This is a genomic window from Janthinobacterium sp. MP5059B, assembly GCF_001758645.1.
Taxonomy (GTDB): Bacteria; Pseudomonadota; Gammaproteobacteria; order Burkholderiales; family Burkholderiaceae_D; genus Janthinobacterium; species Janthinobacterium lividum.
Window position 1 is genome coordinate 1 of the sequence record NZ_LRHX01000012.1, and the last position, 57,671, is coordinate 57,671.

At 64.8% G+C, this 57,671-nt stretch carries 50 protein-coding genes (1 of these 50 running past the window's edge); 6 read left to right on the forward strand and 44 right to left on the reverse strand.

From position 1 onward, the window contains the following. The coding region (locus JAB1_RS15060; protein ID WP_070280497.1) for a response regulator at positions 1-1,231 on the forward strand (1,231 nt) is incomplete at its 5' end. Here the strand turns inward: JAB1_RS15060 and JAB1_RS15065 are convergent. Both JAB1_RS15065 and JAB1_RS15070 read right to left on the reverse strand, forming a co-directional pair. After that, on the reverse strand, positions 1,216-1,590 hold the full coding sequence (locus JAB1_RS15065) for an immunity 22 family protein (RefSeq protein WP_139144570.1): 375 nt from the start codon (positions 1,588-1,590) through the stop codon (positions 1,216-1,218). The two genes, JAB1_RS15060 and JAB1_RS15065, sit on opposite strands and share 16 nt — an antisense overlap. Before the next feature lie 2 nt (positions 1,591-1,592). Then, positions 1,593-4,286 carry a polysaccharide deacetylase family protein gene (locus tag JAB1_RS15070; protein ID WP_070280502.1) on the reverse strand — a complete coding sequence of 898 codons (2,694 nt, stop codon included), beginning with the start codon at positions 4,284-4,286 and terminating at the stop codon, positions 1,593-1,595. Positions 4,287-4,447: 161 nt separating this feature from the next. Here JAB1_RS15070 and JAB1_RS30555 point away from each other — a divergent pair, with 161 nt between their 5' ends. After that, the gene (locus JAB1_RS30555) at positions 4,448-4,573 is read left to right on the forward strand and encodes a hypothetical protein (protein WP_256608825.1); all 126 of its coding nucleotides are present in this window, start codon (positions 4,448-4,450) and stop codon (positions 4,571-4,573) included. 19 nt (positions 4,574-4,592) lie between these two features. On the opposite strand, the gene JAB1_RS15075 is transcribed toward JAB1_RS30555, so the two are convergent. The 8 genes from JAB1_RS15075 to JAB1_RS15110 are packed head-to-tail and all read right to left on the reverse strand — an operon-like array spanning position 4,593 to position 12,379. Continuing rightward, entirely contained in the window at positions 4,593-5,645 is a 1,053-nt protein-coding gene (locus JAB1_RS15075) for an ABC transporter substrate-binding protein (RefSeq protein WP_071653363.1), read from the reverse strand. A 48-nt stretch (positions 5,646-5,693) separates the two neighbouring features. Then, complete coding sequence (locus tag JAB1_RS15080) at positions 5,694-6,752, reverse strand: ABC transporter substrate-binding protein (protein ID WP_070280506.1); 1,059 nt, start codon at positions 6,750-6,752, stop codon at positions 5,694-5,696. Positions 6,753-6,791: 39 nt separating this feature from the next. Beyond that, a complete protein-coding gene (locus JAB1_RS15085; RefSeq protein ID WP_070280511.1) occupies positions 6,792-7,673 on the reverse strand; it encodes an ABC transporter ATP-binding protein in 882 nt (293 codons plus the stop codon). Beyond that, positions 7,670-8,935, reverse strand: coding sequence for an MFS transporter (locus JAB1_RS15090; RefSeq protein WP_099393809.1), 1,266 nt, complete (start codon positions 8,933-8,935; stop codon positions 7,670-7,672). Before JAB1_RS15090 ends, JAB1_RS15085 begins: the two co-directional genes overlap by 4 nt. Further along, positions 8,928-9,692: an ABC transporter permease subunit gene (locus JAB1_RS15095; protein WP_070280515.1), complete on the reverse strand. Its 765-nt coding sequence runs from the start codon at positions 9,690-9,692 to the stop codon at positions 8,928-8,930. Before JAB1_RS15095 ends, JAB1_RS15090 begins: the two co-directional genes overlap by 8 nt. Continuing rightward, complete coding sequence (locus JAB1_RS15100) at positions 9,689-10,537, reverse strand: ABC transporter permease (RefSeq protein ID WP_083299761.1); 849 nt, start codon at positions 10,535-10,537, stop codon at positions 9,689-9,691. Before JAB1_RS15100 ends, JAB1_RS15095 begins: the two co-directional genes overlap by 4 nt. Then, positions 10,534-11,607: a PhnD/SsuA/transferrin family substrate-binding protein gene (locus JAB1_RS15105; protein WP_070280517.1), complete on the reverse strand. Its 1,074-nt coding sequence runs from the start codon at positions 11,605-11,607 to the stop codon at positions 10,534-10,536. The genes JAB1_RS15100 and JAB1_RS15105 overlap by 4 nt, the downstream gene beginning before the upstream one ends. 22 nt (positions 11,608-11,629) lie before the next feature. Then, positions 11,630-12,379: a class II aldolase/adducin family protein gene (locus JAB1_RS15110; RefSeq protein ID WP_070280518.1), complete on the reverse strand. Its 750-nt coding sequence runs from the start codon at positions 12,377-12,379 to the stop codon at positions 11,630-11,632. Positions 12,380-12,604: 225 nt separating this feature from the next. Between JAB1_RS15110 and JAB1_RS15115 the strand changes: the two genes are divergently transcribed. Continuing rightward, complete coding sequence (locus JAB1_RS15115; RefSeq protein ID WP_070280520.1) at positions 12,605-13,657, forward strand: ABC transporter substrate-binding protein; 1,053 nt, start codon at positions 12,605-12,607, stop codon at positions 13,655-13,657. 50 nt (positions 13,658-13,707) lie between these two features. Here the strand turns inward: JAB1_RS15115 and JAB1_RS15120 are convergent, their stop codons facing one another. From JAB1_RS15120 to JAB1_RS15135, 4 genes are all read right to left on the reverse strand, one after another. Further along, a complete protein-coding gene (locus JAB1_RS15120; RefSeq protein WP_070280522.1) occupies positions 13,708-16,080 on the reverse strand; it encodes a TonB-dependent receptor in 2,373 nt (790 codons plus the stop codon). A gap of 222 nt (positions 16,081-16,302) precedes the next feature. After that, a complete protein-coding gene (locus JAB1_RS15125) occupies positions 16,303-17,457 on the reverse strand; it encodes an LLM class flavin-dependent oxidoreductase (protein ID WP_070280525.1) in 1,155 nt (384 codons plus the stop codon). Between the two features lie 34 nt (positions 17,458-17,491). Next, positions 17,492-18,571: an LLM class flavin-dependent oxidoreductase gene (locus JAB1_RS15130; RefSeq protein ID WP_070280527.1), complete on the reverse strand. Its 1,080-nt coding sequence runs from the start codon at positions 18,569-18,571 to the stop codon at positions 17,492-17,494. A 243-nt stretch (positions 18,572-18,814) separates the two neighbouring features. After that, positions 18,815-19,891: a sigma 54-interacting transcriptional regulator gene (locus JAB1_RS15135; protein WP_070280781.1), complete on the reverse strand. Its 1,077-nt coding sequence runs from the start codon at positions 19,889-19,891 to the stop codon at positions 18,815-18,817. Positions 19,892-20,166: 275 nt separating this feature from the next. Here JAB1_RS15135 and JAB1_RS15140 point away from each other — a divergent pair, with 275 nt between their 5' ends. Next, on the forward strand, positions 20,167-21,504 hold the full coding sequence (locus JAB1_RS15140; protein WP_070280529.1) for an LLM class flavin-dependent oxidoreductase: 1,338 nt from the start codon (positions 20,167-20,169) through the stop codon (positions 21,502-21,504). An 11-nt stretch (positions 21,505-21,515) separates the two neighbouring features. Here the strand turns inward: JAB1_RS15140 and hmgA are convergent, their stop codons facing one another. From hmgA to JAB1_RS15205, 13 genes are all read right to left on the reverse strand, one after another. Then, complete coding sequence (gene hmgA, locus JAB1_RS15145; RefSeq protein WP_070280533.1) at positions 21,516-22,820, reverse strand: homogentisate 1,2-dioxygenase; 1,305 nt, start codon at positions 22,818-22,820, stop codon at positions 21,516-21,518. Continuing rightward, the gene (locus JAB1_RS15150; protein WP_070280535.1) at positions 22,817-23,002 is read right to left on the reverse strand and encodes a DUF2783 domain-containing protein; all 186 of its coding nucleotides are present in this window, start codon (positions 23,000-23,002) and stop codon (positions 22,817-22,819) included. The genes hmgA and JAB1_RS15150 overlap by 4 nt, the downstream gene beginning before the upstream one ends. A 12-nt stretch (positions 23,003-23,014) precedes the next feature. After that, positions 23,015-24,694: an FAD-dependent oxidoreductase gene (locus JAB1_RS15155; protein ID WP_070280537.1), complete on the reverse strand. Its 1,680-nt coding sequence runs from the start codon at positions 24,692-24,694 to the stop codon at positions 23,015-23,017. A 16-nt stretch (positions 24,695-24,710) separates the two neighbouring features. After that, entirely contained in the window at positions 24,711-26,054 is a 1,344-nt protein-coding gene (locus tag JAB1_RS15160) for an MFS transporter (protein ID WP_244517357.1), read from the reverse strand. 140 nt (positions 26,055-26,194) lie between these two features. Then, on the reverse strand, positions 26,195-26,593 hold the full coding sequence (locus JAB1_RS15165) for a DUF1842 domain-containing protein (RefSeq protein WP_034785805.1): 399 nt from the start codon (positions 26,591-26,593) through the stop codon (positions 26,195-26,197). A gap of 224 nt (positions 26,594-26,817) precedes the next feature. Beyond that, positions 26,818-27,627 (reverse strand): helix-turn-helix transcriptional regulator, encoded by an 810-nt coding sequence (locus JAB1_RS15170; RefSeq protein ID WP_070280542.1) that lies wholly within the window; start codon positions 27,625-27,627, stop codon positions 26,818-26,820. A 24-nt stretch (positions 27,628-27,651) separates the two neighbouring features. Then, the gene (msrA, locus tag JAB1_RS15175; RefSeq protein WP_070280544.1) at positions 27,652-28,161 is read right to left on the reverse strand and encodes a peptide-methionine (S)-S-oxide reductase MsrA; all 510 of its coding nucleotides are present in this window, start codon (positions 28,159-28,161) and stop codon (positions 27,652-27,654) included. Positions 28,162-28,217: 56 nt separating this feature from the next. Further along, entirely contained in the window at positions 28,218-29,561 is a 1,344-nt protein-coding gene (locus JAB1_RS15180; RefSeq protein ID WP_070280546.1) for an MBL fold metallo-hydrolase, read from the reverse strand. A gap of 66 nt (positions 29,562-29,627) precedes the next feature. After that, entirely contained in the window at positions 29,628-30,602 is a 975-nt protein-coding gene (gene hemB / locus JAB1_RS15185) for a porphobilinogen synthase (protein WP_034785799.1), read from the reverse strand. A gap of 112 nt (positions 30,603-30,714) precedes the next feature. Continuing rightward, a complete protein-coding gene (locus tag JAB1_RS15190) occupies positions 30,715-31,617 on the reverse strand; it encodes a DUF535 family protein (RefSeq protein WP_070280548.1) in 903 nt (300 codons plus the stop codon). A gap of 178 nt (positions 31,618-31,795) precedes the next feature. Further along, positions 31,796-32,881 carry an acyltransferase gene (locus JAB1_RS15195; protein ID WP_175445071.1) on the reverse strand — a complete coding sequence of 362 codons (1,086 nt, stop codon included), beginning with the start codon at positions 32,879-32,881 and terminating at the stop codon, positions 31,796-31,798. 220 nt (positions 32,882-33,101) lie between these two features. Next, positions 33,102-34,466 (reverse strand): ATP-binding protein, encoded by a 1,365-nt coding sequence (locus tag JAB1_RS15200; RefSeq protein WP_034785796.1) that lies wholly within the window; start codon positions 34,464-34,466, stop codon positions 33,102-33,104. Then, the gene (locus JAB1_RS15205) at positions 34,459-35,145 is read right to left on the reverse strand and encodes a winged helix-turn-helix domain-containing protein (RefSeq protein ID WP_034785794.1); all 687 of its coding nucleotides are present in this window, start codon (positions 35,143-35,145) and stop codon (positions 34,459-34,461) included. The genes JAB1_RS15200 and JAB1_RS15205 overlap by 8 nt, the downstream gene beginning before the upstream one ends. Positions 35,146-35,400: 255 nt before the next feature. On the opposite strand from JAB1_RS15205, the gene JAB1_RS15210 reads away from it, so the two are divergent. Together JAB1_RS15210 and JAB1_RS15215 are read left to right on the forward strand one after the other, a co-directional pair. Next, the gene (locus JAB1_RS15210; protein WP_034785793.1) at positions 35,401-36,177 is read left to right on the forward strand and encodes a DUF481 domain-containing protein; all 777 of its coding nucleotides are present in this window, start codon (positions 35,401-35,403) and stop codon (positions 36,175-36,177) included. A 13-nt stretch (positions 36,178-36,190) separates the two neighbouring features. Next, positions 36,191-38,065 carry an alpha/beta fold hydrolase gene (locus JAB1_RS15215; RefSeq protein WP_083299764.1) on the forward strand — a complete coding sequence of 625 codons (1,875 nt, stop codon included), beginning with the start codon at positions 36,191-36,193 and terminating at the stop codon, positions 38,063-38,065. An 8-nt stretch (positions 38,066-38,073) separates the two neighbouring features. Here the strand turns inward: JAB1_RS15215 and JAB1_RS15220 are convergent, their stop codons facing one another. From JAB1_RS15220 to JAB1_RS30315, 17 genes are all read right to left on the reverse strand, one after another. Next, complete coding sequence (locus tag JAB1_RS15220) at positions 38,074-38,889, reverse strand: aminoglycoside phosphotransferase family protein (protein WP_070280552.1); 816 nt, start codon at positions 38,887-38,889, stop codon at positions 38,074-38,076. A gap of 61 nt (positions 38,890-38,950) precedes the next feature. Further along, complete coding sequence (locus JAB1_RS15225) at positions 38,951-39,946, reverse strand: HD domain-containing phosphohydrolase (protein ID WP_070280554.1); 996 nt, start codon at positions 39,944-39,946, stop codon at positions 38,951-38,953. Between the two features lie 13 nt (positions 39,947-39,959). After that, a complete protein-coding gene (locus tag JAB1_RS15230; RefSeq protein WP_254672112.1) occupies positions 39,960-43,631 on the reverse strand; it encodes a PAS domain S-box protein in 3,672 nt (1,223 codons plus the stop codon). Between the two features lie 398 nt (positions 43,632-44,029). After that, positions 44,030-44,716: a hypothetical protein gene (locus tag JAB1_RS15235; RefSeq protein WP_217494301.1), complete on the reverse strand. Its 687-nt coding sequence runs from the start codon at positions 44,714-44,716 to the stop codon at positions 44,030-44,032. After that, the gene (locus JAB1_RS15240; RefSeq protein ID WP_070280560.1) at positions 44,683-45,051 is read right to left on the reverse strand and encodes a hypothetical protein; all 369 of its coding nucleotides are present in this window, start codon (positions 45,049-45,051) and stop codon (positions 44,683-44,685) included. Before JAB1_RS15240 ends, JAB1_RS15235 begins: the two co-directional genes overlap by 34 nt. 75 nt (positions 45,052-45,126) lie before the next feature. Then, the gene (locus JAB1_RS15245; protein ID WP_070280562.1) at positions 45,127-47,133 is read right to left on the reverse strand and encodes a TonB-dependent siderophore receptor; all 2,007 of its coding nucleotides are present in this window, start codon (positions 47,131-47,133) and stop codon (positions 45,127-45,129) included. After that, the gene (locus tag JAB1_RS30310; RefSeq protein ID WP_070280564.1) at positions 47,112-47,585 is read right to left on the reverse strand and encodes an STN domain-containing protein; all 474 of its coding nucleotides are present in this window, start codon (positions 47,583-47,585) and stop codon (positions 47,112-47,114) included. Before JAB1_RS30310 ends, JAB1_RS15245 begins: the two co-directional genes overlap by 22 nt. Before the next feature lie 197 nt (positions 47,586-47,782). Next, positions 47,783-48,760, reverse strand: a complete 978-nt coding sequence (locus JAB1_RS15255) for a FecR domain-containing protein (RefSeq protein ID WP_070280566.1) — start codon at positions 48,758-48,760, stop codon at positions 47,783-47,785. Next, positions 48,757-49,263, reverse strand: coding sequence for a sigma-70 family RNA polymerase sigma factor (locus JAB1_RS15260; RefSeq protein WP_070280568.1), 507 nt, complete (start codon positions 49,261-49,263; stop codon positions 48,757-48,759). The genes JAB1_RS15255 and JAB1_RS15260 overlap by 4 nt, the downstream gene beginning before the upstream one ends. A gap of 135 nt (positions 49,264-49,398) precedes the next feature. Further along, positions 49,399-49,881, reverse strand: coding sequence for a DUF3617 family protein (locus tag JAB1_RS15265; protein WP_070280570.1), 483 nt, complete (start codon positions 49,879-49,881; stop codon positions 49,399-49,401). Positions 49,882-49,970: 89 nt separating this feature from the next. Further along, positions 49,971-50,228, reverse strand: a complete 258-nt coding sequence (locus JAB1_RS15270; RefSeq protein ID WP_139144571.1) for a hypothetical protein — start codon at positions 50,226-50,228, stop codon at positions 49,971-49,973. A gap of 68 nt (positions 50,229-50,296) precedes the next feature. Then, positions 50,297-51,205, reverse strand: a complete 909-nt coding sequence (locus JAB1_RS15275) for a heparin lyase I family protein (RefSeq protein ID WP_175445072.1) — start codon at positions 51,203-51,205, stop codon at positions 50,297-50,299. Between the two features lie 25 nt (positions 51,206-51,230). Continuing rightward, positions 51,231-52,028: a heparin lyase I family protein gene (locus JAB1_RS15280; RefSeq protein WP_083299767.1), complete on the reverse strand. Its 798-nt coding sequence runs from the start codon at positions 52,026-52,028 to the stop codon at positions 51,231-51,233. A gap of 165 nt (positions 52,029-52,193) precedes the next feature. Beyond that, a complete protein-coding gene (gene pyk / locus JAB1_RS15285) occupies positions 52,194-53,654 on the reverse strand; it encodes a pyruvate kinase (protein WP_080698726.1) in 1,461 nt (486 codons plus the stop codon). A 91-nt stretch (positions 53,655-53,745) separates the two neighbouring features. Then, positions 53,746-54,756, reverse strand: a complete 1,011-nt coding sequence (gene gap / locus JAB1_RS15290) for a type I glyceraldehyde-3-phosphate dehydrogenase (protein ID WP_070280579.1) — start codon at positions 54,754-54,756, stop codon at positions 53,746-53,748. A gap of 165 nt (positions 54,757-54,921) precedes the next feature. After that, on the reverse strand, positions 54,922-56,745 hold the full coding sequence (gene ppc, locus JAB1_RS15295; protein WP_343215994.1) for a phosphoenolpyruvate carboxylase: 1,824 nt from the start codon (positions 56,743-56,745) through the stop codon (positions 54,922-54,924). Positions 56,746-56,846: 101 nt separating this feature from the next. Continuing rightward, a protein-coding gene (locus tag JAB1_RS30315; protein WP_254672114.1) for a phosphoenolpyruvate carboxylase crosses the window boundary here: on the reverse strand, positions 56,847-57,671 show its 3' portion. The gene runs 18 nt beyond the window's last position; the window shows 825 of its 843 coding nt (coding positions 19-843); its start codon lies off the right edge, out of view; its stop codon occupies positions 56,847-56,849.

Below are 57,671 nucleotides of genomic sequence, written 5' to 3' on the forward strand. Positions count from 1 at the left end.
GGGGGGGGCCGTGGGCAAATCGGATACCAGCAGCGCCGGCGCCAGTACGCCGGCAGCGGTGCGCAAGAAAGATGCGCTGCCATTCATCCTGCTATACATCCTGCTGGCGGGCTTGCTGGCCGTGATAGGAGGGGCGGTACTGGCACCCCACTACCATGCCGTGCCGGCGCTGCTGTGGAGCCTGGGCTTTTGCGTCAGCGGCATGCTGCTGGGATTCCTGTTCGGCATACCGCGCAGCCTGCCATCGGGCACCGTCAACGCGGCGGCGCCCGACGAGCGGGCCAATGGAAAGGGCCGCCCCACGGACGAACCGCCCGCCGCCGGAGCCGATGCGGCGACGGCCAACGCCGGCAACACCCTGTTCCTGGGCACGCCCACGCCCATGGAAGTCAATTCGAACCTGGTGGAAGTGTCGGACTGGCTGACGAAAATCATCGTCGGCGTGGGCTTGATCGAGCTCAAAAGCCTGCCCGGCAGCGCGCGCAGCATGGCCGCCTTCATCGCGCCCAGCCTGGCCACCGACACGCCGACCGCCATGGCCGTGGTGGGCGGCATCATGCTGTTCTTTTCCGTGCATGGTTTTTTGATCGGCTACCTGCTCACGCGCATTTACCTGTCCATCATGATCAAGCGGGCCGACAGCATGGTCAAGAACGAATCCGTGCGCCTGGAGAGCGGCAAGGAAATCGAAGTGACGGAACTGAGCCGCTTGCAGCAAAAATCGCTCGAAGACATGCAGGAAGCCGTGACGCAGCTGCTGCTGGCCCATCCGCCGGACGGGGGCGCGGCCGTCACGGCCCTGGCCGGCATGCCGGCGGAGAAAAAGCAGGCAGGCCTGGTGCTGTGGCTGGACGACCATCCGCGCAACAATACCTTGCTGGTGGAGCAGCTGGAACGGGAAAACATCAAGGTAGACCAGGCGGTCTCGACGCGGCAGGCGCTGGCCATGCTGCAACAGAAGCACTATGCGCTGCTCATCACGGACATGGCACGGGTGGAGAACCGCCAGCGCATCAAGGATGCGGGCGTGCACACGGTGCGCGAAGTGCGGCAGGCCCAGCCCGCGTTGCCCATCATCGTGTATTGCAGCAAGGATACGGTCGCCAGCTACGGCACGGAAGCGGAAGCGGCCGGCGCCCGTTTCATCACCACGTCGGGCACCAGCCTGCTGGCGGCCGTCAACAAGCTATTGCATGACGAACGCCAGGACGGCGATCAATCCACCCTGTAACGGTAGCTGCCCACGTAATGGAGCGAACTGCGCTGCGGGTGCGCCATCTGATTCGGCGCAAACACGCACACGCTCGTGTCGGCCAGCACGCCCTGCGCGTCCGCGCACGCCTGCGCCAGCCAGCTGTCGCCATACGACACGCCATCGAGCAACTGCGCCAGCGGCCCTGGCGCCGCCAGCATCGCGCTTTCAACACAGGCCGGCTCATAGCCCGTGAGTCCCGTTTCCAGGAAGAACGGCGACGGCAATACATCGCCGTCTTCCGTGTATGTGGGCGCCAGGTAGGCCTGCAGCGCTTCCCAGCCGGGAAAGCGCCCGTTGCAGGCAAACACGTGGACGGTCGGCATGGTGGAAGACAAGCTTACAGCTTCTCCATCTTTTGCCGCACGCCCGGTGCCGTCGCAGCCGTCGGCGCCAGTTCCAGATAGGTTTTATAGGCCGCTTTCGCCTTGACGCCATCGCCGGCCTTGGCATACGCGTCGCCCAGGTTCAGATAGGCGATGGCGCGCGACGGATCCATCTTGACCGTGTTTTCAAACCAGCGGGCCGCTTCGCGGTATTTTTCCTGCTTGTAAAAAACAAAGCCCAGGTTATTTGCCGCCAGTGCGAAATCGGGCCGCAGTTTCAGCGCTTCCGTAAATTGCGCTTCCGCCGCCGCATATTGTTTCTCCTTGTACAGCTGCAAGCCACGGTCGTTGGCCCGCTGCGCCAGCTGGCGCGCCGACGTCGGCACAGCGCCCGGCGTGACGATCTTCTGTTCGCCGCCCTGCAAATCCTTCACCGTCACGCTGGCAGCCGCCGGTTTGGCGTCGAGCTTGCTGTTCAGGGCAATGGCTTCCGTCGACAGCTGCGTCGTGTTCGGGCTGAGGAACTCCGTCTCGCCCGGCAATTCAAACACGAAATCGCCCCCTTCCGAGCCCGGCAAGCTGCCGAAGGCGGGCGTCTGGTTCGATACGCTGGACACTGCCGGCGCCACGTAGGCCGCCAGTTCCGTGGCCGTAATGAGACCGTCGCCGTTCAGGTCGCCCTTGCCCGCCAAGCCTTGCAGCAAGGTCCACGTGAACACGGAGTGGCCATTCGGTCCGCCGTCGGCCACCAGCTGGTCGCCGCCGCCCGCCGTCAGCATTTGCCTGCCGATGCGCTTGGCGTTGTCGCGCAGGAAGGAACTGGAACCGGCACCGCGCGTCAGGCCCAGGCCGCTGTAGCAGGCATCCATGACAAAGAACGCGTGCTTGGCCGTCAGGCTTTCCGCGATATTCTGGATTTCCGTCATCGGGATCGCATCCGTGGCGAACTGCGCCGGATCGGAATCGACGGGCACGATGTAGCCGAGGTCGCGCCCGGAACTGAGCTTGCGCGTGGCGCCGTGGCCGGCGAAGAAGACGAAGATGCGGTCATTCTTTTGCACGCCGCCATGCGCCAGCTTGTCGTGGAAGGCGGCCAGGATATTGTTGCGCGTCGCTTCGCCATTTTTCAGGGTGACGACGCGCTCGGGCGCGAACGCAAACTTTTCAATCAGCGTTTCGCGGATGCCTTGCGCATCGCGCACCGCATATTGCAGTTTCGGCCACTTGGCGTAATCGTCGATGCCGATCACCACGGCCCAGGAATTGGCATAACCGGTGGTCACGGGCACTTTTTCCGGCGCAGGCGCCGAGCTTTTCGCCACCTGGAAGCTTGTGCCATCCCAGCCCGCGAATTGATAGCCTTCCGCGATCAGCTTGTCGAGCACGGCCGGCAAGGCTTTCACCGTGCGTTCGTGGATGTCGTGGAACAGAATGATGCCGCGCCCCGCCTTGTCGACGGAGGCCAGCACGCGGTTCGTGATCGAGCTGGGCACGGGGTCGGCCCAGTCCAGCGAATCGATATTCCACATCACGGACTTCAAATGCGCATCGGCCAGCGCGGCCATGCCTTCGCTGTTGCGCGCGCCATATGGAAAGCGGAACAGCGCGGCCCGCTCGGGACTGATCGCCTTCAACAGGGTGTCGGTGCCGAGGATTTCGCCCTTCAGCTTGTCGCCCGTCTGTTTCGACAACTGTGCGTGGCTAAAACTGTGGTTGCCCACGGCATAGCCTTCCTTCATCAGCTTGCGGCTCACTTCCGCGCCCGCGTTCAGCTTGGCGTGACCTTCCGCATCCAGGCTGCCCAGGTTGCGGCCCACGTTGAAGAACACGGCCGGCACGCCATACTGTTTCAGGATGGCGCTGATTTCTTCCGTGTAGCGGCGGTGCGGGCCGTCGTCAAAGGTCAGCACGATGGTTTTCTTCGGCAAGCCCAGGCCAAAGATTTCCGCCTCATCTTTTTTTGGCACCGGCTTGGCTTCGGGCACGGAACCAGCCGGCGGTACTGCATATGGCACGACGATGCCGTTTTCCTTGAGGATCTGTTCGCGGCTGTAGAGCTTTTTCAGCTGCGCCACGTAATCGTCCCACCGTTCGCGCTTGAGTTCGATCGCGCGCTGGCCCAGGTTGCCGAAGATTTGCCGGATTTCCTTCTCGTAATTGCGCTCGATCTCGCCCAGCGCATCGAGGTCTTCGGAAATGCGCTTGTGCAGCTTGATCGCCGGCAAGGACGAATCCTTGGCCACGTCGGCCAGCATGCTTTGCAGCAGTTCGCGGAAAGCCAGGCGGTCGGCGTCATACAGGCCGGGATCGGATTCGATATACGTCAATAAGCTGTCGAGCGCCTCGAAGCGGCCCGGATTGGTGGGCGCAGTCAATTGATCCAGCACAAGATCGAGCTTGGCGATGCGCTCCTGGTTTTCATGGAACAGCGCCTGCCCCACCTTGCGGGCTTCGTCGCGCGCGCCTTCCGGCAGGCTTTGCTCGTCGGCCAGCAGCACGATGATCTTGCGAAAATTGCCCAGCAAGTCGTGGAATTGGGCGGCCACGGCGGCCGTATCGACGGTCGACTGGGTGGCGGCGACCGGGCTGCCCGAGGCGGGTGCACCCGGCGTGGCGGTGGCGGCGGGACGGGTGTAGCTATAAATGCCGGCCCCAGCGGCGAGTGCCACGACGACGGTGGCGGCGATCTTGATCGGCTTGGAAGTCACAGGCTTGTCATTCCCTTCACATACTATGCATAGAATTCAGATGGCGCGGATGCGCCCGATGCATAATTGTAAAGCACGCTAGGCACAAGCTCAGCCCGCACGCTGAATTTGGGCAATAATATCGCTGAACACCTTCATAGATAGTGAAAACGGAAAAGACGATGCACAAGAAACTCTGCGCAGCCGCGCTGATGCTGGGCGTGGCCCTGATGCTGCTGCAACTGCGCGCGCATGCGGGCGATGGCACGGACAACGTCGTGGCCGGGCGCGTGTGCCTGCCGCACTGAGCCACGCCTCGCGCTGACGCTATACCTTGGCCGGCTCCCAGTAACTGGCCAGGCCCAGCTTTTTCAAGCCTGCCGCCACGAAGCGCGGTTCCAGCAATTCTTCCGCCGTCAACGGCAGGCGGATCAATTTTTGTTCCTGCGCAAACGCCAGCACCCGGCGGTAATGGCGGTACACGGCGTCGTCGTACAGGGGCGACCAGCGCTCCTTCCACTGCAAGCCTGGATCGTCATAGCTGCGCCGCACCACGCTGTCGGGCGTGCCGTTGCGCGTGCCATCCTTGATGATCGCTTCGCGGTTGCCGTCGAGCGCCGCCCAGTGCTGGGCCCGCAGCCAGGCCGTGGCCACCAGCTCGGCGATATCGGGATGGGCTTGCGTAAAATCGCGCCGCGCCCACAGTTCCGCGCGCATCTTGCGTTCCGGCAGTCCTTTGCTGGACCAGATGATGCGGCCGATGCCCTTGTCCTCCAGCGGATAGCCATTGATCATGAACAAGGCGTCGACGGCGCCCGTGGCCAGCGCGGCCGTGCCCGGCTTGAGGTCCATATTAATCAGGCGGAAATCCGTGGGCGACATGCGCTGGTCGGCGATCAGCTGGCGCAAGCCCAGTTCCCACGGCCGGCCCCGGTGCACGCTGATGCGCTTGCCTTTCAGCTCGGCCAATGACGTGGCGCGCGAACTGGTGGGCACCAGCAGGAACTGGTCCGTACCCCGCCCCGCCGGCACGATCACCTGCGTGCGCACGCCGCCCGCGTTCAGGATAACGGACGGCAAGTCGCCATACGCGGCCATGTCGATGCGCCCGCTGGCGAACGCTTCATTCATGGTGGCGCCCGTGTCGCCCGTGACGGGCAGCCATTCCAGCCGTACGCCCCGCTGCTTGAGTTCGCGCGCCAGCCAGCCTTCCTGCTGCACCCGGTAAGCGATGCCGCCCAGTTCCGCCTTGCCGTTTTCCGCAAAACCCGTCGAGGCGATGCGCAAGGCCGCCGGCGGCGCCCCCGCCTTCGCCGCAGATACCGCCTGTCCCGCCAGGGGCAGCAAGGCAAGCCCGCCCATCACCGTGCGTCGCCGCATCGCATTCTCCTCATCATCAAGCATGGCCACTGTCGACGTGCTTCCCGCTCAAGCCGCCCGGCGCGTCTGCGCCAGCGCTGCTTCGAAGGGACGGGGATCGATCCACGCGCGCACGTCGACCTTGCTGGGCAGGAAGTTCCAGCGGAACAGGAAGTCGCTGAAATCCTGCAAGCCCGCGACCGACGTTTCCGCCAGGTCCGTGTCCAGGCGCAGATGCGCATCCTTGCCGTAGGCTACCTGCACCCAGTGCTCGCTGGCATTCGATTCACGCGCGAGGAACCGCCGCGTCTCGTCCGCATGGCCGCGCGCCCACGCTTCTGCCCGCAGCACCTGCTCGACCAGGGTCACCGCGGAAGCAAAATGGTTGTCCAGCAGGTGCGCATCGACGCTCAGGGTGCGTGGCGTGCCGTTGTTGGCGCGGATCAAGGGTTCCGGATGGACGCCCGTGTCGATCACCGTGTGCAAGCCGAACTGCTGCGCCAGCTGGGCCGCCGAGGCGCCTTTCAGGAAGATGGCGTCCACTTCGCCCCGCAGCAGCCCCAGCAGTTCCGGGCTTTGGCCGCCGCGCCGCGCGCCGCTGAACAGATTCGTTGCCGCGCCCGTTTCCGGCGGCGTTTCGCTCTGGCCCGTGCTGACTACATAATCGACCAGTTCCACGTCCGCCACGGCCAGCCCTTCCAGGCTCAGCGCGTTTTCCAGCCCGCGCAAGGCTTGCGCGCGCGCAAAGTCGATCTGCGCCTTGCTCCATAATGGCAAGCCGAAACGCCGGCCCTTCAAGTCGCGTACCGTCTGGATGCCGCTACCGGGCAAGGTCAGTATCAGCTGCGTCTCGTCCGACCATGACAGGCCGATCACGCGCGTCTCGCGTCCCGCCGCGCGCGCCCACAGGGCCGGGATATTGCCGCCGTGACGCACGGAGTTCTGCAGGGTGTGGTCGAAATGCGATTCGCGCACGGCTTCCTGGTCCGACTCTCGCAAGGAGCGCAAGCTGGTGCCGTCGGCGCGCAAGGCCTCTTCCAGCCAGCCCTGCTGCAGAGAAATTCCCAGGCCCGTCGGGACGGGGCAGCGCGTGTACCACAGGGTGTCGAGTGCGTTGTTATTGCTCATCTTGTATCTCCAGAGTGGGTGGACCGGTCAAAAAGGAAACTACAGCGCCATCCTGCGCGCCCATTCATTGCCATCCCATGAGCTGCTGGGATCTACATCCTGCGCCACGGGCGCATGCGTGTCGTCCAGGTCGCTGAAATCCGCATGCAAGCCATCGCGGATGGCGACAAAGCCCGGAGATCCCCGCTGGCGCGGGTGGGCCAGCGGCACGTCCTGCACGCGGCGCACCTTGCCCGGACGCGCATCGAGCACGACGATGCGGTCGGCCAGGTACACGGCTTCATCGATGTCATGCGTGACCATCACCATAGTGATGCCCTCGTCCTGCCACAGCCGGCGCAGTTCCTGCTGCAAGCGCAAACGGGTCAGCGCGTCAAGCGCGCCAAGCGGCTCGTCCAGCAGCAGCACGTCGGGCCGCCCCACGAGGGCGCGGGCAATCGCGGCCCGCTGCGACATGCCGCCCGACAATTGATGCGGATACGCATCCGCATAGCCGTCGAGGCCCACGCGCGCAATTTCCGCCGCCACGCGCGATGCGCGCTCAGCCAATGGCACACGGGTATTGCTGAACGCCACGGCCACATTCTGCTGCACCGTCAGCCAGGGAAACAGGCGGTGATCCTGGAACACGAGGCCCCGGTGCAAGTCCGTGCCGCGGATGGGCACGCCATCGTGCAGCAGCAAGCCCATGTAGTCCGTGTCCAGGCCAGCCAGCAGGCGCAGCAAGGTGGACTTGCCGCAGCCGGACGCACCGACGATGGCAACGAATTCGCCCGGGGCAATCGTCAGCGAAATATCGTCGAGCACCAGCAGCGGCGCACCTTTCAGCGAAAACGACTTGCTCACGTGCTGCACTTGCAAGCCGCCGCTCAGGTGCCGCTGTTGCGGCGACAAGGCCGAAGGGGAAACGAAATCATTCATGGCGCACTCTCTGCAGTGGGGGCGAGGGAAGGAATGGCGGCGGGCGGCGCCCGGCGCAGCCAGCGGCTGCCGTGGAAAACCAGCCAGGCGGCCAGCCACGGCGCCAGCCAGATCAGGAATACATTGCGCAAGCCCGTCAGGTCGGCCAGGCGGCCCGCCGCCAGCGCCCCGGCCGTGCCGCCCACCATGCCGAACAGGGTCAAATGGGCGGAAACGCGGGCCTTGTCGACGGGGGCGCGGGCTATATTGTCTGTGTTGACTAGGTTATTCACGCCCAGGCCCAGTCCCAGCAGCACGGAGGCGGCCAGGTAGGCGATGCTGCTGGGCCACAAGCCGAGGATCAGCAAGGCGGCCATGATGGCCAGGTGGGCGCCGCCATACAATTGCTCGCGGTAGCGGCTGGCCAGCACGAAGCGCCCCAAGAACAGCAGCACCAGCACGCAGCTGAGTCCCTGCACGGCCATCAGCCAGACGGAATGATGCGCGGGCCAGTGCAGCACGCGGATGGCCAGCAGGATGGAAAACACGCCCACGCTGGACGCCGTGAAGCTGGCGAGGATCTCGAACAGGTAAGTCACGCGCACGATGGGCAGGCGCAGCAGTTCGCGCAAGCTGGCCGCGCCGGGCAGCAAGGCTTGGCCTTCCAGCTTGCGCGGCGCAGTATTACTCGGTAACACTTGCCAGCCCAGCACGGCCAGGATGGCGAACATCAGGGCGGAAATCAAGAAACCCGCCTTCAGCCCCAGCTGCGCGATCAGGTAATTGCCGCACAGGGGGCCGAGGAACTGCATGCCAAGAATTAATGTTCCCTTGTACCAGCCCGCCTTGCCCTGCCCCAGTTCCGGCAGGCGCACCAGAAACACAGTACTCATGGCCACGATGCGCAGCGAGATGCACAGGCCGACGAGAAACATCAGCAAGGCCACCCATTGCCAGCCGGGCAGCCACGGCAGCACGCAGAACGCCAGCGCCAGGCTCAGGCTGACGCCCGCATACAGATGCTTCGGGTTGCCGCGTGAAAGAATGTAGCCGGCCGGTATGGTACCCAGCGCCATGGCCAGGGTTTCCGCGCTGCTGATCGCGGCCAGCTGGAAATTGCTCACGTGCAAATGTAACCCCAGCAAGGTGGCCAGCACCTTGTTCATGCCGATGGTCACGCCCGACAGCAGGGTCAGGCCGATAAAACGCAGCAAGAAGGCGCGCAGCTCGCCTTCGCGCGCGCTGACAGCCGCGTCTGGCTGGAATGGCAACGATTCACTCACTGCTGCGCCCCTTCACCAGCAGGCGCGCGAGACGCGCGAACGCCACGTTCATCGCCTGCGCCAGCAAGGCGATCACGAGCACGGCCAGCAGGACGACGTCCATGCGGCCCGACACTTCGCCATTGAGCAGCAATGAACCCATGCCGGGACCGGCTGAAAACAGCAGCTCGCCGCCCAGGCAAGCGAGCCAGGCAAACGCCAGCGCATGCGTGACACCGGTGACAATGGCCGGCATGGCGCCCGGCAGCAAGATCTGGCGCAGGGTCTGCCAGCGCGTCAGGGTCAGCACCTGCCCCACTTCGCGCAAGCGTCCTTCCACCTGGCGCATGCCCGCATACGTGTTGAGCACGGTCGGGTAAAAGGCAGCGATGGCGATCACCAGCAGCTTGGCGCCGTCGCCATTGCCCACCCACAGGCCCAGCAAGGGTATCAGGCCCAGCAGCGGCACTTGGCGGATGCTGTGAAACAGCGGGCCGATCAGCCGGTCCGCCAGCGGCGACTGTGCCATCAGCGCGCCCGTGACGATGCCGGTGCTACCGCCCAGCAACAAGCCGGCCAGGGTGCGGCCCAGGCTAGCCTGCAAATGCACCCACAGCTCGCCCGTGATCACCAGGTCGCGCAAGCTGTGCGCCAGGTCGTCCAGGGACACAAAGATGTAGGCGGCGGCCGCGCCCTGGCCGGAAGCCCATTGCCAGGCGCCCAGCAAGGCCAGCGGCAGCAGCGCGCCTTTTATGAACAGTATCAAACGCTGCTTCATGCGACGCCTCCCTTGCCATCGCCGCTACGTTTCCAGCGCATCAGCCGTGCTTCCAGCGCATGGCAGAGCCGGTCCAGGCCGAAGCCGATCACGCCCGTCAGCACCACGCCCACCATCACCACGTCGAGGCGGAACATTTGGCGGCCCATTTCCATCATCTGCCCCAGGCCGCTGTCGGCGGCCAGCAATTCCGCGCCCACCAGCACCATCCACGAGCGCGACAGGGCGATGCGCATGCCCGTCAGCGCAGCCGGCACGATGGCTGGCAAGACGATCAGGCGGATGCGCTGCCAGCGCGAGAAGCAATACACTTGCGCCACCTCAAAGTAGCGCTGCGACAAGTTGCGGATGGCGTCATGCACGGCCAGCGCGACGATGAAGAAACTGGCCTTGGCCACGATAAACACTTTAAAACTCTCGCCTATGCCGAACAGCAAGATAAACAGGGGGATCAGGGCCACCGTCGGCAACTGGCGCAAGACGTTGAACGTGGGATCGACGTAGCTGCGCAAGCCAGGCGACAGGCCCAGCACGACGCCAAAGGCCAGGCCGCAGCTGGCGCCCAGGCCGAAACCGGCCAGCAGGCGAAACAGGCTGATGCCCAGGTGCTGGCCCAGTTCGCCGCTTTCGGCCAGGTCGCGGGCCGTCAGCAGTACTTGCCAGGGCGACATCAAGATGTGCGCAGGCATCCACTCGAACGTGGTGGCCGCCGTCCACAACAGCAGCAAGGCCAGCGGCGAGGCCCACACGGACCAGGGCGAGCGCACGAAGCGTCGCAGCCAGGGGATGGAGGCCGCACGCGCTGGCGCAGGGGCGCGGGGCAAGGCGATGGCGAGGGAAGTCATGGCGCCCAGTACGTTTGCAATTTCAGCTGCGCCAGCGCCTGGTTGACGAACTGGGGCGCGAACAGGCTGTCGACTTGCAGGGGCCGCGCAATCAGGCCCGCGCTCTTCGCATATGCCGCCTCGCCCACGTAATGCTGGCGCAGGCTGGCCGTAAACAGGGGCGACCAGCGCGCCTGCCATGGCGTATGGTCGCCCGCCAGTTCGCGCCGCACGACGCTTTCCACCTGGCCCGCCGCCGCCTCGGCGCGCACGTATTCGTCTTCGCCGCCGGCGCCGGCGGCCCGGTGGTGCTCGCGCACATACGCCGTCACCACCAGCTGGGCCAGTTGCGGCCAGCGTTGCAGGAAACCGCTGTCGGCCCACAGTTCGGCGCGCATCTTCCAGTCCTGCGGCGGCGCCTTGCTCGACCAAATGATCTTGCCCACCTTTTTATCTTCCAGCAGGAAGGCATCGCTGAGCGTAAAGAAGGCATCCGCGCCGCCCGTCGCCACGGCTGCCGCGCCCGCCTGCGGATTCAGGTTGAGGATCTTGACGTCGCGCAAGGTCATGCCGTTCGCTTCCAGCAGGCGCGCGAACGGATATTCCCACGGCCGGCCACGGTGCAGGGCGATCTTCTTGCCCTTCAAGTCCTTGATCGACTTGGCCGTCGAGCCGTTCGGCACCACGAGATAGGTATTGTTGGCGCTGCCGCCGGGCAGGATCAGCCGCGTCTGCAAGCCCGAGGCATTGGCGATAATCGACGGCAAGTCGCCATACTGGGCCAGGTCGATCGAACGGTTGGCAAACGCCTCGTTGACTTGCGTGGCCACGGAATTGGTCGTGACGGGCACCCACTCCAGCTTCACGCCCAGCTTGCCCAGCTCGGCCGCCAGCCAGCCCGTCGATGCCACCTGGGCGGCCGAGCCGGCAAACACGGTCTTGCCGGACGGCGCCGTGCGGGCCACGACGGCGATGCGCACGGCAGCCGGCGGTGTTTCGGCGGCGGCCGCCATCGCTGGCGCCAGCAGGCTGGCCGCCACAGCGGCGGCAAGCACTTTGCGCCAGCTCAAACGTAAGAATTTCAATGACATTGCGGGCCTGTTCGTGAAAGGGTTACACCAGGTCGGTGGCGGGCAGCAGCGACAAGGCGCGCGCCGTGTCGATCAGCTTGCTCATCTTCCATTGCTGCAGCAGCACGCCGGGGCCGAAATCGCGCGAACCGCCGATGGCTTCGGCCGCGATCTGGATCTTCGCGCCCTCTTCCAGCAGCAGGATGAACTCGGCCAGCTTCAGCAAGCCCTGCTTGCCCCACACGGTGGCGCCGCCATTCGCTTCCAGGATGGCCGTCGCATGCGTGTTGCGGGCGATTTCGCCAAGGATGAAATCGACTTCCGGCTGGCGGCGGTCGATATAGATGGGAATTTCGCGGATCAGCTGGAAGCGCTGTACGGGCACGTAGCGGATCGGCAGGGTGCGGTGCGTCTGCGCCCACGCGCCCAGCGACGGCGAATGCACGTGCGAGATCGACGTGACCTCCGGCCGCTCGCGGAACAGTTTCAGATAGCGCGCGCCGCCGTTGTTCGCGTCGCCCACGAGCACCGTGCCATCGAGCGCCAGCACGGCCGCCTTCAGGGGCTGGCCGCGGCGGAACGGGCCCGGATCGTTGACCACCACGACCTTGTCGCCGCCGGGCGTGCGCTCGACGAAGCCCACCGTGCCATTGGCCGTCAGGCTGCCCGTTTCGCGCAAGCCGTCGAAGGCGATCTGCGCATCGCGGCGCACCTGCTCCACGAAGGCCAGTTCGGCCGCCGTCAATTCCTGCACCTGTACTTGTTGTGCTTCCGCTTGTGCCACGTCCGTCATGTCATGCTCCATTCTTTGGGGTTGGGATACGGGTCAGTCCTGCCTCTACTTTCGCAAGACGCGTGCCAGCGCCGCGGCCAGTCAAATGGTGGAAGGCTGCTGCCTGCGCAACAGCGGCTGCTGGCGTGGCAGCAGCCGCGTGCGCACGCGCTGTCGGCAAGCCAGCAAGCGGCGCGGGCACGTTTCCTGCACGGTTCAAGGCTCCACCCACCACCAAGGAATTCCATGACTACCGCACCATCTCCTGCCGTCGATACCGTCTGGTTCACCCGCTGCCCCGTGCCCACGGCCACGGGCCTGGCCTATAAACTGGGCTGGCTGGACGAGGAATTCGCCCGCGACGGCATCGCCCTGAAAACCCTGCAGGAAGTGGGCGGCGAACTGGCGCGCCACCATTACGACCACGGCCTGTCCACGCTCGTGCGCGAAGGCGGCAACCTGCTGGCCCTGCCGGCACGCGCGCAAGGGGCGCCCACGCGCCTGATCGGCCTGACCTGGATCGATGAATGGCAAGCCATCCTCGTGCGCCCCGGTTCCGGCATCACGAAGCCCGCGCAGCTGCAGGGCAAGCGCCTGGCGCTGCCCGTGTTCCGTGCCGAGGACTTGCGCGAGAACCGGCGCGGGCGCAGCATCGCGCGCGGCATGAGCCTGGCCGGCTACAAGGGCGTGCTGGCGTCGGCCGGCCTCACGCTCGACGATGTGCAACTGGTGGAGGTGGGCGCTGACGCCCAGGCATCGGTCAATCTGGGTGCGGGCCTGTGGCAAGGCATCGCCCCGCTGCTGCGCGGCGAGGTCGACGCCGTCTACGTGAAAGGCGCGGCGGCGGCCGAAGCGGCCCGCGCGGCGGGACTGGAAGTGGGCATCGATATCGACGCCCTGCCCGACCGGCGCTTCCGCGTGAACAACGGCACGCCGCGCCCGATCACCGTGCATGAAACGATGCTGGAACAACATTTCGAGCTGGTCGTGCGCTTCCTGACGCAAACCCTGCGCGCCGCCCAATGGGCGCGCAGCCACCAGGCCGACGTGCTGGCCATCCTGCAGGGCGAGACGCGGGCCGGCGCCGACGCCGTGGCCGAAGCCTACCGCGACGGTTTTCATTTGACCCTGGCGCCCGACCTGTCCGACGAGAAGGTGGCGCTGTTCCGCCAGCAGAAGGATTTTCAGCTGCAGCACGGTTTCCTCGACCGCGACGTCGATATCGAGCGCTGGATCGACCGCCGGCCGTTGGAAGAGGCGCAGCGGCGGCTGGACGCGCTGCTGCAAGTGGCGGCATAAAAGCACAAGGCCGGCGAATTCGCCGGCCTTTTTACATCAGGCAGCCACGCTCAGAACTGGATCGTGTACGACGCCCCCACCGTGCGGCCCTGGCCGATGATGACGGTGTCGCCATTGACGGCGCCCGGCACGAAGCTGGTGAGCGTATGGTTGCGGTAGACCTTGTCGGCCAGGTTGTTTGCATACGCCGTGATGCGGTGTTTGCCGCCCGGGAGCACATACGACAGGCGCGCATTGGCCAGCGCGAAGCCGCCCTGGTTCAGCAAGCCGCGCGCGTCGCTTTGCGGGTCGACATAGTAGTACTGCTTGGACGTATAGCGCACGTCGCCGCTGAAGACCAGCTGAGCGCCATTGCCCAGCGGGTAGCGGTAATCGGCCGCCAGCAATGCCGTCACGTGGGGCGAGCGCACGAATTCGTTGCCGGAGCGGTCGCCGCCATTGTTCTGGATGGCGAAATCGTCGAATTCCGTGCGCAGCAGGCCGATATTGGCGTTGATGTGCAGGTTGTCCGTCGGCTGCGCCTCGATCTCGAATTCCGCGCCATTCACATGGGCCTTGCGCACGTTCTGCAGGTAATTGACGCTTTGCGTGGGGTCGCCGTTGTACACGCCCGTGATATTGACCTGCACGTTCTTGTAATCATAGTGGAAGACGTTGGCGTTGAAATTCAGGCGTCCGTCCAGCCATTCCGACTTGATGCCCGCCTCGAACGAGTTCAGGGTTTCCGGCTTCACCGTATTCAATGCTCGCACGTCCGTGGCGCTCGTGTTGTAGCCGCCGGACTTGATGCCGTGCGCGTATTTCAGGTAGCCGCGCAGGGTGCGGCTGAAGCGGTATTCGGGCGTCACGTCGTACGTCAGCGCATTCCACGTGGTCGACGGATTCGACGTGAAATTGTTGTTGGCGACCGAGGCGGCCGCGTAATTGCCGCCCTTGACCGTGTTCCACCAGTTGGCCGCATCGCCAAACGTCACCGTGTTCGATGCGGCCTGCACGCGCCGCAAATCGAGATCCTTGGTTTCCGTCGTCCAGCGCAGGCCAAACGTGGACAGGAACTGCTCGCTGAAGTTGATGGTCGTGCTGCCGAAGATGGCCGCGCTGCGCGCCTTGTGCTGGTAGATGGTGCGGTTGTAGCCGACGGGCTGCGTGCTGCCCGCCAGCGCCGGCACGGTGCCGTTGGGCAGGCGCGCACCGGCCGAATCGGAATCGATCTTTTCATTGAAGTAGAACAGCCCCGCGACCCAGCTCACGGCGCCGTTTTGCGGCGATGTGAGGCGCAGCTCCTGCGACACTTGCCGGCTGCTGGCCTTCGAGCGGCTGCGGCCCACTTCCAGCGGCGTGTTGTCGCTGTCGCCCGTCGCTTCGTTGCGGAAGTTTTCATAGCCCGTGATCGACGTCAGGGTCAGCTCGCCCAGCGCGTATTCCAGGTTCAGCTGCGCGCCGCCTTGCGTCACGTCGCTGTCGGCCGGCGCATTCGTGCTCACGTCATCGGGATTGGTGCTGGGGATGTAGCCGTTGCGGTAGACGCCATTCGCGCCATAGCTGGCCACCGTGGTGGTGGCGCCCTTGGTCGTGTAGTCGCGGTAATGCAGGTTCAGGTTTGCCGTCAGGTCGCGCCCGATCAGTGCCTTGAGCTGGCCGCGGATGGCGCTGTCCTTGAGCTTTCCATCGCGCTCGCCCGTAAACTGGTTGTTGAAGCGCCCCTTGTCCTGCTGCTCCGTGTGGAAGGACAGGCGCCCCGCCAGCACGTCGTCGACCAGCGCGCCGCCGATGGCGCCTTCGGCCAGCTTGGTGTCGTAGCTGCTGTAGTCCAGCTTGGCGTAGCCGCTGGACTTGAACGAGGGCTTGCGCGAAATGACATTGATGGCGCCGCCCGTCGTGTTCTTGCCCCACAAGGTGCCTTGCGGCCCGCGCAGCACTTCCACCCGGTCCAGGTCGAACAGGGGAAAGCCCGTGGCGCTGGAATTGCTGATGTAGACGTCGTCGAGGTAAAAGCCGACGGGGTTCGGAAAATCGATTTGCTGCTGGCCCGCACCGACGCCGCGTATCCACCAGCGCGGGCGGCCATGCTGCTGCGTGCCGGCCGAGGCGTTTGGCACGTAATTGAGGATTTCGCTGGCCGAACGGCCGATGCCCGTATCGAGCAGCTCCTTGCCGCCCAATACAGTGATCGCGCTCGGCACTTTTTGCGCCGATTCCTCGCGCTTTTGCGCCGTCACCGTCACCGATTGCAGGGAGGCGCCCTCGCCCCCACCGTTCGCGTCGGCCGCGGCAATGACATCGGCGCCAGGCGTTTCCGCATGCGCCATGCCGTGGACGAGCATCAGCCCGCCGATGGCGAAGGCCGAGCGCAGCGCGCGGCGCACTGGCGTCAAATGAAGAGGAGATGGGGAGAAGGCGGCGGGGGCAGTCGAACGGCGCATGGGTGATTATCCTTGAGTAAAGTCAAAACGCGAGATGGTGATGACTGGTATTGCAAGGGTCATGCCCGCTGCCGCAGCGCAGCAAAATGGGAGTCAAGTGATTGATTTCAAAGGAAGACTATCGTGATGATAGTGCTGTTGATTTGGCAGCAGCGGCGCTGCCGCGTGCTGCCTGCGCGACAGCAGGCGGTGGCGCTGCTGTCGCGGCAACAGGGGAATGCCTCAGGCGGCGCGCAAGAGTGCCGCCGTATGCCCGCGAACGAGGGGCAGCACTTCTTCGCCCACGCGATAGGCTTCTTCCAGGTGCGGCGTGCTGGCCAGGATGAAAGCGTCGGCGCCCAGTTGCACCAGTTCGTCGAGGCGTTCGGCCACCTGCTGGTAGCTGCCGACAATGCCCTGCGTCTGCCCGCCGCGCAGCAGATTGAAGCCGGACCAGATGTTCGGCGCCGTGATCAGGTCCTTGTAGCTGTTCAGGGTCGTCGGGCGGTTGCCGCGCTGGCGCGCCGCGCCCACGGAATCGCCGCCATCGGCGCCGAGGAACTGGCGCAGGGTGGCCGCATCGACGGCCTCGAAACCCTTGCGCACCTCGTCCCATGCCTCTTCTTCCGTGGCGCGGGCCACGATGTCGACGCGCACGGCGCACTTGATCTTGCGGCCCAGCAGCGCCGTCTTTTCATGCACGCGGGCGAATTTCTCGCGCAGCTGCTCGAACGGTTCCAGCCACGTCAGGTAGTAATCGGCGTGCTTGGACGCCGAGCCGAGGGCCGCGTCGGACGAGCCGGAAAAATAAATCTCGGGCAAATCCTGCTCCGACAGCGGCGTGGCCAGTCCCGCATCTTCCACCTGGTAGAACTTGCCCTGGTAGGAAAACGGCCCTCCGCGCCACACGCCGCGCACCACGTCGAGAAATTCCGTCGTGCGCGTGTAGCGGTCGTCGTGGCCGGCCGAATCGCCCCACCACAGTTGCGCCGGACCGCCGCCGCCCGTGATCACGTTGTACAGGGCGCGCCCGCCCGTGGCCCGCTGCAGGCTGGCCGTCATGCGCGCGGCCACCACGGGGTTCAGGAAACCGGGCTGGAACGGGATCATGAAGCGGAAGGTGCGCGTCTCGCGCGCCAGCAGCGCAGAAATCGCCCACGGCTCGTCCGTCATGGGGAAGGACGGGATCAAACCGCCCTGGAAGCCCGATATTTCAGCGGCGCGGGCGATCTCGGCCAGGTAGTCAATATACGTAAAGCCGTCGGCGCCGCCGCCACCGAGGCCGGACTGGCGCAGGTTGTCATTGCCGGGAAACCAGTCGCCGCGAAACGGCGTGCGGGCGCGATGCGAACTCGGTTCGCCATGCGTGGGGATGCGCCAGAAGAAATCGATAGCCATGCAGGTACTCCTTCAGTAGGTTGGATACAGGAACTCAGGCCGCTTGCAGCTGCGCGCGCAACGCTGCCCGCACGCGGGGCAGCACGTGCTCGCCGATGCGGTAGGCTTCCTCGAAATGGGGAATGGCAGCCAGCACGAAGCTGGACACGCCGGCCTGCGCATACGCCTCCAGCGCGGCACTGACCTGTGCATAGCTGCCGACCAGGGCGCCGTGGGCGCCCGTTTGCGCTTGCGCAAAGCCGGGCCAGAAGGCTGCGGCACTGCCGTCGAATGGCGCATCGTCGGGCAGCCCTGCCCCGCTGCGGTAGCGGCGCGCGTCGCGCAAGGCTTCGTCGAAGGTTTCACGCGCCAGCACGTCGATGCGCAAGCCCGCCGCCACGGCGCGGCCCAGCTGGCGCGCCTGCGCTTGCAGGCTGTCGATGGCAGGCTGCAAATCCGCCTGCGGCGCCGCATCGAACACGTGCACGTCGGCCTGGCGTGCCGACAGGGCCAGCGCTTCGGGCGACTCGCCGGTCAGATAGATGCCGTTGACGGGATGGTTCGCCAGCGGCCCCTTGAAGCCGCCGTCCTGCACTTCGAAGAACTTGCCCTTGAAGCTGAACGGCGACGTATTCTGCACCCCGCGCGCCACCGTGATGAATTCATCGATGCGCGGCAGGATGTCGGCCTCCTGCGCCGCATCGCTCTGGCGCCGGCGCGCTGCCGCATCGCCGCCATGGCCGATCTGCCAGGCGAAGCGTCCGCCCGTGAAGCGCTGGAAGCTGACGGCGTTCTTTGCCGCATACACGGCCGAACCCCAGGCGGCGTCGAATTCGGCGATCAGTTTCAAATGGCGCGTGCTGCGGGCCAGGTAGCCCGCGACGATCCAGCTTTCATCGCCCTGCATATCGTGGCGTATCTGGATGCCGTCGAAACCAGACAGGTCGGCTGCGCGGGCGATCTGGTGCAGGTAATCGAAATAATTGAAGGGCGGACGCGCGCCGCGCGGGTCGCTCACGCCCGCCTGCAAGGGACTGGGCGCGCCGGCGGCCCGTTCGCCCCTGCGCGTGATGCCGGGTGCCGCGTGACGGCCATCGCCGCTGGTGGGCAATTGCCAGATGAATTCTATGGTCATGCATGGACTCCTGTCGTGGGTCGAAGAAAACACCGCTATGCGCTTTGGATACCTGCGCGCAGCGGCCTGCCTTCCCTCCTCGCAGAAAACATGCCATGCCGCAGATGCCCGCCGCTGCCCGCCGCTGTTGATTTGGCAGCAACCGGCTGCAGCCAGGGCAGCAGCATGCTGCGCGCGCAGCAGCCATGAAAAAAGCCGGAGCCGCATCGCTGCGGGTCCGGCTCCAGGAAGTGCATCATGCGCCTAGTCGATGGCGCCCGCCTTTTTCAAAAAGGTGCGCAGGATGTTGCGGCTCAGGTTCAGGTGCCTGGCCGTGCGCACCTGGTTGCGCTCATTGCGCTCCCACGCGGCGCGCACCAGTTCCTGCTGCATGGCTTCGAATTCCACTGCCTCGCCCGAGTCGAGCAAGGCTTGCCAGGCGCGGGCGAAGCGCTCGGCCGCCAATAAATCGTCCTGGCCGGACGCGCCGTGGGCCGCATAGGCGATATCGGCACCGCCGGCCCAGGCGTCTGGAACAGGTATAGCGGCCGGTGCTGCAGCAGGCGCCCTGTGCCAGCCTGACAAACTCAAGTCCTCGGCGCGCACGACGCCGCTGCGGCACACGAGCAGCGCGCGGTGGATGACGTTTTCCAGTTCGCGGATATTGCCCGGCCATGGATAAGCGAGGAAGGCTTGCTGCGCGTCGGGGCCCAGCTCCACCTCGCCCAGGTGCAATCGCTGCGCATAGATGGCCATGAAATGGCGCGTCAGCGGCATGATGTCGCCCGGGCGCTCGCGCAAGGGGCGTAGCGGCAGGCCGATCACCTGCAAGCGGTAATACAGGTCTTCGCGGAAGCGCCCGGCCCGCACGGCTTCGGCCAGGTCCACGTTGGTGGCGGCGATCAGGCGCACATCGATGGGGATGGCGCGCCGCGCGCCCAGGCGCACCACTTCGCGCTCCTGCAGCACGCGCAGCAGCTTGACCTGCATCGCCAGCGGCAAGTCGCCGATTTCATCGAGGAACAGGGTGCCGCCGCTGGCCGTCTCGAACCAGCCGGGCTTGCCCTGCTGCGCGCCCGTAAACGCGCCCTTTTCATAGCCAAACAGTTCGCTCTCGACGAGGGTTTCGGAAAACGCGCCGCAGTTGATCGCCACAAAGGTCTGTTCGGCGCGCCCGCTCAAGCCGTGCACGTGGCGCGCGATGAGTTCTTTTCCCGTCCCCGTTTCGCCCGTGATCAGCACCGTCGCCTCGCTGGGGGCGATGCGTTCGATCAGCTCGTGCAACTGGCGCGAACGGGGGTCGGCAAAGACAAAGGCCGTGGCGCGCACCAGCAAGCTCATTTGCTGCGGGTCGCGGAAGGCGACCAGCGCCTCGCTGTCGCCGTCATCGCCGGCGCCACGGGCAAGGTGGGCGCTGCGCGCGAAATCGCTGCTGAAGTTGTGGGCTAAGAGTTCCATGGGCCGACTATACCGCGCTCCATCTCCAGGCGGGAACGAATGGTGCCGCGCTTGCTTATCCGGATTTTGCATATGCAGGCGCTGCTCCCATGCTGGCCCGGAGTTTGCTCAGGATGGGGAGCAGGCAATGTCGCCTGCGCACCACGGAGCACTTCCCCATGCCAGCACGCCAGCTTGTCCTGAACGTCTTTTTACAACGCCACGGCCACCATCCGGCCGCCTGGCGCCATCCAGCCGCCAGCGCCAGCGGCCGGCCCGACCTGGCCTGGTGGCTGCGCGCCGCCAGGCTGGCCGAGGCGGCCAAGTTCGACAGCTTCTTCATCGCCGACTTCATCGGCCGCGCCGGCGACGTCACGCCCGAGACTGGCCGCGCCGCCATCGGCCTGCCCTTCGAGCCGTTTACCCTGCTGTCGGCCATTGCCGCCGTCACCAGCCATATCGGCCTGATCGCCACGGTCAACACCAATTACGAGCACCCGTACCACGTGGCGCGCAAATTCAGTTCGCTCGACCACCTGAGCGGCGGGCGCGCGGGCTGGAACGTCGTGTCATCGTTTGGCGAGCATACGGCGCGCAATTTCGGCATCGATGCACCGCGCAGCCATGCGGAGCGCTATGCGCGGGCCGACGAATTCGTCGCCCTGTCCAGGGACCTGTGGGATAGCTGGGATGACGATGCCTTCGACCGGCCAGACCGCGCCGCCGGCCAGTTCTATCAGCCGGCAGCGGGCCATGCGCTGGACTTCAACGGCGAATATTTTGCCTCGCAAGGCTTGCTGGACTTGCCCCGTCCCGTGCAGGGCCACCCTGTGCTGGTCCAGGCGGGCAATTCCGAGACAGGGCGCGAATTTGCCGCGCGCCTGGCCGAGATGGTGTACTGCTCCGCCACCTCGCTGCCTGTGGCGCAGGCGTATTACGCGGACGTGAAAGGACGCATGGCGACATACGGCCGCGCGCAAGACCAGTTGAAGGTCACGCCCGGGCTTTCCGTGGTGGTGGCCGAATCGGACCAGCAGGCGCAGGATCAATTTGGCGAACTGCAGGACCTGGTCGACTTCAGCAACCTGGAATTTGGCGGTTTTGACTTGTCCGGCTATCCGCTCGACGGCCCCCTGCCCGACCTGCCCTACCAGGCGCCAGAAAATGGCAAGGGACGCTTCCTGCAGCAGCTGGAACTGGCCCGCCGCGAGAACCTCACCTTGCGCCAGCTGGTGCTGCGCTTCAGGGTCGCGCGCGGCCACCTGCAAGCCATCGGCTCCGTCAAGACCGTGGCCGACTTGATGGAGCAGTGGTTCATGGAACGGGGCGCGGACGGTTTCAACGTCGTGCCGCCGCTGCTGCCGCAAGGCTTCGAGGATTTTACACGCCTGGTGGTGCCGGAACTGCAGCGGCGCGGCCTGTTCCGCACGGAATACGCGGCCAGCACCCTGCGCGGCAATCTCGGACTGGCGCGGCCCGCCAACCCGCACACGGTGGCGCGGGCGCGGGCCGCCTGACTGCGCTGTGACTAAGCCTGGTCCGGATCGAAATGCTTGCGCAAGCCTTGCCAGCAGGCGTAATAGTCGTTTTGCAGCAGGCCGCCGTCCAGCGCGAACGGCGTGGGCTTGAGGATGGTGCGCGTCTCGAACATGAAGGCCATGGTGTCGGCCACCTTCACGGGCGCGGACGTGTCGCTGTGCGAGGCGCGTTCGAACGTCTGCGCATCGGGGCCGTGGCCGGACATGCAGTTGTGCAGGCTGGCGCCGCCCGGCACGAAACCGGCCGCCTTGGCATCGTACACGCCGTGGATCAGTCCCATGAATTCGCTGGCCACGTTGCGGTGGAACCACGGCGGACGGAAGGTATGCTCGGCCGCCAGCCAGCGCGGCGGAAAGATGGCAAAGTCGATGGCGCCGAACAGGGGATTTTCGCTGGGCGCCTGCAGCACGAGGAAGATCGACGGGTCCGGGTGGTCGTAGCTGATCGAGCCGATGGTATTAAAGCGGCGCAAATCGTATTTATAGGGCGCGTAATTGCCATGCCAGGCCACCACGTCCAGCGGCGAATGGTCCAGGGCCGTGCGCCACAGGTGGCCGCCGAACTTGGCCAGCAGCTCGCAGTCGCCGTCGATGTCTTCAAACGCCGCGTGCGGCGTGAGGAAATCGCGGCTGTTGGCCAAACCGTTCGAGCCGATGGGGCCCATGTCCGGCAGGCGGAAGGCCGTGCCGAAGTTTTCGCACACATAGCCGCGCGCCTTGCCGTCCGGCAGGGTCACGCGGAAGCGCACGCCGCGGGGGATGACGGCGATTTCCTGCGGCTCCAGCTCGATCAAGCCCAGCTCCGTGGCAATGGCCAGCCGGCCTTCCTGCGGCACGACCAGCAATTCGCCATCGGCCGAGTAAAAGAAGCGCTGCATGGAGCGGTTGGCCGCGTACACGTGGATGGCGCAGCCGCTCATCGCTTCGGCGCTGCCGTTGCCGGCCATCGTGTGCCAGCCATCGATGAAGTCCACCGGCGTGGCGCCGTCTGGCAGCGGCAGCGGGTCCCAGCGCAGCTGGTTCGGCGGCGTAGGCGGCATGGAGTGGAAATCGCTGACGATGCGGGTATTTTCAGCCAGGGTGAATGGCGGATGCTGGCTGGCGGGTCGGATGCGGTACAGCCACGAGCGCCGGTTCTGCGCGCGCGGCGCCGTGAAGGCCGTGCCCGAGAGTTGCTCCGCGTACAGGCCCAGGGGCGCCCGCTGCGGCGAATTCTGCCCCTGCGGCAAGGCGCCGGGCACGGCTTCCGTGGCAAATTCGTTGCCGAAGCCGCTTTGGTAGCCGGCGCCTATCATGCGCGCTCCCCCAGGCCTTCAGCCGCGTCGCGCAGCAAGCCTTGCACCACGTCGGCCTTGCCGATGGCGCCCATGGCCAGCAAGGCGAAGCGGGCGAGGAACAAGGGCGAACGCTGTTCGCCCAGGCCACCCATGGTGTGGCACAACTCGGTGTAAAGATTATCCAGTTCGATGTCGGTCATATTATCTCCTTGTTACTTTGATCGGGCGATGCCGGCCCTCGCCAGCGCAGCCGCCACCTGCCCCGCCTGCACCTGCCGCCAGCGCCCCAGCACGTGGCCGTCCGGGCGCACGAGGTAAAAACTGCCTGGCTGCGCGTCGAATAGCGAGAATACCTGCGCCGTGTGGTCCCAGGCGCACCCTTGCTCCCCGCTGCGGGCGATCGCCACGGTCGTCAGCGGCAAGGTGTCGCCCAGCGCCGCCAGTGCGGATGGTACAGACCCGTCCTCGCTGAAGTACAGTCCCGTGAAATGGCCATCTTTGCGCTTGAGCAAATCGGTAATATACCCCGCTTGCTGCGCGCCGTCTTGCAGCAGCACCAGCGGACACTCGGGCAAGACCGTGCCCGGCGCGGGGCCAGTGGAAAACACCTCCGATTCCGGCGCATTCAGGGGCGATTGCGCATACGCGATGGCGCTGGTCTGGCGCGGGTTGATCAGGGAGCGCACATGCGCATGCTTGCCCGCCAGGCCCAGCACGGCCGTGCGCATGAGGTCGAAGGCAAACGTGGGCGGCGCCATGAATTCCGTGCTTTTCGTGCCGTGTCGCAGGTTTTCACGGGCGGCGAATACGCGCTCGTCCGAATAGCTGTCCAGCAGGGCATGCGGCGCCTGCCCCTTGACCACGTAGGCGAGCTTCCAGGCCAGGTTGTCCGCATCGTCGATGCCCGAGTTCGCTCCGCGCACGCCGAAGATGGGCACGAGGTGGGCCGCATCGCCCGCGAACAGCACGGGGCCATGCCGGTATTTTTCCAGGGTCAGGGCGTTGGCCTTATAGATGGTGATCCACACGGGATGCCACGGCGCTGTTTCTCCCATCATGGCCAGCAGGCTGTCCACGCGCGGTGCCACGTTTCCCAGCAGCACGGCCGCCTGCGCATCCTCGTCGTCGCGCAACTGGTAATCGATGCGCCAGATATCGTCAGGCTGCTTGTGCACCAGCACAGTCGAGCCGGGATTCGACGGCGGGTCGAAATACGCGAGGCGCTCCGTCGGGCGGTCGCTTTTCAAGTGGATGTCGACGATCACATAGCGCCCTTCATAGCTGGTGCCCTGCAGTTTCAAGCCCAGCGCCTCGCGCACGGCGCTGCGCCCGCCGTCGGCCGCCACCAGCCAGTCCGCCTCGATCTGGTAGCTTGCATCGGGCGTGGCCACGGTGACGGTGGCACCGTCGGCGCGCTGGTCCACGCCAGTGACCCGCGTTTGCCAACGGATATCGATCAGCTCCGGCTGGCGCTCGGCAGCATCGAGCAGGAATTGCTCGATATGGTATTGCGCCAGGTTGACCATGGGCGGCAGCTTCTGGTTCGCGTCTTGCGGCATCGTGAAGTGCAGCACTTCCTCGTCGCGGTAAAAGCTGCGTCCGCCCGCCCACGGCAAGCCCTTGGCCAGAAATCCGTCAAGCGCGCCCAGACGTTCGATGATCTCCAGGCTGCGCCGCGAGATGCAGATGGCGCGGCTGCCCGTGCACACGCCATCGTCCGCTTCGATCAGCACGGAGCGCACGCCGTGGCGGGCCAGGCCCAGGGCCGTGGCCAGGCCCACGGGACCGCCGCCGACGATCAGCACCGGGACATGCTGCGTGGCGGCGCCGGCCGGTTTGCCGGGTGGATACACCTTCGGCACATGGGGATAAGGGTGGAACGTGTCGCTCATGATGGGTCCTCTTCGATCAAGTATGGTCTTTGCCGCCGCGCGCAATCGGCAGGGTCAGCACGATGGCCGCGCCCGCCACCAGCAGCACGCTGGCGTACAGCAAGCCCGTGGCAAAGCTGTGCGTCAGATCCTTCAGCCAGCCCACGACGACGGGGTTCAGGGCCGAGCCGATATTGCCCGTGGCATTGATGACGGCGATGCCGATGGCGCGCGCCCCCAGGCTCAGGGCCCGGTCCGGCGTCGTCCAGAAGACGGACATGGCCGTGTAGGCGCCCGTCGAGGCCATGCACACGCCCAGCAATTGCACGATGGGATTGGCTGAATACGCGGTGAAGAGCCAGCCAAAGGCCGACAGCAGCATGGGCCAGACGATGTGCCAGCGGCGCTCCTGCATCCGGTCCGAGCGGCGCCCCCACAGGATCATACCGATGACGGTACATACTTGCGGGATGGCCGCCAGCAGACCGATCTGCGTGTTGCTGGCGTCGCCACTGAAACTTTTCACGATCAGCGGCGTCCACACGGCCACCATGGCCAAAGTATTCACCAGGCAAAAATAGGCGATGCCGAATTTCAATACCGTAGGCGAGCACATTTCCGCCAGTACCGAGCCTTTTTCCTTCGCTGCCACCGGCTTGTGCTCGGCCGCCAGCATGCGCGCCAGCACCTGCTGTTCCAGCTTGCCCAGCCAGTTTGCCTTGCTGGGAGAGTCATCGAGGTAGCCATACACGGCCAGGCCCAGCAGCACGGATGGCATGCCTTCCAGCAGGAATAGCCATTGCCAGCCCTTCAAGCCCCAGTGCCCGTCCAGCCCCAGGATCAGGCCCGACAGGGCCGAGCCGATGGCGGCCGTGACGGGCATGGCGATCATGAACAGGGCATTGGCGCGCGCGCGGTAGGCGCTGGGAAACCAATAGGTCAGATAAAGCAGCATGCCGGGCAGGAAGCCCGCTTCCGTCACGCCGACGAGAAAGCGCAGTGCGTACAGGCTGGCCGGGCCGCTGGCAAACAAGGTCGCCGTCGAGGCCAGGCCCCAGGCGATCATCATGCTGCCTATCCATTTACGGGCGCCGATGCGGGCCAGCACGATGTTGCTGGGAATGCTGCACGCGATGTAGGCGATGTAGAACAGGGTGGTGGCAAAGCCGAACTGGGTGCCCGACAGGCCCAGGTCTTGCATCATGGTCAGGCCGGCGAAGCCGATATTGATGCGGTCAAGAAAGGAAAACACGAACAGCAGGAACAAGAATCCCAGCAGGTGGCGCGACACCTTGCGCATCACTTGCTGTTCCAGTTGAACGGTGGCCGCGTCGAGGACGGGCGCCGGGGTGGCGGGGGTGGCCGCGTGGGCGATGGTCATGCTGGTCTCCATAAGGTGTCGCCCTCCCCTTGCTATTGTTATTGGGTGAGAGCGGCCGGATGCTCCGGCGTGCGACACAGTATGCAGACGACTACGCCGATGGTTGTCCCCATTTTGGGGACAACCATCGGCCAAAAGGACTAGCCGCGTTTCTTGATGGGCACGTTCTTGACCTTCTGCTGGTCATAGCTGAAGGAGCCGTGGCCGCTCCAGTTGTTGTCGGTAACGAAGGTGGCTTCGAATTTGGCCAGGTAGCTGCCGATGGCCGGTGGCGGCACGGACACGACATATTCGCCGCTCAGGCTGAAGACGCGCGTGGCGTTGCCCAGGCCCAGGCCATGCACGGGGCCGCTGACGGGACGGATCACCACGCGGCCATGCGGTGGCGTGACCGATTGCGTGATCAGGGCTTCGCCGCTGACGGTGCCGTCGTCGGGATTGTAAAACAGGGCCAGATTCAGGATGGGGGCGCCAGGCAGGCCCAGATTGCCGGCGATCAGATAGACGTGTTCTACCGCATTCAATTCAGTTGAGGACACAATGGACTCCTTCGGGGAATGATTCCTGAGCCATGAATACCGGAGATCGCGGGTGCGACAGGCACTGGCTATCAGCCTTGCCGATGGCCGTTATGCTTCGGCGCATCAGCACTCTGCAGATAGCATAGCCAGTATTTTCGTAGCAATATGCTCACATTATTGCCTTGAATTTCGGCAATTTTATGCAGCCCCAGGCATGCGCCTAGCGCTAGCATTTATCCAGCCTATACCCCTAGGCATAGCGCAAACAATTGGCGCTGACTGGCAATGCCCAGGCGCTTATAGGCGCGCTTTTGATACGTGATCACGCTCGATGGCTGCACGCCCATGGTGTCGGCGATCTCCGCGGCCGTCAAGCCTTCAAGCACCCCGCGCAGCGCGTCGAGTTCGCGCTTGCTCAATTGCGGGCCATGCTGGCGCAGCCGGGCCAGCATCATGGGCGAGACGCCTTGCGCGGGCTGGCCGCTCAGGCTGTAGTGGTGTCTGGCCGCATAGGCGAACAGCGGCGACAGGGTTTCGATGGCGGCGATTTCGCCGGGCTGGAACTGCCCCTGGCTGCTGTCGCGGTAGAAATTGACGGACAGCCAGATATCGCTGGCCGGCTGCACCAGCAGCGACAAACGGTCCGACACATTCGGCTTCTGGTAACACGCGGCGCGGTAGCCGGGATGGCGGATTTCGGCGCTGGCTTGCTGGTGCAGCACGATGGCGGGATCGAGCTTGGGCTGGCGCACGGGCGCGATGACGCTCTGGTTGCCGTCGAGCGCATAGTAATGGCGGGCGTAGCTGTCGGCGATATCCTGCAAAAAGCGTCCGCCGCGCCGATCGGCCACGGCCACCGTGCGGGGCCGGTTGCCGAACTCATAAGCAAAGATCGTGCACTGGGCGATGGAAGCGGCCGCGCCGGCGGTTTTCAGGATGGCGCCCGCCATGGCATTGACGTCGGCATGGCCGATGGCCGCCACCAGATCGAGGGCGCGCCCCAGATCCAGCTGTCCCTCCGCCTGCCGCCGTTCCACCTGCCAATAGCGCATGGCCGTCTCCCCTGCCCGCCGGGCTTACTGCTGCCGCTGCGGCAAGACCCAGTCCGGCCGGATGTAATGGCAGGTGTAACCGTGCGGCAAGCGCTGCAGATAATCCTGATGCTCGGGTTCCGCTTCCCAGAACGGGCCGGCCGGCGCCACTTCCGTCACCACCTTGCCGGGCCACAGGCCGGAAGCGTCGACGTCGCGGATGGTGTCTTCGGCCACCCGTTTTTGCTCATCTCTGGTGTAATAAATGGCCGAGCGGTAGCTGCTGCCGCGGTCATTGCCCTGGCGGTCTGGCGTGCTGGGGTCGTGGATCTGGAAGAAGAATTCCAGGATCTTGCGGTAGCTGATGGTGTTCGGGTCGAAAATGATCTCGATGGCTTCCGCATGCGTGCCGTGGTTGCGGTAGGTGGCGTTGGCCACGTCGCCGCCGCTGTAGCCCACGCGCGTGGCGATCACGCCCGGATAACGACGCAGCAAGTCTTGTACGCCCCAGAAGCAGCCGCCGGCCAGGATCGCGGTTTCATTGTCTTGTGCCATGGTGTCTTTCCCGTTCTAGTCAGAAGCAGCTATCTTACTCTGTCGCGCGACTTTCTTCAGCGGGCCAGCAAGCGCTTGAGCTGCGCCGCCTGGTAGGCGCCGATGGCGTCGTTGAACAGGCAGCGGATCAAGGGGTCGTCGACGATGTCCGCTTCCGCCAGTCCGGCCCGCGTGGCCGCATCGAATGGCCCGTCGTTGATGCGCATGTACATCGACGTCAGCGATTCGCCCAGCACCAGCGCCGCGTGGCATTTCACCAGCGGCACCTCGGTGGTCCAGCCGGGCGCCTCGCCCGTGTCCGGCACAAGGTCGATCAAATCGCCGTGCGTGCGGTAATGCAGGACCGTGGCCGCGCCGTCGTGGCCGTACAGCGACAGCCGCCACACACGCGGGGCCTGGAAATAGCTGTCTTCGGGCAGCTCCATGTCGCGGTAGCGTTCAAGCAAGCCGTTCCGGCAAAAATCGAGCACCAGCACCGCATCATCCGCGCTCAAGGGGGAGAAACGGCGGGCGATGTCCGCCGTGGCGGGCGCAAGCGCCTCGGGGCGGTAGTCGAAATCGACGTCTTGCGGGCCCACGGGAATGACCCAGGGCAGCGGCGCGGCCGGCGCCATGCCGTGCGCGTCGAGCAGCACGGCCGCCGACGGGTCGAGGCGGAAGATGTGCGCCTCGGGCAGCGCGGCGCCGATTTCCTGCGCAAACTGGCGGTAGGTAATCGGGAACATCGCATGGTTGTACCAGGACCAGTCTTCCTGCACGAACTGGCAGGAGCTGGGCACGATGTAGCGGGGCGCCAGCGCGCGCAGCTGCGGCACCCAGTCGTCGGGCAGGTCGACCGGGCCAGGCTGCGCCTGCGACGGCGCGATGACGGCGATCTCGCGCATGGTCTGGAATGGCCATAGCACCATGTCCCATGGCGCAAAGGCGGCCAGCTGTGCCAGGGTCTCCGGGCCGATCCAGGAATCGACGACATTGAGCACATTCAGCCCGGCCGCACGCACCTGGAACAGCGAATCGACATCGTCATCCAGCGCGCGGCGCGGGATCACTTCGATCGTGCCCACACGCACCGGCACGTCGACGTGCAGCCGCTGCACGTGGGTAAAACCCAGCGCGCGCAGCATCGCGAACAGTTCATCGAAGACGCAGTACAGGTAGATGGGCGTGGCGCGGTCCAGCACATCGAGGCTGTCGAGCGAACAGTGGTCGTCGTGGAAGTGCGAGATGAAGACGGCATCCCAGCGCAGCCGGCGCACGGCGTCAAGGTCGAAGCGCACGGGCGGAAACGCGTGGCAGTTGCGGCTGAACGGGTTTTCGACGATGGGGTCGAAGGCGATGGCCGTGCCTTCGCACTCGAAGACATAGCCGGCGTGCAGGATGCGGGAGATTTTCAGGGGCATAAACAAGCTCAGGTTGGGCAGCGCGCCATGATAGCTGAAAAGGCGCCTGCCCTGCCCCGTGTTGACCTAGTACGGATTATTCAGCACATCCATCGCGAAATACGTAAAGATCATGTCCGCGCCCGCGCGCTTGATGGCGCCCAGGGTTTCCTGCACCACGCGGCGCTCGTCGATGGCGCCCGCCTCGGCGGCGAACTTGATCATCGCGTACTCGCCGCTGACCTGGTAGGCGCCGATCGGCAAACGCGTCACTTCGCGCAGGTCGCGGATGATGTCCAGATACGCCCCGGCCGGTTTCACCATCAGCGCGTCGGCGCCTTCGGCTTCGTCGATCAAGGACTCGCGCACCGCTTCGCGGCGGTTCATCGGGTCCATCTGGTACGTCTTGCGGTCGCCCTTGAGGGTGCTGCCGGCCGCATCGCGGAACGGGCCGTACAGGCCGGAAGCGAACTTGGTCGAATATGCCATCACGGGCGTGTCGTGGAAACCGGCCGCGTCAAGCGCGCTGCGGATCGCCGCCACCTGGCCGTCCATGGCGGCCGATGGGGCGATGATGTCGGCGCCCGCCTGGGCCGCGATGACGGCCTGCTTGCCCAAATTCAGTACCGTGCTGTCATTGTCGACCGTGTCGCCATGCAGGATGCCGCAATGGCCATGGTCCGTGTATTCGCAGAAGCAGGTGTCGGACATGACCACCATTTCCGGCACGGCATCCTTGATGATGCGCGACATGCGGGCCACCAGGCCGTCAGGATTCAGCGTGTCCGTGCCGTGGCTATCCTTGTGGTGCGAAATGCCGAAGGTCATGACCGAGCGCAGGCCGGCGCGCGCGTAGCGCTCCACTTCCTGCGCCAGCTTCGCTTCGGGAATGCGGCGCACACCAGGCATGGACTTGATGTCGATGAAATCGCTGCTGCCTTCGTCGACGAAGATCGGCAGGACCAGGTCGCGCGGATTGATCTCGGTTTCGCGGAACAGCTCGCGCAGTTGCGGGGTCGCGCGCAGGCGGCGCATGCGCGAAGTGGGGAATTGTGCTGGCATGGGGTGACTGGCTTCAGGTTAACAACGCCGATCAGTATACGCCGATCACGCCGATTGCGCCGGGCTGCCCGGCAAAAAAGCCGCGCAGGTCAAGAAACCCCGCACTGCGCCGTCATTGCGCGTGCAGCAGGGCCGCCACTTGCCAGCGCATGTCGGCCGCCAGCTGCACCAGCATGGCGCCGCGGCGGCGCGCGTCCGCGCGCTTTTTCGACGGCACCAGCTCCAGCTCCGGCATCCGGCATGGGCCGCATGGCAGGCGGTAATTGCCATCGCCGGTGGGCAGCGCGTGCAGTTCCCGCCACGCCTGGTCGTAGTCGCACGAGATATGGCGGCGCCGGCGCCAGTTCAGCGCGATGCGGTTGGCGTTGCTGACCAGGTCCAGGTGGGCGCAGCCGAAAAAGTCGCCCAGGTCGCGCAAGGCGGCCACCATCAGGTTTTTCGGCCGGCAGCCGTGCAGCGCCCGCGTGGCCTCTTTTACCGCCTGCGCGCCGGCGGGCGAGCGCAAGCCCTGCAAGGCGCCCAGCTGGATGACGGCGCCACCGGGCTGGGGCCGGAACAGGAAACTGGCCAGGTATAGCGGAACGCCATCGCGCGTCAGGCGCAGGCACAGCTCCCCTTCGCGGTGGCTATCGTGGATGGCCGTCAGTTGCAAGCGGTAGCTGGCGCCATCCTTGCCTTCGATGGCGGCCAGCACCAGCGCGCGGCGCGCCGCGTATTCCACCAGCGGCCGCGCGCCCGCCTGCCACAGGAAGCGGTAATGCCCGCACAGCAGCTCCACCCTCGCCGCGCAGCACAACTGGCGGCTGGCGTAGGGACGATAAATCTTGTACAGCAGGCTGGGATGGGCTTGTGCCAGCGCCGCCAGGCCAGGTGTGCCGGCGATGAACGCTTGCCAGCGCGCGCGCTGCAGGGGAAAGACGATGGCGCCCAGCGCGGCCTTGATACGGTGGCCATGCTGGCGCAGTGGCGCCTGTTGCGGCGCGGCGTTGTCGCCGGTGGCGGTAAAAGTATGCATGAAAACGGCTCTGCGACGGGTCGGGACAGGCAAGCCGCGGCAAGCCGCGGGCAGCCCGGAACAGGCGGCTGCGCGCACGCAGCCGCTCTACGCCGGGTAGAACGGATGATAGGGGGAGGCGAAAATGAAGGGGGTTACAAGTTGGTAATGTCGACTTGGCGTATGGCGCACAAGCACATTACGGCAGGGAGCCGACGGCAGGTTCCCTAAGGTCGCGCTTGAGCCGCCGCAACAGCCAACGCCGCGCCGGCACTTCCAGCAAGCGGTAGCTGATGCCGCTGACAACGAGCAGGATGGCGGTGAAGATCGCCGCCTTCATCATGTAGTCCGCTATGCCCGTGCCAGGCAACATCAGGCGTAGCGGCTTTTGCAGCAGCATGGCCAGCGGCACATGCAGCAAGTAGATGGCATACGAGCAGTCGCCCAGGAAGGCGGCTGCCTGGCCCTCGAGTATCGCCGGCCGCAGCCTGGCGACAAGCCACACCGTCGCGGGCAGGACGCCCATCACGACGAGGCCCAGCGGTATGACATCGCCGGCATCGCCTGCCGCATAAAAAGCGGCAAACACGCCTAGCGCCAGCGCCGCAAAATAGGCCAGTATCCAGGCATGCATGCGGCACTGGAACAACAGCAAGCCACCGGTAAAGCCCAGCAGGCCACGCAGCAAGCCTTCGTGTACATCATCCGGCTCATAGCCAGTCAGGTAGCGGTTCATCCAGACGGCGAACCCCCATAGCAGCAGCGCCGAGCACAGGTGCAGCGCGAGCTTCCAACGCAAACCATGCATGCCCATGCGGACGACAAAGAACCAGATCAAATTGATGGACACCTCGACGAAAATTGACCAGCTGGGTCCGTTCAAGGGGAAGGTAGGCCCGTCATCCTGCAGGCAGGGCAGCATCAGCGCATTGGGCACAAAGCATGCGATGTTCGCTGACGTGGCGCCGATGCGGCTCTTGACCAGGGTCACGGCAAGGGCCGCCAGTAGCGCGACGGCGTACAGCGGATACAGCCTGGCAAAGCGGTTATACAGAAAGTCACTGAACGGCATGCCAAGGCGGATGCGCTCTTCATAGCTGTGTGCCATGACCCAGCCGGACAGGATGAAAAAGAAGTCGACCGCCAGGTAGGCGTGCGTGATCTTGAAGCCGAATATGACTGGCAGGTGATACACGGCGACCAGCATCGCGGCCAGGCCACGCAAGCCATCGAGAGAAACGATGCGGCCGCTGAAATGGCCACTCTTCATGCCGGCACCAATCATGCTTACTCCCGATATCCACCTGTCGAACTGGCGCACCGCGCCAGCAAAGAGAACCAGGCAGATATGGCGATCACTCGATGCGGCCGCACGACGACGGGCAGGATGCACCGTCCAATGGCGACACCACAAAAGTATCAAAATTATATCATGATGCTTTATTAAAAAGCAAATATGACAACACTTATGGCAAAAAAACACACGGCGACCAGCAAGGCTGGGCTTAACGGACAATAAAATCGGCCAGCCTGAAACGCAGGCGCAAGCCCGGCGCCGCATCCTCGATCTCCAGGCTGCCGCCATGCAGGGCGGCGATGGCGGCCACGATGGACAGTCCCAGGCCATTGCCGGGCAAATGGCGGCTCTTGTCGAGCCGGTAAAAACGCTGCGTCAGCTTCGGCAGTTCTTCCTTTGGTACGCCGGGGCCGTTGTCGCGCACGGCCAGCCAGCTGCCCTGCTCATCGCTGCCGGCCGACACTTCCACCGTGGCGCCCCGCCCCGCGTACTTGATGGCGTTGTCGACCAGGCTGGCCAGCGCGCTGCCCAGCAGGTTGCGGTCGCCGCGCGCCGGCACGCCTTCGCCATACATCTGCACCAGCAGCACGCCCTGCTCGTCGGCCGTGGCCTCGTACATTTCCACGATGTCGGCGCCGATCTGCTGCAGGTCGATGTCGTTGAAATTCTCGGGACGCATGCCCGATTCGGCTGCCGCGATCTGCAGCAGCTTGTCGAACACGCGCGTCAGGTCGTCGATGTCGTCGATGGCCGCCTGCGCCGCGCTCTCGTAGCCGGCCACGCCCTGCTGCTGGCGCAGGGCGCCATCGAGCTTGTTGCGGATGCGGCCCAGCGGCGTGCGCAAGTCGTGCGCGATGGCGTTCGACACGTGGCGCACGCCTTCCATCAGGTGCTCGATGCGGTCGAGCATGCGGTTGATGTCGCGGCTCAGCAAGCCGAATTCGTCTTCGCTGGAAACGGGTATGCGACGGCTCAGGTCGCCCGCCTCGATTTCCCCCGCCGTGCGGCGGATCTGCCCGATGCGCGCCTCGAGCTGGCGGCGGAACAGCCACGCGCCCGCCACCACCAGCAGGATGGCCACCCCGCCGCCGTAGGCCAGCGAGCGCAGCACCAGCGAACGGATCGACTTGCCCTCTTCCATGTCGCGCCCGACGAACAGGCGCGCGCCGCCCTCCAGCTCGCGGATCAGCATGCGCGCGGGCACCCTGCGCCCTTCGCGCGTGACGTCGCGGTGCAGCAAGCGGCCCACGGGGCTGCCCACGTCGGGCCAGGACGACAGATTGCCCGCCACGCGGCTGCCATCGGCGCCCACCAGCAGGAAGATTTCCGTGTCGCTGTCGGTGCGGTCGGTCAGCAAATGGGCGATTTCCGCCGTCGTGCGGCTGGCATCGTCCTGCTGGTACAGGGCGGCGAGGCGCTCCGAGAGCAGGGTCAGCTTGCGGTCCACGCTGCGATCGAGCACGCCGATGGTGCCGAAATAGAACACGGCGCAGACGATGCTGATCGACACGACCACCAGCACGCCATAGCCGAGCGCCAGGCGGGCCGCGATCGAGCGGTGCCAGTTACGCACTGTCGATCACGCCCAGGGTGTAGCCGACGCCGCGCACCGTGTGGATCAGCGGCGGCGAAAATTCCTTGTCCACCTTGGTGCGCAAACGGCTCACCTGCACGTCGATGACGTTGGTCTGCGGGTCGAAATGGTAGTCCCACACGGCTTCGAGCAGCATGGCGCGCGTGACGGACTGACCCTGGTGGCGCATCAGGTATTCCAGCAGGCGAAATTCGCGCGGCTGCAAGGCGATCTGCCGGTTGGCGCGCGTCACGCGCATAGTGCGCATGTCGAGCACCAGGTCGGCCACCTGCAGCTGCGTCGATTCGGGAACGGGCGCGGCGCGGCGCAGCAGCGCTTCGATGCGCGCCAGCAGTTCGGCGATGGCGAACGGTTTCGACAAATAATCGTCGCCGCCGCTGCGCAGGCCGCGCACGCGCTCGTCGACGCTGGACAGGGCCGACAGGACCAGCACGGGCGTGTTGCGGCCCATGCCGCGCAGGCGCGCGACGATGGCCAGGCCATCGATCTCGCCAGGCAGCAGGCGGTCGAGCACCAGCGCATCCCAGTCTTCGCCGCAGGCCAGGCGCATGCCATCGATGCCATTGTCGCAAGCGGTGACGTCGTGGCCCGCCTCGCGCAGGCCGGCACAGATATAGCGGGAAGTTTCAGCTTCGTCTTCGATGACCAGGCAGCGCACGGGAGTTCCTTGTAAAAATCAGGGCAGCAGATAGGCGCAGCATACGCCAGCCGCGCGCCACTTGCCAGCCCCGCCGGCGTGCGGCGCGCGATGACAGGGTCGGGTACAATACAGCCTCGACAATTTTTGGCCGCGCCCGCGCGCGCATGTGCGCAGGTTTTATCGGCGCCTCGCGGCTTGCCGCGGCCTGCATAGCCACCACTGCCATTAACGAATATCAGGCGCGCCAGGCGCGCGCCACAGACCAATACAGCCATGAAATCGACCCACTCTCTCGCACTGGCGCTGGCCATGGCCATCACCTGCGGCAGCGCCGCCGCCAAAGACACCAAGCAAAGCCTGTTGTTCGATGAAATCCCCATCGGCAGCTGGAGCACGTCCGCCGAACTGGGCGCCATCACCACCTCCGGCAATACGGTCGGCACCTCCGTCACGGGCAAGATCGACGCGCGCCAGGAACTCGATGACTGGAGCAACCAGTACATCTTCAGCGGCTACTTCAAGGAAGACGAAACGACGAACGACGACGGCGAGAAAGTGCGCGAACGCTCGGCCGAGCGCTTTTCCGCCTCCGCCAAGGCCGCCTACAAGCTGATGGCCGACCATGAAAAACTGTTCGTGCTGGCCTCGCACGTGAACGACAAGTTCGGCGCCTACACCAAGTACTCGACCCTGGCCATCGGTCATGGCTCGCGCTGGTACCAGTCCAGCGACAAGAGCATCGACGTGGAAGTCGGTCCAGGCTATTTCAGCGGCACCAATGATGCGGGCGAATCGGAACATGGCCTGACGGTGCGCGGCGCGGCCGCCATGAAGTGGAAGATCAGCCAGTCGGCCATGTTTACGCAAACGGTCAGCGTGGAGCGGGGTACCTCGAACACCCACTCGATCGCCGAAACAGCCCTCAGCACCAAGATCAACGGCACCATGCAGATGAAGGCCGCCTTCAGCGCCCGCAACGACACGCGCGTGCCGGACGACAAGAAGAACACGGATACGCAAACCTCGCTGACGCTGGTCTACTCGTTCTAGACGCGGACCGGCCATGCTGATGCGACGTCTGCGCGTATGCGCCCTCCTGTGCGCCGCAGCGCTGCTGAGCGGCTGCGCCGCCGTCACCGTCAGCGCGATCTCGCCGGCCGACTACCTGCAGCAGCGGCGCGGCGACATCCTCACCACGGGCAAACTCAGTGCCTCGGCCAGCGAAGTGCTGCGCATCATCGGCAGCGACATCGCCGCCTGCGAAGCCAATACGGGTAGCTGCCGCGCCGATCTGGCCCGCTCCGAGCTGCTCAGCGACGAGCAGCGCCTGGCCACCCTGTCCGAACTGTGGCTGGAAAGCGCCCTGGCGGAAGAAAAACAGGGCGGCCACCCGAGTGCCGAGCGGCTGGCCGCCTGGCTCGAATCGGCCCGCTATGCGTATGCCTACCTGTTCTACACGACGCGCACGCCGGGCCAGCGTGCCTTCGAGGAGCGCCAGACGCAAATCCGCGACTACTATAATTATGCCGTGCAAAAGGCCGTCGGCAACCTGTTCCGCCACCGCGGCGAATACCGCCCCGACGGCCATGTGATCCGCGTCGCCGGCTGGGAAATCGACACCGAATTGTCGGCCCTGCGCCTGCCCGAAGACGGCGCCCTGCCCGACGAACTGCTGCCGGCCACCTCGCTGTCGTTTTCCGGCCTGCGCAATGTGTACCGGCGCGACGGCTTCGGCGCCGACCTGGTGGCCGTCATGCCCAAGCCCCGGGCGTCGAAAGGCGAGTATGTCCCTTATCAGGAAACCCGTTTCCCCGTCGTCACGGCGCTGATCCGCTTCGACGGCAACAGCCTGCAGGAAGTCCTGGCCACGCAACAGCTGCTGGTGATGCTGGTCGATCCGACGCGCAGCGAATCGACGCGCATGGCGGGACAGGAACTGCCCGTGGCAGCCAATTTCACGGCCGGCTATGGTTTGTGGCTGGCCCGCTCCGGCTTCGGCGTGCAGGCGCTGCGCACCCTGTTCGGCCGTGCCGACGGCATTTCGCGCCCGCAGGTGCACCTGATGCAGCCCTACGACCCGAACAAGCGCACCATCGTCATGCTGCACGGCCTGGCCAGCAGTCCGGAAGCGTGGATCAACGTGGCGAATGAACTGATGGGCGACGAACAGCTGCGCCGCCGCTATCAGATCTGGCAAGTGTACTACCCGAGCAATGCGCCGCTGGCGGCCAACAACGCCGCCATCCGCCAGGCGCTGAACGCGACGCTGGCACAGTTCGACCCTTCGGCCAAGGCCGATGCCGCGAACGACATGGTCTTGATCGGCCACAGCATGGGCGGCGTGCTGGCGCGCCTGATGGTCTCCGATGCCAGCAATACCCTGCTCGACGCCATCACGGAAGAATACAATTTGAAGGGCAAGAAGGCGGAAAAAGTGCGCGCCGGTCTGGCGCCCTACCTGAATTTCACGGCCATGCCGCAGGTGAACCGCGCCATCTTCATCGCGGCGCCGCACCGCGGCACCTCGTTCGCCAACCACAAGGTGGCGCGCTGGATCGCCAACCTGATCACACTGCCCATCAACATGCTCGACCAGTTGTCCGACGCGGCCGGCAGCCTGGCGCAGCTCGACACGGGCAGCAGCGAACCGCTGCGCATCCCCAACAGCATCGATAACCTCAGCGACAAGGATCCGTTCGTGCGCCTGGTGGCAGACCTGCCCATCAGCCCGAAAGTGCGCTACTACTCCATCATGGGCAATGACACGCCGGACCTGCCATTGGCCGAATCGAGCGACGGCGTGGTCCCCTACACCAGCGCCCACCTCGATGGCGCCCTGTCGGAAAAAGTCATCCCGTCCTGGCACAGCGTGCAGGAAAGCCCGCAGGCGATCCTGGAGATACGGCGCATCTTGCGCATGCCCGACAGCCTGCCTTAGGCTCCCCGTCACGCCCGCAAGGCCGCCAGCGCGGTGGCGGCCACGGCCAGCGCCGTATCCGGCGGCGTGCCGTCTTCCAGATGCCATGCCGCCGACAGACCCGCCCACGCGGCGCCCCACGCCAGCAACCGTGCCGGATCGAGGCGCGCCGCCTCGGCGATCAGCGCCACCTGCCGCACCAGTCGGCCCGGAAAAGTGGCCAGCGCGGCATCCGGGTTGCACAGGATATTGGCGAAATCAAAACCCCGCTCGCCCACATAGCCTTTCGGATCGATGGCCAGCCAGCCGCGCGCGCCGCCATCGAGCACGTTCGCGTGATGCAGATCGCCATGCAGCACCACGCTGTCCTGCGGCGCCGCCAGCAAATCCTGCGCCACAGCATGGCATGCCGACAACACGCCGCCGCGCGCGGCGGCAGCGGCCAGCGCGGCAAAGCAGCCGGACAAGGGAGGCAAAAGTGGAGCGGATGGCCGCGGCGCATGCAGGCGTGCCGCCACGGCGCACAGGATACCGGTGGCGGCCGCATCGCCCGCCTCCCCCGCGCGCGCCAGCGCGGCCAGCGAACGGGAACCCATCGCCCGCTCAAGCAGCAGGACATCATCCTCCGTGGAGGCGGCCAGCACGCGCACGGCGCCGTCGCCATCCCACCAGCGCAGCACGGCGCCAGCGCGCCGCTCATCGTCGCCGGTCGACAGCTTCAGCATGGCCGGCTGGCCACCGTGCAGCACCGGCAACAGGCATGCGCCATGCGTGTGCACGGGCATGCCATCGGCTTGCAATGACCATTGCCGGAGATGGTCGGCAATGCGGTTCCGGTAATCCATGGGCAATCCTGGGATGAAGGTCAGGACGCTACTATAAGAGACAGGCCGGCGGGTAGCCCGTTCACGCCGGCTCGCGCCACTGGTCCTTGATTTCCAGCATGGCCGGCAGCTGTTCGATGAACAGCGCCAGCAGTTGCGGGTCGAAGTGCGTGCCGCTGTCGCGCTGCATGGTGGCGATGGCTTCGTCGACCGTCCAGGCGCGCTTGTACGGGCGTTCGCTGGTAAGCGCGTCGAAGACGTCGGCGATGGCGACGATGCGGCCTTCGTGGGGGATTTCCTCGCCTTTCAAGCCTTGCGGATAGCCACTGCCGTCCCATTTTTCGTGGTGCGTCAGGGCGATGGTGCGCGCCATTTTCAGCAGGCCGCCCGCGTGCTCGCCGATGATGGCCGCGCCGATTTCCGCGTGGCTGCGCATGACTTGCCATTCATCCGCATCGAGCTTGCCCGGTTTTTGCAGGATGGCGTCGGGGATGCCGATCTTGCCCACGTCGTGCATGGGCGCCGCGTTGAGCAAGTCTTCCGCCCTGGCCGCGCTGTAGCCGGCCGCCAGCGCCAGCTGGCGCGCGTAATAGCTCATGCGGATGACGTGCATGCCCGTCTCGTTATCCTTGTATTCGGCCGCCTGGCCCAAGGTCTGGATCACCTGCAGGCGCGAGCGGCGCAACTCTTCGGCGTCCACCAGCGACAGATGCGTGCGCACGCGGGCGCGCACGATGGGCGGGCTGACGGGTTTCGTGATGTAGTCGACGGCGCCCGCGTCAAAGCCATCCGCCTCGTCCTTCACGTCGCACAGGGCGGTGACGAAAATGACGGGAATGGACGCCGTGGCCGGCATGGCCTTGAGCTGCCGGCACACTTCATAGCCCGTCATGGCGGGCATCATGATGTCGAGCAGGATCAGTTCCACGGGATTATGTTGCGCCAGTTCCAGCGCCTTCTCGCCATCCTTGGCATACAGCAGGCGGTAATCGTCCTGCAAAATCTGGCGCAGCACCTGCAGATTCGTCGCTTCATCGTCGACCAGCAGCAGGATCGGTTTGTCTTCGTGTAAGGTCATCGTTAGCCCAAGGTCAGGAAAGGTCGGCAGGCGCTGGTGCTTCCAGCCATGCCAGCAACTGGCGCAGCACGCCCGCGGCGCGCGCAAATTCAAAGTCGTCGATGGCGCTGGCCAGCGCCTGCAGGCGCGGCTGCTGGCCGTGCGGCGCCAGCATGGCGGCAATCTGCGACATCAGGGCGTCGTCCAGCTGCCCGCCTTCCAGGCTGGCGATGGCTTGCCGCAGCAAGGCGCCAGCGGCGGCTGCATCGATGGGCGCGCTGGCGGTCGGTGCTTCCATGGCGACGGCCGGCATATCCACCTCTTCCAGCTCGCCGGCCAGCGCCATGAAGGCGGCCGCCAGCTGCACCAGCAATTCTGTCACCGGCAACTGGCGCGCGATGGCTTGCTCGATGCGTCCCAGCAGGCTTTCGACCTGCACCAGGCACAGGTTGCCCGCCGCGCCCTTGATCCGGTGCAGCAGGTGGCCCGCCACGCTGCTGCCGCCGCGTTCCAGTTCCGCCGCCAGCATGGCGGCGCAGTCGCCATTGGCTTGCACGAAGCGCGCAATGGCGCGCTGCAAGGCCGCGCGTCCGCCCCACAGGGCGATGCCGCGCTGCCAGTCGACCTGGCCGGCGGCGGCACGCGCCGCCGCGCCGGCCGCCGCCGGCGGCATGGCCACGGCGATATCGAGCAGGCGGGCGATTTCCGCCGTCAGCTTGTGCATTTCCAGCGGCTTCGAAGCAAAGCCGTTCATGCCGGCCGTCTGCGCGGCGCGCCGGTCCTGTTCCAGCACGCTGGCCGTCAGGGCGATGATGGGCGTCGCCTTCAAGCCCTGCTCGCGCTCGTGCACGCGGATCAGGCGCGTCGCTTCCAGGCCGTCCATGCGCGGCATCTGCACGTCCATCAGGACGATGTCGAAGCTGCCCTTGCTGAACTCGCGCACGGCGCTCTCGCCATCGCTGGCGGCGATCACCTGGTGGCCGGCCGCACCCAGGCTGATCAGGAGCAGCTCCACATTCTGCGGCACGTCGTCGGCCGCCAGGATGCGCAGCGGCGGCAAGGCCACCACAGGCTGCTCGCTGCGGCGCGCCACGGCCTTGCCCGGCGCCAGCGGCAGCAGCACGTGGAACACGCTGCCCACGCCCAGGGTACTCTCCACCGTGATGGTGCCTTTCATCAGTTCGACCAATTGCAGCGAAATCGTCGTACCCAGGCCCGTGCCGCCAAAGCGGCGGCTCATCGAGGAATCGGCTTGCGTAAAGGGGGCGAATATCTTGTCCAGGCGGTCAGCGGGGATGCCGATGCCCGTGTCGTGCACGGCGATATGCACCTGCTCGCCCTGCATGCCGACGGCCACGCGCACATGGCCCACTTCCGTGAACTTGACGGCGTTACCGATCAGATTCGTCAGCACCTGCTGCACCCGGCGCGCGTCGCCCAGGAAGAACTGGCCCATGCCCGGATCGACATCGACATGCAGCACCAGGTCGCGCGCATGCGCCGTGATGCGCAGCGACGCGGCCACGTGGTCGACCAGGTCGGGCAGCGAAAAGTCCACCAGTTCCAGTTCGGTGGCGCCTTTTTCCAGCTTGGCCATATCGAGGATGTCGTTGAGCAGCTCGAGCAGGGAACGGGCGGACTGGCGCACCGTGCCCAGATGGCGGCGCTGCAGGCTGTCCAGGGCGGTCCCCAGCAGCACTTCCGTAAAGCCGATGATGGCGTTCATCGGCGTGCGGATTTCATGGCTCATGTTGGCCAGGAAGCTGGTCTTCGATTCGGCGGCCAGCTCGGCGCGGTCTTTTGCCGCGCGCAGGTTTTCCTGCATGGCGCGCCGCTCGCTGACGTCGGTGGCCAGCTTGACCACCTTGAACGGCTTGCCGTCCGTATTGAAGATCGGATTGTACGAAGCCTGTATCCACACTTCCTTGCCATCCTTGCCGATGCGCTTGTACTCGCCCGTATTGAACTGGCCACTGGCCAGCTGCTGCCAGAACGCGATGTAGTCTGGCGAGGTCACATAACCCGGTTCGCAGAAGATGCTGTGGTGCAGGCCCAGCACATCGTCGAGCTGGTAGCCGACCAGGTCGAGGAAGTTCTCGTTGGCCGCCAGGATGCGTCCCTGCAGGTCGAACTCCGCGACGGCAGTCGCGCGCGAGATGGCCGTCACCTTGCCTTCGTATTCGGCGTTGCGCAATTCGCTTTCCGTGATGTCGAGGATGACGCCATCGATCCAGCGCACCACGCCGTCATTATCGAGCACGGGGCCGCTGCTTTCGCGCACCCAGCGCTCGCGCCCGTCGCGGTGGATCATGCGGTAGACGTTCTCGAAGTCGCGCTTTTCTCCGGCCGCCTGCACGCAGGTGTCGTTGACGCGCTGGCGGTCGTCCGGGTGCACGAGGTCGAACAGCCTGACGCGCCCTTCGGCAAAGTCCTGCGGCATCCAGCCAGTCAGGTTGAAGACGGCATCGCTGATGAAGATCATCCTCCATTCGGGCGCGAAGCTGCAGTGGAAGGACACGCCGGGGATATTGCGGATCAGGGTGCGGTACTGGCGCTCGCTGTCCTTCAGCGCCTGCTCCATGCTGCGCGAAGAGCGCATGTCCGTGACAAACGCCACGAACAGGGGCTGGCCCGGCGTGTCGATCTTGCCGATCGCCACGCGCATGGGCAGCACGGCGCCATCCTTGTGGCAGCCATCGAGTTCGCGTCCGCTGTCGAGAATGCGCGAGGCGCCCGTTTCCAGGTAGTCGCGCAGATAGCCTTCGTATTCGGCCGCGTCGGACGGCTGCAGCAGCACGCTGGCGTCGCGCCCCACGATCTCCGCTTCGCGCCAGCCGAACAGGCTTTCCGCGGCGGGATTGAAGGAGCGCACCTTGCCCTGGCCATCGATGGTGATCAGGCCGTCGGCCGCCGTATCGACGATGGCGCGCAGGCGCGATTCGCTGGCGCTGGCGTGGCGCAGCAGCTGGCGGTAGCGCAGCAAGCCGTTCGCGGCGGCCACGAAGACGGTCAGGGTGACGGTGATCAGGGCCACGGCCAGGGCCACGAACGAGGCCTGTACCGTAATCGTGTTCTCGCCCGCCGTGGGCGTGCCGGAAAAGCGCGCCGCCAGCATGCCCGTGTAATGCATGCCGGAAATGGCCAGCCCCATGACAGCACTGCTGACCAGCAACGACGCCAGGGGAGTGAGACGCAAACGCATGGCGCTCAGGCCAAAGCGTATCCACAGCGCCAGCATGGCCATGACGACGGCCACCACCAGCGACAGGGCGAACAGCCACGGCTGGTAATGCAGGGTCAGCGAAGTCTGCATGGCGGCCATGCCGCTGTAATGCATGGAACCGATGCCCACGCCGACGAGCACGCCTCCCACCACCAATTGGCGCCAGTTGATGCTCGGGCGCGCCAGCAGGTGCAGCGCCACCCATGAAGCGGCCACGCCGGGCAGCATCGACAGCAGGGTCAGGCTGGGGTCGAAGGATACGCGCGTGCAGATGTCGAAGGCCAGCATGCCGATGAAGTGCATCGACCAGATGCCGCCGCCGAGCGCGATGGCGCCCGTGATGATGGCCGTCTGGCGCTGGAAGCCGCGCTCGCTGCTGCGCGCCATACCGGCGATCTGCAAGGCCATGAACGAGGCAAAGATGGCGATACCGACGGAAAACAGCACCAGCCACGCATTGTGCGTGCCGTAGATGTACTGCATGGTATCGCTCGATACAGCAAAGATGGAACTAAACATACTGTCGTGGCATAAGGTGAGTGAAACGTGACGTAGCAAAACATGACGGCCCACCGCGCGCGCTGGCGCCACGCTTTTTACTAAAGCGGCAACACAGCGGAAATGACAACGGTAGCAGTCGACCAGGGCAAGGCTCGGTCATCACGCCCGCGCCTGCCGCGCGGGGGAAAGGTGCTTTTTACAGAGTGAAAAAGCGGAATGCGTACGAACTCTGGCGCGGATGGCTGGCCGCCAGCGTGACGATGATTTTTTAAAGAGCCATGAGTATAGTTGCTTTGCGAACATATTCATAGGACTTCAGCAATACAGTTATCAAAAATGATAGTTATTGCGGCGGCGATGCGACACTGGCCCGTCTGCGCCTACGCCTGCGGCCAGCGCGCGCGGATGGCCGCGGATTCCTGGCTGATCGGCCCGGCCGTCTCGCTGACAGGGATACCGGCCAGTCTACAGCGGCGGCTCAGTTCCTCCTTGATCTGGCACAGCGTCCAGCGCTGCGGCACGGGCAAGTTCAGGCCCACCACGCGGATCAGCGGATAGTCCGCGAGAGTCGTGTAGAGCAGCAGCTCCACGCGCGCCAGCGGTGCCGGGGTCCGATAGACCTGCAATGCGCCCCCATACGTGACCACGTCCAGCCGCTGCAGCTGCGACAAGTCCAGCTGCACGCTTTTATCCCAGTCGGGCAAGCGCCGCGCATGGCGCCGCAGCAACAGGCCCGCATCGTCAAGTTCCACATGAAAGAGCAAAGCGCGTCCCGGAAACAGCACCAGGCCCGCGATCCAGGCGGCCAGCGCCAGCGGAGAGAACAACACTGCCTCGCCCGCGTACGGCACGTCGCGCCAGACGGCTTGCAGGACAAAAGCGAGGATCAGGGCACAGCCGCCCAGCAGCACGCTGCGCCACAGCACGGGACGCAGATTGGCCATCATCGCCGCATGCGAGCTTGCATCGTCGGCCGGCGAAAAACGGATCCATTCGGCGCGCGCCGGCTTCAGCGTGGGTCTCAGCTCCCCGCTCAAGCGGTCGGTGCCAGCATGCCGCGGAACCACGCCAGCTGCTCGCGCGTCAGGTAATTGGCGCCATCGCCATGCAGGAGGACGATTTCGATGTCGGGTGGAATCGAGGCGATCAGCTGCGCGCCCGTCACGGGAATCTTGGGAAAGTTGATGCCAGCCAGGAAGGCCATGTCTTCCGCCACCGTCACGCACTGGCGCTCGGGATTGGGCGATGGCACGAGGAACAGGTCGATCTGTTCGCTTTGTCCGCCGATGACGACGTGTAATTGCGCGGTCAGCAGTTCGGGCAGGATCAGCTCGATATTATTCTCGGCGCGCGATTGCTGGAAAGCGCTTTTCAGGGGCGTGAGGACAGGTGTGGCGGACATGGGAACAGTCAAAAATGGGGACGGCGGCAGTGTAGCAGAGGCGCCCGCCCGGGACGCGCTCTGCTGGCGCAATGGCTACATCTTGTAGTTCAAGGACAGCAGCACGCTGCGCGGCGCGCCGTAGCGTTCCAGCCCGCCCGACCACGAATAGCCGAGTCCCTGGTAGTAGCGGCGGTCGAGCGCGTTGTCCACATTCACGCGCAGCTGCAGCTGCTCGCTGATCCGGTAGCCGGCCGTCAGCCCGACGATGGCGTAAGCGCCCTGCCGCGTATCGAAGCCCGTTTCGCGGCGGTAGATCTTGTCCTGCGCATACACGGAGGCGCCCAGGTTCCATTTCGCCAGGCTGCCGCTCAGCTGCACATTCGTGTACAGCTTGAACAATTGCTTCGGCTCATCCGTGGCGATGCGCTGGCCGATGTTGGCCGCTACGCTGTCCTTGGTGTACTTGGCCAGGACATAGGTGTAGCCACCCGCGATCTGCCAGCCCGGCAATGGCGAGCCCGACAATTGCAAGTCGATGCCTTCGCTCTGCACCTGCCCGGCCGCGCGGGCGCAATAGATGGCGCCGCCCGTGGGGCAATTGACCTCGTCGGCCATGGCGCGGTTGTTTTGCCTGATGCGGAACAAGGCGCCGCTGGCATTGAGCCTGCCGCCAAAATATTCTCCCTTGACGCCCGCTTCCAGGTTGGTGCCGCTCAAAGGCGGCAAGGTATTGCCGCGCACATCGAGCTCGCTTTGTGGCTGGAAGATCTGCGTGGCGCTCGCATACACGGAATGGTGCTGGTCCAGGTCGTAGACGAGGCCCGCGTATGGCGTGAATTTCGCGTTTTCCGTCAGGCTGCGGCGCCAGACCGGGTTGGTGGAATACCAGCCCGTGACATCCTGCGCATACCAGCCGAAGCGCCCGCCCAGCACCAGGCGCAGCGGATCGGCCAGGCTGAAGTTACCAGCCGCATACAGGCCCTTCTCGTCCGTCTTGCGGCCCCAGTTATATGGCTCGAACGGCGCGCCGTTCATGCGGTAGGCGCGCGGATTCCAGTGGCGGATATCGATCACGCGCTTCCCGGCGCCTTCCCAGCTCTGGCCGGCGTCGGAATCGTCATGGCGGTAGCTGGCGCCCACAATCAGGTCATGCTGGCGGCCGAACCAGGTGACGGGGCCGCTCAAGCGCCAGTCGGCCACCACTTGTTCCGTGTTGTACTTCCAGCCCGTTTCCGACTGTTCCAGCAGATACGTTTCGCCATCGACGCGGCTGTTGGTGGTGTTGCGCGTGCTCGACGAGGCATCGATGCGCGTGATGGCGAAGCGGCTGCGCCAGCCCTTGTCCAGCTTCGTTTCCAGGTCGGCGAAAACGACATTGTTGTCGCGTTTCTGGAAGGAATCGGCATTATTCAGGAAGGTCGAGCGGGGCAAGTCCATGTGACGGCCATCGGGCAAGGTCGGCAAGCCGACGAACACCCCGTCGGTGCGGCTGTGCTGGCGCGAAAAACCGATGCCGGCCGTGGTCGACGGCGTCAGGTCCGCCTCGACGATCGCATACACGGTGCCGTTGGTATTGTTGACGACGTCAACAAAACTGTCGCTGTCGCGCCAGCTGGCCGCGACACGACCCCGCAGGCTGCCCGATTCGTTCAGTGCATTGCTGCCATCCACCGTCAATTGCCGGTCCTTCCAGCTGCCCAGGTGGGCCGAGGCGTTCAGCAAGGGCGTGGCCGTGGGACGCTTGCGCACCATGTTGATGCTGCCCGACGGTGCGCCCGCCCCTTCCATCAGGCCCGTGGCGCCGCGCACCACTTCCACCCGGTCGTACATCAGCATGTCGGCGGAAACGTTGCGCTCATTGAAACCCGTCACATCGAGCGGCAAGCCATCCACGTTGACGTGGCTCAAGGCAAAGCCGCGGGCGAAATACGTGGTTTCCTGGTCGGACACGCCCTGCGTCTTGCCATACAGGCCGGGCGTGGCGCGCGCCACGTCCTGCAAGGTGGTCAGGTCGAAATCTTCCATTTGCTGGCGCGAAATGACGCTGACCGTTTGCGGCGTGTGGCGCTGCGACAGGTTCAGGCCCGTGGCTGTCGACATATTGCGCGCCGTATATAAGCCGTGCCTTCCGTGGCGCGGTCCGCCTCGGCGCTGACGACCACGGCGGGCATGCTGGCCAGGCCGCCATCGGCCATGCCGGTATTGATTTTACGCAAGAGGTAATTGCCATTGCCACCGTCCGTCACTTCGAGGCCGCTGCCTTGCAGCAGTTTTTGCAGGCCGGCAGAGATGCCATGGCGCCCTTGCAAGCCCGGCGTCACCAGGCCATCGAGCGCCACGCCCTGGGTGGACAGGTTGACGCCGGCGGCGATGGCAAACGATGCCAGCGCGCTGCGCAGGCTGCCGGCAGGAATGCTGTAGTCGCGCACACTGGCGGCCGGACTGGACTCGGCGGCCAGCGCCGCTTGCGGCAAACCGGTGCCGGCGGCGCCCACGGCGAGGAGCAGGACCAGCGCGGCGCGCACGGCGCCGGTGGTGGGATGGAGCGTCATTCGTGCTGCGGTAATGCGGTGCTGCAAAGCCATGTGGACCCTTTCGATGGTTCGGATTGTTCGTTCTCTACCTTGTATGACGAAGCAATCCGGAAAAAGGGACAGGCAAAAAGTAAATTGGGGCATGTCGGCTTACGCCCTGCGGGCTAAGTCGTAGGTCGGCTTAGTGTGGCAAGGCCACGCGTAAGCCGACAATCTCAAGCCGCCTCGACACTGATCCAGTAGCGCGTGCGGCGCGCCAGACGGATCGGCAAGGAGCGCTGCAGCAAGAGCAGGATGTTGTCCGGGTCGTTCAACTGGAAGATGCCGTCCACGGGCATGGCCGCCAGCGCGGGATCGCAGCGCAGCACGCCATAGCGGTAGCGCGCCACCTGTTCGAACACCTCGCCCAGCGGCATGCGCTCGGCGATCAGCACGCCCTGCAGCCAGCCGGCAGCGCGCGGCGCCAGCGGCGTCAAGGCAGAAACGGCACGGTCGTCGAAACTGCCCTGCCGGCCCGCATCGATCCTGCGCAAGGCGTCAGGAGCGTCCCGTGGCTGTATCTCGACGGCGCCTTCGCTGACGCTCACCTCGGTGCGCGGCGCCAGCACGCTGCCAGCGTGGCGCACGCTGAAATGCGTGCCCAGCGCGCGCACGGCGCCATTGCTGCTGCGCACGAGGAAGGGGCGCGCCGGCACGGCCCCGTCGTGCGCCGTGCCGACATGGATTTCCCCTGCATGCAGCACGAGCAGCCGCGCCGCGCCGTCAAAATGCACATCGATGGCCGTGTCCGTGTTAAGCACCAGTCGCGTGCCGTCAGGTAAGGTCATGTGGCGGATTTCTCCCCTCGCCGTGCGGATCGCGGCGCGCCACGCCTGCCACGGCGCCGACTGGCTGGCCAGCCACAGCGCCGGCCCGGCCGCGATCAGCCTGGCCAGGCCGTAGAGCACGGCACGCCGGTGCGGCGACTGCGGCGCCGCGTCCGCCGTCTGGCGCAGCGCGGGCGGCACGCTGGCCAGGGTGCTGCACACGAGTTCGGCACGCTGCCAGGCCGCTTCGTGCGCGGGATCGCTGGCGCGCCAGGCCTGGAACGCTTGCTGCTCGCCTGGAGTCAAGGCGCCCCCGTGCAGACGCACCAGCCATTGCGCCGCCACCCGCGCGGCGCGGGGATCGATGACAGCCGTGCTGGCGCTCACAGGATCAGCAGGATGCAGCGCTCAAACGCCTGCACCATGTAGCGCTTGATGCTGCGCTCGCTCACGGCCAGGCGCCGCGCGATTTCCCCATACGCGAGACCATCGACATGCGCCAGCAGGAAGGCGCTGCGCACCGGCGGCGGCAAGCCGTCGAGCATGGCATCGATGCGCTGCAGGGCTTCGCGCACCAGCAAACGCTCTTCCGGCGACTGCATCAGCAGATCGGGCTGCTGCGCCAGGGTTTCCAGCCAGGCTTGTTCCAGCGACAGGCGCCGGTAATGGTCGATCAGCAGGCGCTGCGCCACGGTCGTCAGGTAGGCGCGCGGCTCGTGCAAGGTTTGCCGGCTTTCAGGCGGCGCCGTCAGCAGGCGCACGAAGGTATCCTGCGCCAGGTCGGCCGCATGGTCGGCGCACTGCAGCTTGGCGCGCAGCCAGCGCATCAGCCAGCCGTGGTGGCTGCTGTAGATGCCGGCTATCGACTCGCTGGACTGCGCAATGTTCACTAGGGACTCCGATGCGCACAAGGCAAGGCGCGGCCAATTGATAATAATTCTCATTATCACAAATCATTGCCTCCGCCGTCAATGCCGGCGCCTGCCTATCCGTGGAAACTGTTGTTTCAACGCGGTCGCAATCCTCTAGCGCTTGATGTAAAGGCTCTTCATCACCATGCCGCCGCGCATTTTCTTCGCGCCCGGCGCCAGCCCTGCAGGACAAGCGCCCTGGAACACGGCTGCCAGTTCCGTGTGCTGCACTTCGTTCTTGCCATTGACTTGCACGGTGGTGTCGGCGCTCAGGGTATATGCCTTGGCCAGGTCGCCCTTGAAGGCACCAGACAGCCTGGCATCCGGGCAGGCGGCCTCGAATTGATAACTGTCGCCCTGGCGGCTTTGCGACTCGATCTTGCATTCCTGCTCGAAACCGGACCACAGATCGTCGTCGATCAGGCGGTCGCGCGGCTGGTCGACGCAGATCTCCCAGGAAAATGGCGAGGTGGCGGGCGTCACCTTCCACAGCCCCGTGGCGCGCTGCAAGCGCTGCACCGGCTCGCCCGCCGAGGCGAACGTGGCCGCGCACAGGGGAAGGATGGTCATCAGAAACAAGGTCGCGCGGCGCTTCATGGGCATGCTCTTTCGGCTAAAAACTTGAATATAGCAAAGAGAAATGCCCGCAGGCCACACGCTTAGCCGTGCATGACGGCCGCGTGGATTTACGCCGGATAGGCTTTCCCGGACTTTGCGGCCAGCACGAAGGGGATGGCAAACGGCCCCAAAAAGGTCACCAGGACGGCCCGGACGGCCGTTGTCCTGATCTGGCGGCGCTTGGCAATGAACATGCAGGCAAAGGCCGACAAAGACCAGAGCAAGGCAGGCAAGTATGCAGTCATCATGAACTCCGGATGCGCCTTGGAAGGCAGGAAAACCATGCTGACACGGAAATGTGGCCAAGGCAATGGCTGATTGGGCATCTGCCACGCAATGCGCCGCTGATCACGTTTTTTTCAGCCATTCTTAAGACTGCAGTTCATTGCCCTGACTACGTTGCCGGCGGCACGGGACATGGCGTCTCAGCGGCCATTTGCGCATAGATACTGGCGCCGCCGCCCAGATGGATGAAATCCGTGTACAGGACACGCTTGCCCTGCAGCGTGTCGTGAAATCCGCCCAGGTAGGCGCCCGTCTTCGGATAATTGCCGCGCGACGGCAAGTCCACATTCATATAGTGGGTCGGGAAATTGCTTCCCTCATACACCAACTTGCCATTGAGCCAAAAGCGCGATGCGCCCGTGCCTGAGGCATGCTGCCAATCCGCATCGAGCACCACGCAATACCATTTCTCACGTTCAATTTTTCCCAACATCAGACGTTGCTGCACCGTGTTGTTCGCGGTCGCATCAGCCACCATCACGCCATCCTTCAGCGTGTAGGTATCGCGGTGATTGGCCCGCGTCTCCATCACCAGGTCGGGTCCATCGGCGATGATCGAGAACGGCGGCGACGTCACGACGATGCCCCTGGCGCTGTGCACCTGGAAGACGACGATCCAGCCATCCTTGCCCGTCAAATCCCAGTCGGCGGGAAAATACACGCCGCCCGCATACCAGCGGTGCCCCTGAGGCATGCGCTCATACGATGGCGTTACCTCCGTGCGCTTGCCATACTCGTCAGGATCGCTGGCATTGACCGTCATGCGAAATACCTTGCGCGTCTCGACGCCTTGCGTCACCGCAGGATCACCCACCAATTCCACGCCGGCAGGATTGCCGGCGCTGATGCCGTACAGCCAGCTGAAATAGCGTGTTGTCACATTGTCGAAACTGGCGGGCCTGGGCAGGCTGGTCGGCGCCATGGTGGTCACGGGTCCGCCGATGCTGTTGACGACCTGCGCGTGCAGCGGCGTGGCAGCCAGCAATGCCAGCATGGCGGTGGCGATAGATGAGCGCATGGGAAACCTTTGTTTCAGGGATTGCTCAGGGCGCCGCATGGCAAGGCGTCTTTTGCGTCAAGTCATTGAGTGATGCGGCGGCATCGCCCACCCATATAAAGTCGGCATACATCACGCGATGGCCGGGCGCAGCCCCCTCCGGCACGCTCAAGCCCACGCGCGGCACATGCAGCGCGCCCGCATAGCTGTTGTGGCTTGAGCGGGCAAAAAAAGTTTCCTTCGCACTGCCATCCATGTACACCCGCAATTCACCGGTGCCGGCCACAGCAGACCAGTCGGCGCGCACCACCATGCAATGCCAGCTGCCCAGGGTTGCCGGCCCGGCCAGCACCGTGCGGCGCGCGGAATTGGCGGGCGTGATATCGCTCGTCCGATGATTGAAATTCATGTTCAGCATCAGCTGGTCGCCACGTATCTGCAGTGCAAGCGGCGGCGCCAATGCACCTGCCCCGCTGCCGTTGTCGACCTGCGCCACGGTGACGGGCACGCTGGTGGTGATCCAGTCGGCGGGCAGGAAGACGCTCATGGCATACCAGCGCCGCGTCGATTGCACGGGATGCTGTTCGCTGAACAGATAGGCATCGCTGTGCGGCGTGGCGTCCGTGCTGTACCAGTCCGCGCGCACCACCGGCCGCGTGACGCCGCCCAGCGTCGCCGTCATCACCTGGACACGCTGCTGCGCATGCTGGCGCACGCCATAGTAATCAGTGAAATGCTGTGCGATGTCCGCCGCCGCAGCGGCAGGAAAGACGGCCGCCACGGCATGGGCCGGCAAGCCAGCAGCAGTCAACAAGGAGATGGCGGCAAGACGGAATAACTGCATGCAAAGCCTTTATGGATGGGCTATCGAAAACACGATGCATGCAATTGTATTTAAATCTATTGATTTTCACAATTAATAAATATATTTTTACAATATTACTGGATATACGGGGCAAAGCAGGATGATGCCGGGTCCGCCAGGCGGGAACCGGCACCAGTGGACGATTTAGTGCTGGCCGATCTTCATGATTTTCAGCGCGTTCGTGCCGCCGACCTTGCCCATCGGCTCGCCCCAGGTCAGCACGACGGTGTCGCCCTTGGCCACGACCTTATGTTCCACCAGCAAATCTTCCGCCTGCTGCAAGACCTTGTCGCGGTCCGTGCCGGACGTCAGTTCCAGGGTGCTGACATTGCGGTACAGGGCCAGCTTGCGGCGCGTGCCCACGCTCGGGGTCAGGGCCACGATCGGGATGTCGATATTACAACGGCTCATCCACAGTGCCGTGGAACCCGATTCCGTCAGGGTGGCAATCGCCTTCACGCGCAGGTGATGGGCCGTAAACAGCGCGCCATACGCGATCGACTGGTCGATGCGCGAGAACGTGGCGTTGAGGAAATCGGCGTCCAGCTTGCAGGTGTCCCATTTCTCCGCGTCCAGGCAGATGGCGGCCATCGCTTCCACCGTTTCGATCGGATAACGGCCCGAGGCCGTTTCCGCCGACGTCATGACGGCATCCGTGCCGTCCAGTACGGCATTGGCCACGTCCGACACTTCCGCGCGGGTCGGCACGGCGTTGACGATCATCGATTCCATCATCTGCGTGGCCGTGATCGCCAGCTTGTTCGAGGCGCGCGCCATCTTGATCATGCGCTTTTGCAAGGCCGGTACGGCCGCGTTGCCCACTTCCACGGCCAGGTCGCCACGGGCCACCATGATACCGTCGGACGCGTCGAGAATTTCTTGCAGCGCAGGAATAGCTTCCGCACGCTCGATCTTGGCGATCATCATCGGCTTGTGGTCCCACGCTTCGCCGGCGATATTGGCCAACTGGCGCGCCATGACCATGTCGGTGGCATTTTTCGGGAAGGACACGGCCACGTAATCGGCCTGGAAGCTCATCGCCGTCTTCACGTCTTCCATGTCTTTCGCCGTCAGGGCCGGAGCGGACAGGCCGCCGCCCTGGCGGTTGATGCCCTTGTTGTTCGACAATTCGCCGCCGATCTTGACGGTGGTGTGGATTTCGCTGCCCACGACTTTATCCACCGTCAGCACGATGAGGCCGTCATTCAACAGCAGCACGTCGGCAGTGCGCAAGTCGCGCGGCAATTCCTTGTAGTCGAGGCCGCAGCGCTCGATATTGCCCAATTCGCCGTTTTCTCCCCATTTCGCGTCGAGGATGAACTTGGCGCCGTTTTCCAGGAAAATCTTGCCTTCTTCAAACTTGCCGACGCGAATTTTCGGGCCTTGCAAGTCGGCCATGATGGCCACTTCGCGGCCGCACAGGGCTGCCGCTTCGCGCACCATGCGGGCACGGTCGATATGGTCTTGCGCCTTGCCATGCGAAAAGTTCAGGCGCACGACGTCGACGCCGGCCTTGAACATGCGGACCAGAGTATCGATATCGTTGGAAGCGGGGCCGATGGTGGAAACGATCTTGGTGGCGCGTTGCTGTACTTGCATGGTCATGGTGTGCTGCTTTCTATAAAGTTCGTGCTGCTACAAGGGCCGGCCTTGTGGGCCGGCCGTCCTGGTGCGCTGGATCAGCGGTACTACGTTCTTACTTGGCCGCCATCAGGGCAACCGTCGTGTCGAGCATGCGGTTCGAGAAGCCCCACTCGTTGTCGTACCACGACGACACTTTCACGAGGCGGCCCGAGACCTTGGTCAGGGTCGAATCGAAGTTCGACGAAGCGGGGTTATGGTTGAAATCGATGGAGACGAGCGGTTCCGTCTGGTACGTCAAGATACCTTTCAGCGCGCCTTCCGACGCCGTTTTCAGCAAGGCATTGACTTCCTCGACGCTGGTATCGCGCTTGGCAATGAAGGACAGGTCGACCAGCGAGACGTTAATCGTCGGCACGCGGATGGCAAAGCCATCGAGCTTGCCATTCAGTTCCGGCAAGACCAGGCCGACAGCGGCAGCCGCGCCCGTCTTGGTGGGGATCATCGAATGCGTGGCCGAACGGGCGCGGCGCAAGTCTTCATGCATCACGTCGCTCAATACCTGGTCGTTCGTGTAGGCGTGCACGGTGGTCATCAAGCCCGATTCGATGCCGATGGCGTCGTTGAGGGGTTTCACCAATGGCGCGAGGCAATTCGTCGTACACGAAGCGTTGGAAATCACGGTATCCGTGGCTTTCAGCACATGCTGGTTGACGCCGAACACGATGGTGGCGTCCACGTCCTTGCCGCCCGGCGCGGAAATGATGACCTTTTTTGCCCCGCCCTTCAGGTGGGCCGAGGCTTTTTCCTTGGTCGTGAAGAAGCCCGTGCATTCGAGCACCACGTCCACGCCGAGTTCGCCCCACGGTATCAGGGCCGGGTCGCGCTGCTCGAAGACGCGGATGCGGTCGCCATTGACGATCATGTTATCGCCGTCGATGGTGACGACGCCGGGAAACTTGCCGTGTACCGTGTCGTAGCGCGTCAGGTGTGCATTCGACTTGGCGTCGCCCAGGTCATTGATGGCGACGATTTCGATATCCTGCTGCTTGCCGCCTTCATAAAACGCGCGCAAGACATTGCGGCCGATGCGGCCATAGCCATTGATGGCAACTTTGATGGTCATGCTGTCTCCTTGATATTATTTAAATGATTCACCTGATACGTACAGCGCCGAACAAAACCGTAGCGAGCGGAAGGGAGTTGTGGCTGAGAAGCGGAACTGTGCTTGAGCACAGTGAGCATCGCAGGCCGCAAATCACGACGCGCAGTAGGTTTGGTTCGGTGCCATCTAACCGCTGTTGCGCAACCCCGCCGCAATGCCGTTGATCGACAAGTGGATGCCCGTGCGCGCCGCCGCGTCCTGCTTACCCTCGCGGAAACGTTTCAGCAGCTCCACCTGCACGTGGTTGAGCGGATCGATATACGGGAAACGGTTGCGTATCGAACGCTGCATCAGCGGATTGGCTTGCTGCAACTCTTCCTGGCCCGTGATCAGTTTCAAGGCGTCGAGTGTGGCCGCGTATTCGGCGCGGATGCGCGTGAAGATGGCGTCGCGCAAGGCCTTGTCCTTGACCAGTTCCGCATACTTGCCGGCAATGGCGATATCGCTCTTGGCCAGGACCATATCCATGTTCGACAGCAAGGACGTGAAGAATGGCCAGTCCGTGTACATGCCGCGCAGCACGTCCGCGCCATCGGCAGGATGGGCAGCCAGGTAGGCTTGCACGGCGGAACCAAAACCAAACCAGCCCGGCAGCATCAAACGGCATTGCGCCCAGCTCAGGACCCAGGGAATGGCGCGCAAATCTTCGATGGACGTCGATTTCTTGCGCGAGGCGGGACGGCTGCCGATATTCAGGGCGGCAATCTCCGCGATCACCGTCGATTCCCAGAAATACTGTTCAAAGCCCTCCGTGCCGTAGACGAGGTCGCGGTAGGCGTTCAGGGCCGTGCCCGAAAGCTCTTCCATCGCGGCCAGGTGGCCCGCGCCTGCCGAGGCCTTCGGTTGCAGCTGCGCCTGCGGCAGCAGGGTTGACTGGATGGTGGCCGCCACCAGCACTTCCAGGTTGCGGCGCCCTACTTCCGGGTTCGCATACTTGGCTGTGATGACTTCGCCTTGCTCCGTCAAACGGATCTGTCCCTGCACGGCGCCGGCCGGCTGGGCCAGGATGGCTTCGTAGCTGGGTCCGCCGCCACGGCCGACGGAACCGCCGCGGCCGTGGAACAATCGCAGCTTGATCTGGTATTGCTTGAACACCGTCACCAGCTCGATCTCGGCCTTGTAGAGTTCCCAGCCGGAGGTCAAGAAGCCGCCGTCCTTGTTGCTGTCCGAGTAACCAAGCATGACTTCCTGCTGGTCGGCGCGCGACGCGAGCAAGCCGCGGTAGAACGGCAAGCCGAAGGCGCGCGCCATGATGGCGGGGCCGGCGCGCAAGTCGTCGATGGTTTCGAACAGGGGAATGATGTTGACATCGACTTCGCGGCTATCCTGGCGCAGCAAGCCTACTTCCTTGAGCAGCAAGGCTACTTCCAGCAAGTCCGAGACGCTGGCCGCCTTCGAGATGATGCAGTTCGGTACCGATTCCTTGCCATATTTGACATGGGCCTCGCGCACGGCGCGGAAGATGTCAAGTTCGGACGTCGTTTCTTCCGAGTAGTGCGCATACGGCGACGTCAGCAGGCGTGGCGACTCCAGCTCGGCCAGCAGCAAGCTGATGCGCTGCTCTTCATCGAGGTCCAGGTAGACGAGGCCCGGCTGGGCACCCGCGAACAGCTCGCCCACGACGCGCTCATGCACGTCGGAATTCTGGCGCAAGTCGAGCGGCGCCAGCGAAAAGCCGAAGACCTTGACGGCGCGGCGCAGCTGGCGCAGCCGGCCGCGCGCCAGCGCACGCAAGCCATTGCTGACCAGCGAATGCTGGACAACGTCCAGGTCAGCCAGCAGTTCAACAGCGGCAGCGTAGGGCTGCACGCCGTCTGCCTGCTTGCCCTTGCCGGATAGCACCACGCGCGTGGCGTCCAGGCGTGCATGGATGCCGTGCAGGGCGCGGCGGTACGGTTCGTCGACCCGGTGCGGCGACGCATCGGCCGAACGCTCGGCCAGCGCGCGCAGCGGCTCGCTGCACGCGTTTCAGTATTTTGCGCCAGCGACAGTTTGCGAAAAAGCGAAGCTTTTGCGCAAATTTCACCGAGGTAAAAAATCGAGTACCTTTGTCAAGCCTGCGTTTGCAGGGTACTGCGCAGGATGTCGGCCGTGACAAACGGGTTGCCGTCGCGGTCGCCGCCTATCCAGCTGCCGACTTTCATGAAATTGGGTAATTCCGCATCTTCCCAGCGGGCATCGCGCTGGGCCAGCATGGTTTCCAGCGAGGAATACAATTTCGGCAGTTCACGCAGGATCGTATGGTCGTAGAACGACAGGCCATTGGCCACTTCATCCATGACGGACAGCTTGCTGGTGCGCAGCAGACGCGTCTGCCATAGGGTGACGATGCCACGGCCCAGCGCTTCTTCGTTTTGCTCGGCCTCTTCCGGCGTCATTTGCACGCGGTCGCGCTCACTCAACAGGCGGGCGATGGCCATCTGGCAATTCTGGATACTCTTGCGCTGCACTTCCGTCGGATGCGCCGTGAAGACGGGGCTGACAAACGCATCTTCAAAGAACGTTTCCAGCGCATCGGCCTTGCCGGCGTCAAACACGTTGCCGACGGCATGGCTGAGGCTACCCTGGCGCGGCGGCGAGCCGGCGATCAGATGGGCGCGCGTGCGGCGGATGTGATGTTGGTCTTCTGCAATATTGGCCAGCAGCGAGAAATAGCTGAAAGCGCGCGTCAACTGCGTGGTTTCTTCCTGCGACAGCGCTTGCAGCGCGTCCGACAGCTGCACGCGCGCCGCTTCATCATTGTCGCGGCGGAAACGGATGGCCAGCTGGCGCACATGTTCGATGCGTTCGAAGGCGGGGTCGCCCAGGTGGTTGCGGATGGCGTCGCCCAGCAGACGGCCCAGCTGGCGGATATCGCTGCTCAGCAGCTCGTCTTT

What these genes read in the sequence shown, in the direction of transcription:
- JAB1_RS30555 (WP_256608825.1), top strand. Translation starts at nt 4,448, where the DNA reads ATGCACAAGAAACTCTGCGCAGCCGCGCTGATGCTGGGCGTGGCCCTG.
- JAB1_RS15075 (WP_071653363.1), bottom strand. Translation starts at nt 5,645, where the DNA reads ATGCGGCGACGCACGGTGATGGGCGGGCTTGCCTTGCTGCCCCTGGCG.
- JAB1_RS15080 (WP_070280506.1), bottom strand. Translation starts at nt 6,752, where the DNA reads ATGAGCAATAACAACGCACTCGACACCCTGTGGTACACGCGCTGCCCC.
- JAB1_RS15085 (WP_070280511.1), bottom strand. Translation starts at nt 7,673, where the DNA reads ATGAATGATTTCGTTTCCCCTTCGGCCTTGTCGCCGCAACAGCGGCAC.
- JAB1_RS15095 (WP_070280515.1), bottom strand. Translation starts at nt 9,692, where the DNA reads ATGAAGCAGCGTTTGATACTGTTCATAAAAGGCGCGCTGCTGCCGCTG.
- JAB1_RS15100 (WP_083299761.1), bottom strand. Translation starts at nt 10,537, where the DNA reads ATGACTTCCCTCGCCATCGCCTTGCCCCGCGCCCCTGCGCCAGCGCGT.
- JAB1_RS15105 (WP_070280517.1), bottom strand. Translation starts at nt 11,607, where the DNA reads ATGTCATTGAAATTCTTACGTTTGAGCTGGCGCAAAGTGCTTGCCGCC.
- JAB1_RS15110 (WP_070280518.1), bottom strand. Translation starts at nt 12,379, where the DNA reads ATGACGGACGTGGCACAAGCGGAAGCACAACAAGTACAGGTGCAGGAA.
- JAB1_RS15115 (WP_070280520.1), top strand. Translation starts at nt 12,605, where the DNA reads ATGACTACCGCACCATCTCCTGCCGTCGATACCGTCTGGTTCACCCGC.
- JAB1_RS15120 (WP_070280522.1), bottom strand. Translation starts at nt 16,080, where the DNA reads ATGCGCCGTTCGACTGCCCCCGCCGCCTTCTCCCCATCTCCTCTTCAT.
- JAB1_RS15125 (WP_070280525.1), bottom strand. Translation starts at nt 17,457, where the DNA reads ATGGCTATCGATTTCTTCTGGCGCATCCCCACGCATGGCGAACCGAGT.
- JAB1_RS15130 (WP_070280527.1), bottom strand. Translation starts at nt 18,571, where the DNA reads ATGACCATAGAATTCATCTGGCAATTGCCCACCAGCGGCGATGGCCGT.
- JAB1_RS15135 (WP_070280781.1), bottom strand. Translation starts at nt 19,891, where the DNA reads ATGAGCTTGCTGGTGCGCGCCACGGCCTTTGTCTTTGCCGACCCCCGT.
- JAB1_RS15140 (WP_070280529.1), top strand. Translation starts at nt 20,167, where the DNA reads ATGCCAGCACGCCAGCTTGTCCTGAACGTCTTTTTACAACGCCACGGC.
- hmgA (WP_070280533.1), bottom strand. Translation starts at nt 22,820, where the DNA reads ATGATAGGCGCCGGCTACCAAAGCGGCTTCGGCAACGAATTTGCCACG.
- JAB1_RS15150 (WP_070280535.1), bottom strand. Translation starts at nt 23,002, where the DNA reads ATGACCGACATCGAACTGGATAATCTTTACACCGAGTTGTGCCACACC.
- JAB1_RS15155 (WP_070280537.1), bottom strand. Translation starts at nt 24,694, where the DNA reads ATGAGCGACACGTTCCACCCTTATCCCCATGTGCCGAAGGTGTATCCA.
- JAB1_RS15160 (WP_244517357.1), bottom strand. Translation starts at nt 26,054, where the DNA reads ATGACCATCGCCCACGCGGCCACCCCCGCCACCCCGGCGCCCGTCCTC.
- JAB1_RS15170 (WP_070280542.1), bottom strand. Translation starts at nt 27,627, where the DNA reads ATGCGCTATTGGCAGGTGGAACGGCGGCAGGCGGAGGGACAGCTGGAT.
- msrA (WP_070280544.1), bottom strand. Translation starts at nt 28,161, where the DNA reads ATGGCACAAGACAATGAAACCGCGATCCTGGCCGGCGGCTGCTTCTGG.
- JAB1_RS15180 (WP_070280546.1), bottom strand. Translation starts at nt 29,561, where the DNA reads ATGCCCCTGAAAATCTCCCGCATCCTGCACGCCGGCTATGTCTTCGAG.
- hemB (WP_034785799.1), bottom strand. Translation starts at nt 30,602, where the DNA reads ATGCCAGCACAATTCCCCACTTCGCGCATGCGCCGCCTGCGCGCGACC.
- JAB1_RS15190 (WP_070280548.1), bottom strand. Translation starts at nt 31,617, where the DNA reads ATGCATACTTTTACCGCCACCGGCGACAACGCCGCGCCGCAACAGGCG.
- JAB1_RS15195 (WP_175445071.1), bottom strand. Translation starts at nt 32,881, where the DNA reads ATGATTGGTGCCGGCATGAAGAGTGGCCATTTCAGCGGCCGCATCGTT.
- JAB1_RS15210 (WP_034785793.1), top strand. Translation starts at nt 35,401, where the DNA reads ATGAAATCGACCCACTCTCTCGCACTGGCGCTGGCCATGGCCATCACC.
- JAB1_RS15215 (WP_083299764.1), top strand. Translation starts at nt 36,191, where the DNA reads ATGCTGATGCGACGTCTGCGCGTATGCGCCCTCCTGTGCGCCGCAGCG.
- JAB1_RS15220 (WP_070280552.1), bottom strand. Translation starts at nt 38,889, where the DNA reads ATGGATTACCGGAACCGCATTGCCGACCATCTCCGGCAATGGTCATTG.
- JAB1_RS15225 (WP_070280554.1), bottom strand. Translation starts at nt 39,946, where the DNA reads ATGACCTTACACGAAGACAAACCGATCCTGCTGCTGGTCGACGATGAA.
- JAB1_RS15230 (WP_254672112.1), bottom strand. Translation starts at nt 43,631, where the DNA reads ATGCAGTACATCTACGGCACGCACAATGCGTGGCTGGTGCTGTTTTCC.
- JAB1_RS15240 (WP_070280560.1), bottom strand. Translation starts at nt 45,051, where the DNA reads ATGTCCGCCACACCTGTCCTCACGCCCCTGAAAAGCGCTTTCCAGCAA.
- JAB1_RS15245 (WP_070280562.1), bottom strand. Translation starts at nt 47,133, where the DNA reads ATGTCGACAGCCACGGGCCTGAACCTGTCGCAGCGCCACACGCCGCAA.
- JAB1_RS30310 (WP_070280564.1), bottom strand. Translation starts at nt 47,585, where the DNA reads ATGACGCTCCATCCCACCACCGGCGCCGTGCGCGCCGCGCTGGTCCTG.
- JAB1_RS15265 (WP_070280570.1), bottom strand. Translation starts at nt 49,881, where the DNA reads ATGAAGCGCCGCGCGACCTTGTTTCTGATGACCATCCTTCCCCTGTGC.
- JAB1_RS15270 (WP_139144571.1), bottom strand. Translation starts at nt 50,228, where the DNA reads ATGCCCAATCAGCCATTGCCTTGGCCACATTTCCGTGTCAGCATGGTT.
- JAB1_RS15275 (WP_175445072.1), bottom strand. Translation starts at nt 51,205, where the DNA reads ATGCGCTCATCTATCGCCACCGCCATGCTGGCATTGCTGGCTGCCACG.
- JAB1_RS15280 (WP_083299767.1), bottom strand. Translation starts at nt 52,028, where the DNA reads ATGCAGTTATTCCGTCTTGCCGCCATCTCCTTGTTGACTGCTGCTGGC.
- pyk (WP_080698726.1), bottom strand. Translation starts at nt 53,654, where the DNA reads ATGACCATGCAAGTACAGCAACGCGCCACCAAGATCGTTTCCACCATC.
- gap (WP_070280579.1), bottom strand. Translation starts at nt 54,756, where the DNA reads ATGACCATCAAAGTTGCCATCAATGGCTATGGCCGCATCGGCCGCAAT.